Source organism: Stenotrophomonas sp. GW821-FHT02D01 (genome assembly GCF_059421765.1).
Genome location: NZ_JBWKVP010000004.1, coordinates 282242 through 338501 on the forward strand (window position 1 = coordinate 282242; position 56260 = coordinate 338501).

A 56260-nucleotide genomic window follows, 5' to 3' on the forward strand; every position below is an offset into this window, starting at 1 on the left:
CCCCCACCGCTGCAGCACCAGCCGCACCGGCAGTGGCCGCCAAGGTGCAGTCGATGGGTACCGAGCAGCTGCGCGAATCGGCCAGCCAGGCACTGCGCGAGAACCGCATGTACGCCCCGGCCGGCGACAACGCCATCGAGTACTACCTGGCACTGCGCGACAAGACGCCGGACGATGCCTCGGTGAAGAGCGCGCTGACCGATCTTCTGCCGTACACCCTGATCGCCGCCGAGCAGCATCTGGGCCGCGAGGATTTCACTGAAGCGCAGCGGCTGGTCGCCCTGATCGAAAAGGTCGATGCCTCGGCCCCGGCTCTGCCGCGCCTGAAGGAAGGCCTGACCAAGGGCGTGCAGGTTGCCGCCAAGCGCACCGAAGACGAGACCGAGAAGGTCAAGAAGGACGCTGAAGACCGCACCAAGCAGCTGGCCGAGCAGCAGCGCCTGACCGAACAGCGTGCCAAGGAAGCCGAGGCGGCCAAGCAGATTGCCGCACAGCAGGACGTTGCCCGCCGTGACAGCGAGCGCCAGGAAGCCGAACGCCAGGCTGCTGCGCGCCGTGATGCCGAGCAGAAGCAGCAGCAGGCCGCTGCGCAGCAGGCCAATGCCGCCCGCCAGGCCGCGACCGCCGCTGCACCAAGCCTGCGCCCGGTCAGCACGCCAGCCCCGCGTTACCCGGCCGAAGCACTGCGTTCGGGTACCTCCGGCGAAGTCCTGGTGGAGATCACCGTCGGCACCGACGGCTCGGTGACCAATGCGCGCGTACTGCGCGCCACGCCATCGCGTGTCTTCGATCGCGAAGCCCTCAACGCGGTCAAGCGCTGGCGCTTCGAGCCGGTCACGGCCCCTGTCACCACCCGCCGCACGCTGGTGTTCGCACCGGGCGGCTGATCGCAGAAAAGGGACGGAGGGGATTAAGTCGCTTCTGCCTGTAATGACGCACAAGGCCCGGCATGTCCGGGCCTTGTGCGTTTCAGGCTGCGCTGTCGATCAGCCGTTGCAGTGCTGGATCACATGCGCTCAGCACCTGGAACAGGCCCAGCGCGTGCAGCCCGGGCAGCAGGCTGCGCAGATCGGCTTCGGCGGTGGCACGGAGGTCGGCATCACTGGCCGGGTCCTGCCATTCCCGCACGGTGGCGAGAAAGGCGCCGACGCTGCCCTTGCGTACGGTGAGGCCATTCACCTGCACAGCGTTCTGGTGGTCGGGAAGGATGTCGTGCGGCTGCATGGCGTGCTCCTGGGAGGTGGGCGCCCAGTGTCGACGCTCACCACCGGCGGTTCTGCCGTATAACTGCCAATGGATATGGCAGAACAGACATTCCAGACACCACTGATCGACCCTGCGTTGGCTGACGCCAGCGGCGGGCCGTCCCTGCTCGGCACGCAGCTGGCGATGCCGTGTTCACGGCGCACCGCCCGCCACCAGCACGCGCGCGGGCAACTGCTGGGCGCCCACACCGGCCTGTTGCGGATCGAGGTGGGCGACACCCACTGGCTGCTTCCGGCCGGGCACGTGGCATGGCTTCCGCCACAGCATCCGCATGCGCTTTCCAGCATCGGCAGCTTCGATGGCTGGAGCCTGTACTTCAGCAAGGAGGCCTGCGCGGGACTGCCCAATGCACCGCGCATCTTCCAGCCCAGCGACCTGCTGCAGGTGGCGGTGCCGCGGGCACTGCACTGGTGCGGGCAGGCGTTGGATGCGGGGCAACAGCGCTTGGCCGGGGTGATCGCCGATGAGATCGCTGCAGGCACGCCGTTGCCACTTGCGCTGCAGCAACCCGGTGACCGCCGCCTGCGCCGCATCGCCGCCGCCCTGGCACGTGCGCCACATGACACCCGCACCGTCGAGGACTGGGCAGCCGCCAGCGGCCTGTCCAGTCGCAGCCTCGCCCGCCGCTGGCAGGCCGAGACAAACATGACCCTGACCCGCTGGCGGCAGCGCCTGCGCGTGCTGCTGGCCCTGCCGCGATTGCTGGGCGGTGAATCCGTCACCACCGTGGCGCTGTCATTGGGCTACGACACGCCCAGCGCCTTCATCGCGGTATTCAAGCGCGAGATGGGAGTGACGCCTGCGCGGTATGCAGACGGAAACGCTTCACAGCGCTGAAATGCACGAGGCCCGGCATGACCGGGCCTCGTGCCACATCCGCCGGGCATGGCCCGGCGCTACCGGTTCCACTCAGCCGGAAATCGCCAGCCGCTCGTTGTGGTAGCGGCGCACGGCGGCGAACCACAGCACGGCGGCCAGCGCCAGGCTGGCGCCGAGGTAGACCGCCCAGATGGTCGGGCTGATGTCCTCGTGGCGGATCACCTTCAGCAGCATCTGGTTCTGCGACAGGAACGGCACCGCGTACTGCCACAGCTCGCTCTTCACCGGGTAAGCCATCAACGCGTAGCCGGGCAGCATCGGCAGCAGCACCAGCCAGGTCATGTGGCTCTGTGCTTCCTTCATGCTCTTGGCCGCGGCCGAGAGGAAGGTCAGCAACGAGGTGCCGATCAGCAGCATCGGCACCATCACCAGCAGCATCTGCAGCATCGAGCCGATGTTCATGTTGAGCTGCCGGCCGACGTTGCCGGGCGCGATCTGTGCGCTGGCCTTGAACGCGATCAAGGTCAGCAGCAACGAGGCGAAGCCGACCACGCAGGCGGCGGCGATCTTGCCGCTGACGATGGCGCTGCGCGAACCCGGGGTCGCCAGCAACGGCTCCAGCGATTGCCGTTCGCGCTCGCCGGCGGTGGCATCCATCACCAGGTAGGCGCCGCCGATGAATGAGGTCAGCGTCAGCAGTACCGGCAGCAGCATCGACAGCATCATGCCGCGCTTGGCCTCGGCACTGGCCATGTCCTGGGTGGCCACATCCAGCGGTCGTGCAACCTGTGCGTCGACGCCACGCGCCATCAGCCGCAGCGCACCAACCTGGCCGTTGTAGGTTGCCAGGGCCGCCTGCAGGCGCGCACTGGGCACTTCGGCGGCGCGACGGGTGCTGTCACGGATCACTTCCACCAGCGCGGGCTTGCCATCGGCCCAGTCCTTGCCGAACTCAGGGCTGATGCGCAGGGCCACGTCGATCTCCTGCGAGCGGATCGCCTCGGCCAGATCATTCGGTGCCGGCGCGGCGTTCAATCCCTGCGCCGCCAGGAAGCGCACCAGGTTCGGCGCATTCTCCGCACCGATGGTCGGAATCTGCAGCGGCTGTTCGATCTGGATGCGCACGCGGCTTTCCGCCAGCTTGCCCATGCCCAGGATCAGCAGCGGGTACAGCACGGGGCCGAACAGCAGGGTCAGCAGCAGTGTGCGGCGGTCACGCGAGAGGTCGCGCAGTTCCTTGCGCATCACCGTCATCAGGGTCGACATCATGCTCATGCGTGCAGGCCCTCTTCGCTGCCGATCAGTTTCACGAACGCATCTTCCAGGTTGGGCTCGCCGGACTGCGCGCGCAGTTCATCGGCACTGCCGGCGGCCATCACCGTACCCTTGGCGATGATCACGATGTGGTCACACAGCGCGCCGACCTCCTGCATGATGTGGCTGGACAGGATCACGCAGCGCCCTTCCTCGCGCAGGCCCAGCAGGAAGCGGCGCAGCGCTCGGGTGGTCATCACGTCCAGGCCGTTGGTGGGTTCATCAAGGATCACGTTGCGTGGGTCGTGCACCAGCGCGCGGGCAATGGCGGTCTTGGTGCGCTGGCCCTGCGAGAAGCCATCGGTCTGCCGATCGAGGATGTCGGCCATGTCCAGCGCATGCGACAGCACTTCGATGCGTTCGCGGATGCGCGACGCGGACAGGCCATGCAGCTCGCCGAAGTAGGCGATGTTCTCGCGTGCGGTCAGCCGCTTGTAGACGCCACGCGCATCCGGCAGCACGCCGAGGTGGCGACGCACTTCCACCGGATCGCGGGCTGCGTCGATGCCATCGACGGTGATGCTGCCTTCATCGGGCGTCATCAGCGTGTACAGCATGCGCATGGTGGTGGTCTTGCCAGCGCCGTTCGGTCCAAGCAGGCCGGTGATGCGGCCATCCTCGGCGCGGAAGCCGACATCGGCCACCGCCTGGATGCGACCGGTGCGGGTATTGAAGGCCTTGTGCAGGTTGTCGGCGACGATCATGGGGCCCATCCGTTGAACGAGGTGAACGCCGGCACGTAGCTCAGCGTGTCCAGGCAGCTGGCATCCAGCGCCTTGGCATCGGTGGTGTCGATGAACTGGCCGAGCAGGCGTGGCATGCAGCCGGCGGTAAGGGTGCCGTGGCCTTGGCCGCGGGCAACCAGCGCGCGTCCCTTCGGCAGGCCCTTGAGCACCTGCTCGGCGTAACGCGGCGGCGTCACCGGGTCCAGTTCGCCGGACAGCAGCAGCACTGGCAGGTCGCTGTGCAGCGGCACTGCCGCAGCCGCCGCAGCCGGTTGGTGCGGCCACACCGGACAGGCGGCGAAGAACGCGCGCGCCACTTCCGGGCCGACCAGGCTGTCGCTGCTTTCGACCGGCGCCTGGTAGCGCGGAGCATCTTCGCTGCAGATCACCGACCACTGCATGCCACGGTTGATCTGGAAATCCATGCTGCGGGTCGCACCGCGCGCCAGCGACGCCAGTGGTGCATAACGACCCTGTGCCGCTTCATCCAGCACCAGCGGCAACAGCGAGGAGTACTGCGGTACGTAGGAGAAGGCGAACGCCAGGCCGACCACGCTGTCCGGGGTCAGCACATCCTGCCGCGGTGCATTGGTGCCGGGGTCGCGGTAGTCGACCGTGACCGGCGCGCGGCGCAGGGTTTCCACCACGCTGCGCAGCTGCGCACGGGTGTCGACCGGAAAGCGCTTGCTGCAGACAGCGTCCTTGCGGCACTGCTCGGACTGCAGGGTGATCGCGTTGTCGAAGGTCGTGGCGAAATCGCCGCCGACCACCAGCTCGTTCGGTACCACGCCATCGATCACGATGCTGCGGGTGTGCTGCGGATACGCAGCCGCGTAGCGCTGGGCAACGCGGGTGCCGTACGAGCCACCGACCAGGTTCAGCGTGTTCGCGCCCAGCGCCTGGCGTACCGCGTCCAGATCGGCGATGGCTTCGGCGGTGGTATAGAAGCGCGGGTCGGCACGGCCCTTCAGCGACGCGGCGCAGCGCTCCGCGTACTCGCGCAGCAGCGCCTCGCTGGGCGCAGCGTCTTCATCCATCGGCAGCTCCTTGCCGTCCGCGCCCAGGCAGCTGAGCGGATTGGAGCCGCCGGTGCCGCGCTGGTCGATCAGGAAGATGTCGCGCTGCTTGCGTACCTGGCGCAGTGCCGTATCGACGATGACGGCCACCTCGCTGGCCGCCTGGCCAGGTCCGCCGGCCAGGAAGAACACCGGGTCCGGCAGGCCCGAACCGCTGTTGCCCGACTCCAGCCAGGCCACGCGCAGATCGATCCTGCGGCCATCCGGCCTGCTCCGGTCCTCGGGCACCTGGAACGTCGCGCACTGCGCCTCGACGTTGGCATTGGCGCCTTCGGTGGCCAGCGTGCAGGGGCGGAAATCGATCTGGCCGTAGCGGCGGCTGGGTGTATCGCCAGCGCCGTCGGACCCTGCCTGCGGCGGTGCACTGCAGCCGGCAATCAGCATGCTGGCCAGCAACCCGGCCCGCGCGAAATGGTGTCTTTGCATCGTGCGTGATTCCCCTGGGGATGTTCCTGTCCACCACGACGGTGTGCCGCGGCAGATGTGACCAATCGAATGTGACCCAACTTACACGCGCCGGACGCTGGCGGCGACAGGCGGATGTCCTGGGCCGGCGTCGGCACGGCCACCAGACGGTTGCGACCCTCGGCCTTTGCCCGGTACAGGGTGGTATCGGCCAGCGCGATCAGGTGGCGGAAAATGGCGAGCAGGCGGCCCGTGGCGCCGGCAGAATGCGCGCAGAACCGGGAGACACTCCATGCATCCGTGGCAACTCAGTGGCATCGACCACCAGCCGTTCGAGGCGCTTTTCGAATCCAGCGACGATGCGCTGGCCGCGCGGGGAATCGTGCGCCGACGCGCGGGCGACAGCGGCGGCTACCCCTGCAGGGTCAGCCTGACAGACGCACCTGCCGGTGCAGAACTGCTTCTGCTGCCTTACACCCACCTGGCCACGCAGTCGCCTTACCGCGCCTCGGGCCCGATTTTCGTGCAGCGCGGTGCAACCCGCTGCGTGCTGCCAGCGGGCGTGGTACCTGCCTACGTGCAGCGTCGGCTGATCTCGGTGCGCGCCTATGACAGCGCGGACTTCATGCTGAGCGGCTTGGTCTGCCAGGGCACCGAGGTTGCCACGCACCTGGACCGGCTGTTCGCCGATACGACGGTGGCCTTCGTGCAGCTGCACAACGCAGGACATGGATGCTTTTCGTGCGAGGTGAATCGGGTCGGCCACCCGCGGCAATGACGTTGCACGGGAACGTGATCGTCGCCGCGCCGCAGGCGTGACCGCCAGCGTGTTCGTTCAGTGTGGCGTGAAGCCTGCGGGAAGGGCTTCACACACGTAGTCACGGATCGGCATTGACGTGGTTTCCCACTGCGTGTTGCAGCTCGATACTCGCGGCGGTACCGCTCATCGTCCGTCGCGCGATACGGCGTGGGTGCTGCGGTCACCGCTCCCTTCGACGACCACAAGGATGCGCCATGTCTCTGCGATACACCCCATTGCTGTTGGCCACCGTCTTCGTTGGCGCCGGTGTTGGCGTTGCCGGAAACGCCGCCGCACACGGCACGATGATCACCCCGGTCAGCCGCGTCTATGCCTGCTTCCAGGGCAACCCGGAGAACCCCACCAACCCGGCCTGCGCGGCAGCCAAAGCAGTGGCCGGCTCGCAGGCGTTCTACGACTGGAACGGCATCAACCAGGCCAACGCCAACGGCAACCACCAGGCCGTGGTGCCCGACGGCAAGCTGTGCAGCGGCAACAACCCGACCTTCCGCGGCCTGGACCTGGAGCGCAGCGACTGGCAGACCACACCGATCCAGCCCGATGCGAACGGCAGGTTCACCTTCGTGTTCAAGGCGACCGCCCCGCACGCCACGCGCGACTGGAAGTTCTTCGTCACCCGCGCCGGCTGGCAACCGGGCAGCCCGCTGCGCTGGGCCGATCTGCAGGAATTCTGCTCGCTGGGCAACACGCCGCTGTCGGCCGATGGCACCTACAAGCTGCAGTGCACGCTGCCGCAGCGCAGCGGCCAGCATGTGATCTACAACACCTGGCAGCGCGCCGATTCCACCGAAGCGTTCTATACCTGCATGGACGTGCGCATTGAAGGCGGCGGCGGTACCACGCCGGTGCCGCAGTGGCAGGATGCCGGGCCGGTGACTGCACGTACCGAGCTGCCGGTGGGCACCACCCTGGCGCTGCGTGTGTTCAATGCCAACGGCAACGACGTGGAACGCGTGGAAGCCACCTTGGCCGCAGGCCAGACCACGCCGGCGCAGTGGCCATTGGCGCTTGCGCGCAAGGTCAACGCCAGTGCCCAGCATGCGCGCGTCGGCGTACTCAACAACGGCGCGATCACGCCGACCGCCTCGGCCACCGACAACCGCGTGTACCTGAAGGACGGCAACCGCTTCCAGCTGGACACCAAGGTGCCAGACCCGGGTACGCCCTCACCCGGCGGTGATTTCGACCATGTGTATCCGGCCGGTATCGGCAGCTACGTGCCCGGGCAGACCGTGGTGAAGAGCAGCGACGGCAAGCTGTACGCCTGCCGCCCGTTCCCGGAAGGCGCGTGGTGCAACGTCAATGCCGAGGCGTACCGGCCGGGTGTGGGTTCGGCCTGGCGCGATGCCTGGGTGCCGTACTGAAGCATGGTCCCGGGGCGGCGTGGTGCCGCCTCCGGTGTGCGGGGTTGCCGGCCAGCGGCCGGCACTACTTGCTGCTGACGTACTTCTCGCGGCGGATCTGCGGATTTCCCAGGCCCGCCGCCTTCAGCGCTTCGGCGCAGGCGTCGACCATGTCCGGGTTGCCGCACAGGTAGGCGATGTCGGTGGCCGGATCCGGCGTGAACGCCGCCAGCGCCTGCTGCACGTAGCCATGGTGTACGTCCGGGTGCGGCTCGGCTGGCAGTTCCCGCGACAGGCAAGGCACATAACGGAAGTTCGGGTGCTTTTCGGCGAAGCTGTAGAAATCATCGCTGTACAGCAGCTCACCCGGGCTGCGCGCACCCTGCAGCAGGACCACCTGCACACCCCGCTCGGCCATCGCCGTTGCCAGCAACGGCAGCATCGAGCGGTACGGGGTGACGCCGGTACCGGTGGCGATCAGCAGGTAGCGGCCGTTGTGGTCGCCGGGGTTCAGGCAGAACCGACCGTAGGGACCGGACGCGCTGACCTGGCCGCCGATGTCCAGCGCCTCGAACAGCGCCGTGGCGGCGCCACCGGGTACGAAGCTGACCGCGATATCCACCGCCTCGCCTGGCCCCAGCGCGTGGTCATGGATGGTCGCCAGCGAATAGCTGCGCTTGGTTTCGGTGCCATCGGCGTAGCTGAAATGGACCTGGATGAACTGGCCGGGCTGGAAATCCAGCGGCTGGCCGTCGTCACGCACGAACTGGTAATGGCCGATGGAGGGCGCCAGCATGCGGCGGTCGACCAGTTTGATGGGGAATTGGACAGGCACGACTTTTCGGGACAGTGTGTAGCCGGGGCAAGCCCTCGGGGTCTTCTATAATAGACCTTCCCCGCCCCTCTCCAGCGCCAGCCCATGGGCGCGAAGGCTTCGAGCTTGGCTTCCCTGAACGATACGGCGCCCGCCCTGCGCGTGCGCGACCTGCGTAAAACCTATGACAACGGCACCCAGGCCCTGAAAGGGGTCTCGCTGGAAGTGGCCCCGGGCGACTTCTTCGCCCTGCTGGGCCCGAACGGTGCCGGCAAGTCCACCCTGATCGGCATCATCAGTTCCCTGGTCAACCTCAGCGAGGGCCAAGTGGAAGTGTTCGGCAGCGACCTGGTGCGCAACCGCAGCGCTACCATGCGCCTGATCGGGCTGGTGCCGCAGGAGATCAACTTCAACCTGTTTGAAAAGCCCTTCGACATCCTGGTGAACTACGCCGGCTTCTACGGCGTGCCGCGCGCCGAAGCCGAGCAGATGGCCGAAGTCGAGCTCAAGCGCGCCCACCTGTGGGAGAAGGCGCAGGTGATGAGCCGCACCCTGTCCGGTGGCATGAAGCGCCGGCTGATGATCGCCCGCGCGATGATGACCCGGCCGCGCCTGCTGATCCTGGACGAACCGACCGCTGGCGTGGACATCGAGATCCGCCGCGACATGTGGCGGGTGCTGAAGGAGATCAACGCCGCCGGCACCACGATCATCCTCACCACCCACTACCTGGAAGAGGCCGAGCACCTGTGCCGCAACCTGGCCATCATCGACCACGGCCAGATCGTCACCCAGGGCCCGATGCGCGAACTGCTGGCCAAGCTTGACGTGGAAGGCTTCCTGCTGGACATCGACGGCACCCTGCCCGCCCAGTTGCCGGTGATCGAGGGGGCAACCCTGATCGCCACCGACGGCCATACGCTGGACATCGACATGCCACGTGCGATGGATCTGAACCGCGTGTTCGAGGCACTGAACGCGGCGGGCATCCGCGTGCGTTCGATGCGTACCAAGAGCAACCGCCTGGAGGAACTGTTCGTGCGCCTCACCGGCAACCAGGAGACGTCCGCATGAGCAGCACCCCGACCCCGGTCCTGACCGACGGCCAGCGCAACCGCATCGCACTGATGACCATCGTGCGCCGCGAAGTCGCCCGCATCATGCGCATCTGGGGCCAGACCCTGGTACCGCCGGCGATCACCATGACCCTGTACTTCCTGATCTTCGGCGGCCTGATCGGTTCGCGCGTGGGCGACATGGGCGGCTACACCTACATGCAGTTCATCGTGCCGGGCCTGGTGATGATGAGCGTGATCCAGAACAGCTACGGCAACATCAGCTCCTCGTTCTTCGGCGCCAAGTTCGGCCGCCACGTGGAAGAGCTGCTGGTCAGCCCGATGCCGAACTGGGTGATCCTGTGGGGCTACGTGGCCGGTGCGGTGCTGCGTGGCCTGATGGTGGGCGTGATCGTGCTGATCATCGCGATGTTCTTCACTCCGGTGCGCATCCCGCATCCGCTGGTGACGCTGACCACGGTGATCCTGGGCGCGACGATCTTCTCGCTGGCCGGCTTCATCAACGCGGTGTATGCGAAGAAGTTCGATGACGTGGCGATCGTGCCGACCTTCATCCTGACTCCGCTGACCTACCTGGGCGGCGTGTTCTATTCGGTGAAGCTGCTGCCGCCATGGGCAGAGGCCGCCACGCACGCGAACCCGATCTTCTACATGGTCAACGCGTTCCGCTATGGCCTGCTGGGCAGCAGCGATGTGCCGGTGGTGGTGGCGTATGCGCTGATGATCGGTTTCGCGGTGGTGCTGACGGCGCTGGCGCTGTGGTTGTTGCGCCGTGGCGTGGGCATGCGCAGCTGAGGATGTTCTGCAGGGCCTGCGGCCCTGCACCCGCGTTGGTAGGTAGTGCCGGCCGCTGGCCGGCAACAGCAACAGCAACAGCAACAGCAACAGCAACGTCAAACGCGGGCTATCCGAGGGATGGCGGGGGGGTCCGGTTGCGGGGGACGCCGTAAACCCATCCCTGGGGGCTTGGCCGCGGCATCCATGCCGCGGACACCCCCGCAACCGGACCCACCCCGCCTTCGACAGTTTTCCGCTGCTGTCGGAACGGCGTCCGTGCTGCTGTTGGTGGGTGTCGACCCTGGTCGACACAGTAGATCCACGCCATGCGTGGATGAAGCATTCGCGATGGAGCCGAGCATCTGCTCGGCTCTTTTCGTTTGTGAGCTGATGGATATAGATCCATCGGAAAGATGATCGCGTGGAACGAGCGAAGCGACCCGCTGTTGCTTTTGATTTTCTTCTTTGTTTTCCGTGGTGGACGCACACGGAAACCGTCAGGGGTCGGGCGGGGTGGGCTCGCGGGGGTGTCCGCGCCATGGATGGCGCGGCCAAGCCTACACGGACGTACTTGCGGCGTCCCCCGTGAGGCCCCCCCCCCCCCGACCCAAACACAGCTTGCGCTTCAAACCACCACGAGGGGCTCAGCCGTTGGCCGCAAACTCCGGCACAATCGCTGCAGTGAATCCCCCAACTGCAGTGAGCATGCAATGCGTATCCTGATCCTCGGCGCCGGCGGTACCGGCGGTTACTTCGGTGGTCGCCTGGCCCAGGCTGACGTGGACGTGACCTTCCTCGTGCGCCCTGCGCGCGCCGCGCAGCTGGATCGTGATGGCCTGGTGCTGCGCAGCCCGGTGGGCGATGCCACGTTCCCGGTACAGCACGTCATCGCTGATGCCCTGCCTGCGCTGGCTGCGGACAAGCCGTTCGATCTGGTGATCCTCAGCTGCAAGGCCTACGACCTGGACAGCTCGATCGATGCCATCGCCCCGGCGGTGGGCGCGGGCACCACCGTGCTGCCGATCCTCAACGGCCTGCATCACTACAACGCGCTCGACGCACGCTTCGGCCGTGACGCCGTGCTCGGCGGGCTGTGCTTCATCAGTGCGACCAAGGCGCCTGATGGGGCGGTGCTGCACCTGGGCAAGCCGGCCAAGCTGACTTTCGGCGAACGCGATGGCGGTGCGATCTCCGCGCGCGTGCAGGCGTTCGCAGCAGCCTGCTCGCAGGCCAATCTCGATCATCTGGCCAGTGAGCACATCGGCCAGGAACAGTGGATCAAGTACACGTTCCTCACCGCGCTGGCGGCGGCCACCTGCCTGCTGCGTGCGGACATCGGCACGATCGTGGCCACCGACGACGGCGACGCCATCGTGCGTGGGCTCTATGACGAATGCCTGGCGGTGGCCGAAGCAGCGGGTGAGCCGGTGCCGCAGGCAGCGCAGGACACCGCGCGTGGCACGCTGACCCAAGCCGGTTCGGCGTTGAAGGCGTCGATGCTGCGCGACCTGGAAGCAGGCCAGCAGGTGGAAGCGGCCCAGATCGTCGGCGACATGCTGGCGCGTGCGCGCGCCGCGGGCCAGGAAGCGTTGCTGCTGCAGGTCGCCTACAGCAGCCTGCAGGCCTACCAGGCCCAGCGCTCGGTGTGATCCGATGAACATGCCTGGCCCGTTGCCGAAGCGCGTACTGATCCTCGGCATGGGCTGGAGTGGCCGCGTGTTGGCCGCGCGCCTTCAGGCCCAGGGCATACACGTGGAAGGCACGGTGCGCGATCCGGCGTCGGCACCTGACGATGGCCTGCTGCGTCATCAGCTGCGTGCTGACGCAGCGCTTGCCCCGAGCCTGCTCGCTGCGATTGCCCATGCCGACGCGGTGCTGTGCAGCGTTCCTCCCGATGCCGAGGGCGACCCGGCGCTGCGCCTGCTGCGTGCCGCGTTGCGCGACAGCAGTTCACTGCGTTGGCTCGGTTACCTGTCGTCGACCTCGGTCTACGGCGACCGCGACGGTGGCTGGATCAACGAGCATAGCGCTGCCGATGCCACCGGGCCGGCAGGCATGCAGCGTCGCCTCGCCGAAACACAATGGCGTGCACTGGCGGATGCGCGCGGTATCGCCTCGGCGATGTTCCGCCTGCCGGGCCTCTACGGACCCGGGCGCAACGCGCTGCTGCAGCTGGCGCAGGGCCGCGCACGGCAGGTGGTGCGGCCAGGGCTGGTGTTCAATCGCCTGCACGTGGACGACCTGGCTGCGGTGGTGATCGCCGCGATGCAACGCCCCATGGCCAACGCACTGTATCTGCCGAGCGATGACGAACCGGCACCGCCGCAGGATGTACTGGCCTTCGCTGCGCAGCTGGGGGGTTTCGCCATGCCACCCGCGGTGGCCTGGGACGACCCATCAGTCAGCGCGACATTGCGGCGCTTCTACCAGAGCAGCAAGCGCATCGACAGCCGCAGCACGCGCGACGCGCTGGGCTGGACGCCGCGGTTTCCAACGTATCGGGAAGGGCTGACGGATCTTGCCGCTTCGCTCGCCGGGCATGGCCCGGCGCTACCGGATCTGGGCGTTCCCGGCTGACGGGTAGTGCCGGCCGCTGGCCGGCAGCAGGGTTCGATTGCCGGCCAGCGGCCGGCACTACCGTTTGCCGATCAACCCGCGTCCGGCAACCGGAAGAACGCACGCGTGGCAGCCGTGGCGTTTGCCGCCGTGGTCTGCACATCCTCGCCACGGTCCCGCGCCAGCTCTTCCACGATGTGCGACAGGAACACCGGTTCGTTGCGGCGGTCCTTCGGCATCGGCTTCAAGGTGCGCGGCAGCAGGTACGGTGCGTCGGTCTCGATCATCAACCGGTTGGCCGGAATGTTCTTCACCAGCTCGCGCAGGTGACCGCCACGGCGCTCGTCGCACAGCCAGCCGGTGATGCCGATGTACCAGTCCTGGTCGAGATAATCGAACAACTCCTGGCGCTCGCCGGTGAAGCAGTGCACCACGGCCGGACCGATGCGGCCTTCGAAGTTCTTCATCTGTGCCATGAAATCGGCATGCGCGTCGCGCTGGTGCAGGAACAACGGCTTGCCATTGTCTGCAGCCAGCTGCAGCTGGCGCTCGAACGCGCGATGCTGCGCCGGGCGCGGCGAGAAATCACGGAAGTAGTCCAGCCCGCACTCACCCACCGCCACCACTTCGGCATGGGCGTGCAGCGCGCGCATCTCCGCATCGCACTCGTCGGTGTACTCCACCGCGTGGTGCGGGTGCACGCCGGCGGTGGCGTACAGGAAGCCCGGGTGCTGCTGCGCCAGCTGCAGGGCCAGCGGCGAATGCTCGCGGCTGGCACCGGTGATGATCATCTGCACCACACCGGCCCGGCGTGCGCGGTCCAGCACGGCGTCGCGGTCGCGGTCGAAGGAGTCGTGGGTCAGGTTGGCGCCGATATCGATCAGATGCATGGGGGCAGCAGAGGCAGGAAAACCCGCGCATTGTACCCGTGCCCGCCATGGCACCTTATCCTTTGCAGATGAACGCCCCGCAATTCCCCATCTCTCCGCTGCTGCCGCAGATCCAGCAGCACCTGGCCGTGCACCCGCGGCTGGTGCTGGAAGCCCCGCCCGGCGCCGGCAAGACCACCCAGGTGCCGTTGGCGCTGCTCGATGCGCCGTGGCTGGAGGGCCGCAGGATCATCCTGCTGGAACCCCGCCGGGTGGCCGCGCGCAGTGCCGCGATGTTCATGGCGCGCCAGCTCGGTGAGGAGGTCGGCGGCATCGTCGGCTACCGCATCCGCTTCGAGAACAAGGTATCGGCGCGCACGCGCATCGAGGTCGTCACCGAGGGCATCCTGACCCGGATGCTGCAGGACGATCCAATGCTGGAAACCGTTGGCGCGATCCTGTTCGATGAATTCCACGAGCGCCACCTCAGTGGCGACCTGGGCCTGGCGCTGGCGCTGGACGTGCAGTCGCAGCTGCGCGATGACCTGCGGTTGCTGGTGATGTCGGCGACGCTCGATGGTGAACGCCTGGCACGCTTCCTCGATGCACCACGAGTGAGCAGCGAAGGCCGCAGCTATCCGGTGGCAATCAGCCACTTCCCTGCCCGGCGTGACGAGGCGCTGGAACTGCAGGTGCGGCGCGCGGTACAGCAGGCGCTCGCCGAGCACCCCGGTGACCTGCTGGTGTTCCTGCCCGGCCAACGTGAGATCGCACGCGTGCAGGCAGGCCTGCAGGACAGTCTTGCTGGCGCTGCGGTGGACGTACTGGCCCTGCACGGTGAACTGCCGGTGGAACAGCAGGCGCGCGTGCTGCAGGCCGCCAGCGACGGCCGCCGCCGCGTGGTGTTGGCCACCAACGTCGCCGAATCTTCGGTGACCCTGCCCGGCGTGCGCGTGGTGATCGACAGCGGCCAGGCGCGCGAGCCGCGCTACGACCCCAACAGTGGATTCACCCGCTTGGACGTGGTCGCCATTGCGCAGGCCTCGGCCGACCAGCGTGCCGGCCGTGCCGGGCGCGTGGCCGAGGGCGTGGCCTGGCGGCTGTGGCCGCAGTCGCAGCGGCTGGAACCGCAGCGTCGCGCCGAGATCGACCAGGTTGAACTGGCCGGCCTTGCGCTGGAACTGGCCGCCTGGGGCAGCAGTGACCTGCGTTTCCTTGACCCGCCACCGACTGGGCCGATGGCCGCCGCACGCGAACTGCTGCAGCGCCTCGGCGCGTTGTCCAGCAGCGGCGCGATCACTGCACTCGGCCGCCGCATACTGGCGCTGGGCACCCATCCGCGGATGGCCGCGATGCTGCTGGCCGCAGCTGATGCCCGCGCGCAGGCGTTGGCCGCCGATCTGGCGGCATTGCTGGAAGCTCGTGACCCATTGCGCCAGGGCGGTGATGCACTGGCCGCACGCTGGCGCGCACTGGCGGCCTTCCGCAACGGCCGTGCGCCGGCCGATGCCAATCGCAGTGGCCTGGCCGCCATCGATGCCGCTGCCAAACAGTGGCGCCGTCGCCTGCGTTGTGACGCCGCACCGCCCGCCAGCATCGAGGCCCACGAGCTGGGCGACCTGCTGGCCCATGCCTTCCCCGACCGCATTGCCTTCCAGCATCCGAACGACCCGCTGCGTTACCTGCTGGCCAACGGCCGCAGCGCCCGCCTGCATGAACTGAGCGACCTGCGGGGCGAACCGTGGCTGGTGGCCAGCGAGCTGCGCTTCGAAGCCCGCGACGCGCTGCTGCTGCGCGCCGCACCGGTGGATGAAACCTATCTGCGCAGGAACTGGCCCGAGCGCTTCGTGACCGAAGACGCGGTGCGCTGGGATGACACCCGCCGCGCCCTGGTCGCGCTGCGCGAAACACGCTTCGACCGCATCGTAATGGACAGTCGTTCGGCCGGCCGGGTTGATCCGCAGCTGGCGGCGCAGGCGCTGACCGACGCCGTTGCCGAGCTCGGCCTGCAGGCGTTGCCATGGACCGAGGGTCTGCGCCAGTGGCAGGCGCGGGTTGAATCGCTGCGGCGCTGGATGCCCAAACTGGGCCTGCCCGACTGCAGTGACGCCGCATTGCTGGCCAACCGTGCGCAATGGCTGCAGCCGGCATTCGCTGGCAGGACACGTCTGGATGCGCTGGACGAGACCAGTTTCGGCGAAGCGCTGAAGTCGCCACTGGAGTGGTCGCAGCGGCAGCTGGTCGAGCGCCACGCGCCCACCCGGATCACCGTACCGTCAGGGCTGGAACGGCCGATCACCTATGCGCTGGATGGCGAAAGCGGCGAGCCGCTGCCGCCGGTGCTGGCGGTGAAGCTGCAGGAGTTGTTCGGGCTGGCCGATACGCCACGCATCGCCGATGGCCGGGTGCCGCTGACCCTGCACCTGCTGTCGCCGGGTGGCCGGCCGTTACAGGTCACCCAGGATCTGCGCAATTTCTGGGAGAACACCTACGCCGAGGTGAAGAAGGAGATGAAAGGCCGTTACCCGCGCCACCCGTGGCCGGACGACCCATGGACGGCTACGGCAACGCACCGGGCCAAGCCGCGCGGGACGTAATGCGCGCCGACACCCCGCCCGTTCCTGAATGGCTGCGGTAGAGTCACACCACGCGCCCGCCTGACTGACATACCGTTTACGGGCAACAGGCGACACTGGACTTCGACCCGAGGCAAGGACACCCCCGCATGAGCAAGCTGACCGTAATCACCGACCGCGCCCTGGAGCGCGCCCTCGACCTGGCCCATACCGCAGGCGATGGCCTGAAGAGCGCGGGCGGCAGCCTGCGTCACCTCGGCCCGCAGGCCAGCGACTGGATCAAGACCGGCGCCGCCCTTGGCGCGGTGAAGACCGGCGGCAAGGTCGCCACCAAGTTCGCCCGCCGCAATCCGGCGGTGACCATCGCGGCAGCTGCCGTGGGTGTAGGCCTGCTGGGCTATGCGCTGTACCGCAAGCAACAGAAGAAGAAGGCGGCCAATGGCCATGTGGTCAACGGCCAGGCCCAGCGCATCAACGCGCGCGATCGCCGCAACGACACCGTGGTCGACGAGCACAGCGATATCGGCAGCGACGCCTGATTGACCGGGGTCGGATCCCTTCCGCAGGAAGGGCTCTGACCCCATCACGCTGCACAAGGGTCGGACGCCGCAAGGCCTCCGGCCTTTTTTTCAGCCGATCTGCCGCCACTGCCCGGGCTGCAGGTCATCCAGCCGGTACGGCCCCATTGCAGCGCGTACCAGCCGCAGCGTCGGCAGGTTCACCGCAGCGGTCATCCGCCGCACCTGGCGGTTGCGCCCTTCGCGGATCGTGATCGCCAGCCAGCTGTCGGGCACCGTCTTGCGGAAGCGCACCGGCGGATCGCGCGGCCACAGTTCAGGCGCAGGATCGAGGCGCTCGATTTTCGCCGGCAGCGTCGGCCCATCATTGAGCACCACGCCATCGCGCAGCTGCTGCAGCTGCCCTTCGCTGGGCGTGCCTTCCACCTGCACCCAGTAGAGCTTGTCCGCCTTGTGCTTCGGGTCGGTCAACTTGTGCGCCAGCGTACCGTTGTCGGTCAGCAGCAGCAGGCCTTCACTGTCATGGTCGAGGCGGCCGGCAGCGTAGACGCGCGGCGGCAAACCGAAGCCGGCCAATGTCGGCCGCGGCGGCACGCTGCGGTCGGTGAACTGGCAGAGCACGTTGAACGGCTTGTTGAAGGCAATCAGCATCGCGGGGACGGCAGGCGGCGGGCAGGGCATTGTCCCATGCCACGCCGCGTGCTCGCCGGGCATGGCCCGGCGCTACCGGGTCACGGCTTCACGAAACGCAGGGTCATGCGGTCGCTTTCACCGATGGCCTGGTACTTGGCGTCATCCGCCTTGTCATGCTGGTTGGTCGGCGGCAGGGTCCACACGCCATTCGGATGATCCTTGGTATCGCGCGGGTTGGCATTGACCTCGGTGCGCGCGTCCAGCTTGAAACCGGCGGCCTCGGCCATCGCGATCACCTGCTGCTGGCCCACATAACCGGTGTCGTCAGCGTCGGCCACGTCGGCCTTGGCGCGGTGCTCGACCACGCCGAGCACGCCGCCCGGCTTGAGCACGTTGAAGAAGCCCTGGAACATGCCCTGCGCCTGGCCGGCCTTGCGCCAGTTGTGCACGTTGCGGAAGGTCAGCACCACATCGGCCGAGTTGGCTGCACCGAACACCGGCTTGGCCGGGTCGTAGGCAACCACGGTGGTTTTGTCGAACTGTGCCGGTGCGGCGGCGTACTTCTTTTCCAGGCTGTCGCGGCTGCGCTGCTGGTAGTCGCGGCCGCGACCTTCAGCCACGGCCTGCGGATCGACCACCGCGGCAATGTAATGGCCCTTGTCGCGCAGCAGCGGCGCCAGGATCTCCGAGTACCAGCCATTGCCCGGGGTGATCTCGATGACGGTCTTTTCCGGCGCGACGCCAAAGAAGCCCAAGGTCTGCGCAGGATGACGGAAACCGTCGCGCTTGACGTTGGCCGGGTCGCGGGTCGAGGCCTTCACCGCGGCATCGATCGCGGGCGACACCTGGATCTTTGCCGGTGCGACCGTGGCCGGCGCGGCGAATGCGGGAACGGCAACCAGCAGCGCCGAAGCAAGCAGCAGGCGGCAACCACGCAGGGATGAGGCAGCAATCATCGGGGCGACTCCAGCGGAAGATGCGGCGAGACTAGCAGCCGCCGCGCCGCAGGTGTTCACAAAACGTTAGCCGCGTGCGCGGTGCGGAACACAGTTTTGTGGTCAGCGCCGCAGCGCGGTCACACATCGCGTTCTATCCTGAAGGACTTCCCCCAAGGAGTCCGTGCCCATGACGGCAAACCGCGAACTGGGCCGTTCAGGCCTGCATGTAGCTCCGCTCGCCTTCGGTGGCAACGTGTTCGGCTGGAGCGCCGATGAGAAGGCCAGCTTCGCCCTGCTGGATGCCTTCGTGGATGCCGGCTTCAACCTGGTCGACACCGCCGACGTGTACTCGGCGTGGGTGCCGGGCAACCAGGGTGGCGAGTCGGAGACGCTGCTGGGAAAGTGGTTCGCGCGCAGCGGCAAGCGCGACAAGGTGGTGCTGGCGACCAAGGTGGCCAAATGGGCCGAGCGGCCCGGCCTCACCCCGGACAACATCAATGCGGCGGTGGAGGATTCGCTGCGTCGCCTGCAGACCGAGGTGATCGATCTGTACCAGGCCCACGAGGATGATGAATCCACGCCGCTGGAAGCGACCCTGGCCGCGTTCGGTCGCCTGATCGAGGCGGGCAAGGTGCGCGCGATCGGCGCGTCCAACTACAGCGCCACGCGTCTGGCCGATGCCTTGAAGGTCTCTACCGACTACGGGCTGCCGCGCTATGAAACCCTGCAGCCGGAGTACAACCTGTACGACCGCGCCGGCTACGAGAAGGAACTGGAACCGCTGGTGCAGCGCGAGCAGATCGGCGTGATCAACTACTACGCACTGGCCAGCGGCTTCCTCAGTGGCAAGTACCGCACGCCGGACGATGCCGGCAAGAGTTCCGCGCGCGGCGCCACCGTGGTCAAGCGCTACCTGAACCCGCGCGGACTGCGCATTCTGCAAGCACTGGATGACGTGGCCAGCAAGCACAACGCCACTGCCGCGCAGATCGCACTGGCATGGCAGATCGCACGGCCGTCGATCACCGCACCGATCGTCAGTGCCACCAGCGTGGAGCAGCTGCACGACCTGCTGGCGGCGGCGAACGTGGCGTTGAGCGTGCAGGATGTGGCGCAGCTGGACGCGGCCAGCGTGGAAGGTTGAAGGCGGAGGGTGCCGGCCAACGTCGGCACCCTTCAACGGATCCGCGCCATGCGTGGATGCATTGCCTCAGCGCGGCAGGCTGTCCTCGGCCACCAGCGCATGGTGCATGCCGATGCCCGCGCGCACGCCTTCGGCCATGGCCAGGGTGATGTTGCCGACCGTGGTCGCATCACCGGCGGCGTACACATTCGGCACCGAGGTCTGTTTCATCATGTCCACCTCGGCCAGCACGCCCAGCGGACTCTCCACCAGCGCGCAGCCCAGCTGCTGTACCAGCGGCGTGGCCATCTGCTGCATGGCCGGCACGAACAGCGCACGCTGGGCGACTCGGCGACCGTCGGCAAGTTCCACTTCCAGCCACGTCGGCTGCTCGCCGTGCACACCTACCACCGGCGTGGTTTCCACCTGCACGCCGCGCTGCTGCATGGCGGCAAGCTCCTCGTCGCTGATCGGCAGGCCCTGGCTGAAGAAGGTGACGTTGCCCCAGTCGGCGAACAGCGACGCCTTGCCGGCCGACATCGGATGGCCGCCGAGCAGGCCGATCGAACCGCCACCCACTTCATAACCATGGCAGTACGGGCAGTGCAGCACGGTGCTGCCCCAGCGCTCGGCCAGGCCGGGCAGATCGGGCAGCTGGTCGGCGATACCGGTGGCCAGCAGCAGCTTGCGTGCGGTCAGTACCTGGCCGTCTGCCGTACGCACCTCCACACCTTCGGTGCGGAGCGTGGCCTGCACCGCTTCGGCATTCAGCCAACGCACGGTCGGGTAGTCCAGCAGTTGCTGGCGCGCGTTCTTCAACAACTCGGCGCCACTGACGCCGTCCAGGCCCAGCACGCCGTGCGAATGGCTGGCGAAACGGTTTCGCGGCAAACCCGCATCGATGATGGTGACCGGCCGGCGCGCACGCGCCAGGATCAGTGCGGCGGCGATGCCGGCGTAGCTGCCGCCGACGATGAGGACATCAGGATTCATGGTGACCTTCCAGGGAACGGTGATGGGCAAGATGGCGGGCGAAGTCGGCGCCAAGCTGGTCGAGGGTGGTTGCCTGCAGCCGCTGCTCGAGCAGGCGCTGCGCTTCGCGGGCACTCTCCAGCAGGGCCTGGTTGACCAGCTGCTGGATCGGGCAGCCGCCCCTGCCTTCGCGGGTACCGACCTGGACCATCGGCGGCGCGCCGATGGCCTGGTAGACGTCGTGCAGGGTGATCGTCGCCGCGTCGCGGGCGAGCTGGCTGCCGCCACCGTGGCCGCGCGTGCTGCGTACCAGGCCGGCCTTGTGCATCTGCGCCAGCAGCCGGCGGATCACCACCGGATGGGTCGGCAGGCAGGTCGCCAGCTGTTCGGAGGTTCGCGGCCCGTGCTGGCCGACCAGATGGGCCATCACGTGCAGGGCGTCGGAAAGCGGGTTCGCGGATTTCATGTAACAACAATAGTTACATTTAAACCACCTGTCGAGGGTCTTCTTTCGTTCCATATGGACACATTTGTCCAATGAAACACATTCTTCACATCACTAAACAGAACGGGAATGTGACACGCATCGCACTTCAGAGCGCTAAAGGACGGTCGATACCGCATCGCACCCCTTCCGAGATCTCGTCCCATGAAAGCCTCTTCCCATGCGCCGCGGCTGCAGTCGAAGCTGCTCGGTGCCGTTTCTGTTGGTCTGGCTGTTGTCCTGGTATGCGCCCTGGCGGGCCTGGCGTCGGCCTGGTTGAAGCTGTCCACCGAAGTCCCCCCGGAGGTTGCCCACAGCCGCGACGCCGAGCGCCTGCAACGCGAATTCCGCGGACAGGTACAGGAGTGGAAGAACGTGCTGCTGCGCGGCCACGATGACGCGCTGCGCCAGCATCACCTGCAGGCCTTCGACAACGAAGGCCGCGTCGTTGCCGAACTGGCCACGGGCCTGGCCGCCAGCCCCGATGCGCGCACGCGCGAACTGGCGCAGGCGTTTTCCGGTCTGCACGCACAGTTGCAGCAGGACTACCACGCCGCACTGCAGTCCTTCGCTGACGCCAGCTACGACCCGGCGGTTGGCGATTCCCTTGTGCGTGGCAAGGACCGTCCGGTGGCGGCCGCGCTGGATGCGCTGGGTACGCAGGCCACCCAGGTGGCCGAAGCCGCGGTGACCGCGCGTTCGCACCAGGCACGGCAGACGCTGCTGCTGTGCGCCGCGCTGACCATCGGCGCCGCCGTGCTGCTGCTGATCGCCCTTGGCTGGTGGCTGCGGCGCGCCGTGGTGCAGCCGGTGCTGGCGGTGGAAGCAGCCGCGCGTGCGGTTGCCGCCGGTGACCTCGACCACGTGGTGCAGGTGCGCAGCCGCGACGAGATCGGTCGCCTGGCACAGGCGATGCAGGCCGTGCAGAGCACCCTGCGTGGCGTGCTTGATGCGCAGACCGCGATGGCAAGGGCACACGACGCCGGCACGATCAGCCACCGCATGGACAGCAGCGCCTTCCCCGGCGCCTACGGCACGATGGTGGCCGACACCAACACCCTGGTCGATGCGCACATCCAGGTGAAGATGCGCGCGATCACGATCATGGGCCGCTATGCAGTGGGCGATCTCAGCCTGGACATGGAGCGCCTGCCCGGCGAGAAGGCCGTGATCACCCAGGCGCTGGATGCGGTGAAATCCAACCTGGGCGCGATCAACGGCGAGATCCGCCGCCTGGCCGAAGCTGCGGCAGCGGGCGACTTCAGCCAGCGCGGCGACAGTGCGCGCTTCGAGCATGATTTCCGCGCGATGGTCGATGGCCTGAATCGCTTGATGCAGACCACCGAACAGAACCTGGGGGAGGTCTCTGCCATGCTGCGTGCCATTGCCGATGGTCGCCTGGGTGCGCGTATGGACGGCGACTTCCAGGGCGTGTTCGCCCGCATTGCGGGGGATGCCAACGCCACCGCCGCACAGCTGGCGACGATCGTCAGCGACATCAAGCACGCCTCCGGCAGCATCCACACCGCCGCTGCCGAGATTGCCGCCGGCAACAACGACCTGTCGCGCCGCACCGAACAGCAGGCGGCGAACCTGGAAGAAACCGCCGCGTCGATGGAGGAACTGACCTCCACCGTGCGCCAGAACGCCGAGCATGCGCGGCAGGCCAACCAGCTGGCGATCGGTGCGCACAGCGTGGCCTCGCACGGCGGTGAGGTGGTCGGCCAGGTCGTGGCGACGATGGATGCGATCGAAGGCTCGTCGCGGCAGATCGCCGACATCATCAGCGTCATCGACGGCATCGCGTTCCAGACCAACATCCTGGCGCTGAATGCCGCGGTGGAAGCGGCGCGTGCCGGCGAGCAGGGCCGTGGATTCGCAGTGGTCGCCAGTGAAGTGCGTACGCTGGCACAGCGGTCGGCGGCAGCGGCCAAGGAAATCAAATCGCTGATCGAGGCGTCGGTGGAACAGGTTGGCCACGGTGCGCAGCGCGTGCGCCAGGCCGGCGACACCATGGCCGAGATCGTCGCGTCGGTGCAGCGCGTGACCGACATCATGGCCGAGATCTCCGCTGCGTCGCAGGAGCAGTCGGCCGGCATCGAGCAGGTCAGCCAGACCATCATCCAGATGGATGGCACCACCCAGCAGAATGCCGCGCTGGTGGAAGAAGCCAGCGCCGCGGCACGCAGCCTGGAACAGCAGGCGGATCGCCTGATCGAAGCGGTGGATGTGTTTGATCTGTCCACCACGGCGACAGCAACGGGTGCCTTGGCGCGCGCGGCGTGACGGAACCGCCGGGCAGTGTGGGGGTTGCCGGCCAGCGGCCGGCACTACCCATGCGTGCGATTCCCGGTAGTGCCGGCCGCTGGCCGGCAACCCGGACACTCCATCAGCGCAGGTAATCCGATGCGGCCATCGCCTCGCCCAGGTAATCCAGGAACGAGCTGATCCGTGCCGATACGGCCGTGTTGCGGTAGTACACCGCATGGATCGGCTGGTACACATCCAGCGTCTGCGCGGCCAGCACCGGCACCAGGGTGCCGGCCGCGCGGTCGCGTTCGGTCACGAAGTCGGACAGGCAGGTGATGCCCACGCCCTCCACCGCCAGCGTGCGCAGGGTCTCGCCGCTGGACACCGCGATGTCCGGCCGCACCAGCAGCTGCCCCTCGGCATCGCCCGGCAGCGGCCAACGGTTCAATGACTCCGGCTCGTTGAACCCCAACAGCGTGTGCTGACCCAATGCCACCACGCTGGCCGGCTCGCCACGCGTGGCCAGATAGGCCGGGCTGGCCAGCACCTGCAGCCGGCAGCGCCCCAGCGGCCGCGCATGCAGGGTGGAATCGGCCAGCGGGCCGATACGGATCGCCAGATCGGTGCGCCGTTCCAGCAGGTCGATGTAGCGCTCGGAACTGTTCAACTCCAGCTGCACGTCCGGATAGCGCGCGCGGTAGCCAGCGACCAGCGGCGCGATCACGTGCAGCACGAACGGCATCGCTGCATCCACCCGCAGCCGGCCTGCCGGACGCTCGCGCCGCGCCGCCATCTGTTCCTCGGCCGATTCCACCGCATCGATGATCGCCCGCGCATGGCGCAGGTAGGCCTCGCCCTCGGCGGTCAGGTGCAGGCGGCGGGTGGTGCGGGTCAGCAGGGTCGTGCCCAGCTTGTCCTCAAGCCGACCCAGCGCACGGCTCACGCCCGAAGGTGTCTGCCCCAGCTGCTCGGCAGCCCCGCTGATCGAACCGCTGTCGATCACCGCGAGGAAGGCCTGCATTTCGTCGAGGGTGGTTTTCATGGCGCCATTATTGACCACGCGGCAAGAGTGATTGGCGTGAAGACCGGTTTTTCGGCAAAGGTCGGCCGCGCACACTGCGCGCCTTCCTTCCCTCTGGACACTGTCATGATCCGTGGCATTCCGCTCGCCCTGCTGGCGCTGACCCTCGGTGCCTTTGCCATCGGCACCACCGAATTCGTCATCGTCGGCCTGATCCCGACCATCGCCGCCGACCTGCAGGTCAGCCTGCCCTCGGCCGGCCTGCTGGTCTCCCTGTATGCCCTGGGCGTGGCCGTCGGCGCGCCGGTGTTGACCGCGCTCACCGGCCGCGTGCCGCGCAAGACCCTGCTGGTGGCGCTGATGGTGCTGTTCACCCTCGGCAACGTCATCGCATGGATGGCACCGGGCTACACCTCGCTGATCGTCGCCCGCATCCTCACCGGCCTGGCCCACGGCGTGTTCTTCTCCATCGGCTCGATCATCGCCACCGCCGTGGTGCCGAAAGAGAAAGCCGCCAGCGCGATCGCCATCATGTTCACCGGCCTGACCGTGGCGCTGGTGACCGGCGTGCCGCTGGGCACCTTCATCGGCCAGCACCTGGGCTGGCGCGCGACCTTCCTGGCCGTGGCCGGCCTGGGCGTGATCGCGCTGCTGGGCAGCCTGCTGTTCGTACCGCGCGGCCTGGCGCAGAGCGCGCCGGCCACCTTCCGCCAGCAGCTGGGCGTGCTGGCGCAGCCGCGCCTGCTGATGGTGTATGCCATCACCGCGCTTGGCTACGGCGGCACCTTCCTGTCCTTCACCTACCTGGCGCCGATCCTGCAGGACGTCACCGGCTTCTCGGCCAACGCGGTCAGCCTGGTGCTGCTGGTGTATGGCGTGTCGGTGGCGATCGGCAACCTGTGGGGCGGCCGCATGGCCGACCGCATGGGCCCGATTCCCGCGCTGAAGCGCATCTTCGCGCTGCTGGCCATCGTGCTGCTGGTCATGACCTTCACCGCCCACAACACCTGGCTGATGCTGCTGACCGTGCTGGCACTGGGCGCGGTGGCGTTCGGCAACGTGCCCGGCCTGCAGGTGTATGTGGTCAAGCAGGCACAGCGCTACGCCCCGCAGGCGACCGATGTGGCCTCGGGCCTGAACATCGCCGCCTTCAACATCGGCATCGCGCTGGGTGCGTCGCTGGGCGGCCTGGTGGTCGAGCACATCGGCCTGATGCATACGCCGTGGCTGGGTGCGCTGGTGGTGGTCGGTGCGTTCGCACTGACGGCACTCAGCGGCCGCCTGGACCGTCGCGACGGTATCGACGATCGCGCCGAAGGCATCGCGGTGAGCGCGCACTGATGCGTGCAATGCACCGTTGCCGGCATGCACACGGCCCCTGCCCTACCCTTTCCCATCATCTCCTTCCCCCGCTTTGGAGTTCTCCATGACTGTCCCCGCTTTCGGCCTCGGCACCTTCCGCCTGAAAGACCAGACCGTGATCGACTCGGTGCGCAACGCGCTGGACGTCGGCTACCGCGCCATCGACACCGCGCAGATCTACGGCAACGAAGCCGAGGTTGGCCAGGCCATCGCCGAGTCCGGCGTACCGCGTGACGAGATCTACCTGACCACCAAGGTGTGGATCACCGAGTTCAAGCGCGATGCGCTGCTGGCCAGCCTGCGCACCAGCCTGGAAAAGCTGCGCACCGACCATGTCGACCTGGCGTTGATCCACTGGCCGTCACCGAACGACAAGGTCGACACGCCGATGGAGGAATACCTGCCTGCCCTGGCCGACGCCAAGGCACAGGGGCTGGCCCGGGAGATCGGTATCTCCAACTTCACCATCGCCCAGACCCGCAAGGCGATCGAGATCCTCGGCGCCGATGCCATCGCCACCAACCAGATCGAGATCCACCCCTACCTGCAGAACCGCCTGCTGGTGAAGTTCCTGCAGGACAACGGGATCCGCGTCACTGCCTACATGAGCCTGGCCTACGGCGAGGTGATCAAGGACCCGGTGATCCAGGCCATCGCCGGCCGTCATCAGGCCAGCCCGGCACAGATCGCGCTGGCATGGGCGCTGCAGCAGGACTACGCGGTCATTCCGTCGTCGACCAAGCGCGAGAACCTGGCCAGCAACCTGGAAGCCGCCGCGATCCGCCTGACCGAAGACGACATGGCGCAGATCGCCAAGCTGGACCGTGGCCACCGCCTGGCCAATCCGGAAGGCATCGCACCGGCCTGGGATTGATCCCACCCCGGGGACGGACGCCTGCTGTGGTAGACGCCGACCTTGGTCGGCGCTGACCTCTGGTCGACCGATGAAACAACGTGCCGACCAAGGTCGGCACCTGCCAGAGCCGTGGGTTCACCCCTCGTTCTGCAACAACCATCCGCGCATTGCCGCACTCACCTCGTCCGGCTTCTCCATCGGTGCCAGGTGCCCGCAATCGGGCACCACCACCAGCTGCGAATGCGGCACCAGCGCGTGCATCTCCTCGCTCACCGCCAACGGCGTGATGCGGTCGTTCGCCCCACAGACAATCAGCAGCGGATCGCGGTAGCCGGCCAGCACATCGTGGCCATCACTGCGCTCCAGCGCGCTCTGGCGCAGGAACACCTCCGCACCCAGCCGTGCGGTCATGTCACGCACGCGCTGCACCAGCACGTAGTCGTCCAGCCGCGAGGCGTCGATATAGCTGCGCATCAGCGCGTCACCAAAGCCGTGGAATTTACCGGGCAGGCGCACGCTGGCGCGCTGGCTGCGGCGCTGTTCGGCACGTTCCGGGGAGTCGGCATGGATCGAGGTGTCGATCAGGGCCAGCTGCAGCACACGCTCCGGCGCGGTGCGCAGGATCTGCTGGGCGACAAAGCCGCCCAGTGAGAAACCGGCCAGCGCAAACCGCTCCGGCGCCTGCGCCAGTACCTCCTCGGCAACGGCCTGCAGGGTCTCGCCGTGGGTCTGGTCGCCCACGGTGCAGTCGGCGATATCGGCCAGGTCGGCCAGCTGCGCGCGCCAGAGTTCGGCGTCGTTGAGCAGACCCGGGAGGAGGAGCAGGGGAATGCGGTCGGTCATGCGGGTATTGTGGCGTCTTCAAACCCACAACACGACCAGACACCCATGGCCGACCCCTACAACAGCGGTGCCCCGACCACGTCCGCAGCGCGCTTCGAGGATTCGATGGTGACCACCGCCTTCGAGCTGCCCGGCTACCGCATCGCGCGCAACCTGGGCGTGGTACGCGGCATCACCGTGCGCTCGCACTCGATCGTGGGCAACTTCCTTGGCGGCATCCAGACGATCTTCGGCGGCAACATCACCATCTACACCGAGTTGTGCGAGCAGGCGCGCGAGGAAACCTATCGCGACATGGTCAAGCATGCGCGGCAGCTGGGGGCCAACGCGGTGATCGGCATGCGCTACGACGCCACCGATGTGATGACCGGCCTGACCGAAGTGCTGTGCTATGGCACGGCGGTGGTGGTCGAGCCGCTGCGTTGAATCCGATGTTCCGCCGGGCATGGCCCGGCGCTACCGTCACGGTCACGCCACCGGCGGGACGTCGGGCACTTCCACCTGCTGCACCGGCAACGTCACCATCATCACCGTCGGGTCGTCCGGGTCCAGCCGGGTCTTGAAGCCCAGGCTCTGGCACATCGCCAGCATGGTGCTGTTCTCGCGCAGCACCTGGCCTTCCACCACATCCAGGCCCAGCCACTTGGCGTACTCGATCATGATCGCCATCAGGCGCCAGCCGATGCCGTGGCCCTTCAGATCCGAACGGATCAGGATGCCGTACTCGCCACGGTGGTAATCCGCATCGGCATGCAGTCGCACCGCGCCGAGCATCTCGCCGCTGCGCGGTTCGAGCGCCACCAATGCGATCGAGCGCGCGTAGTCCAGCTGGGTCAGGCGGGCGATGAACTCGTGGCTGAAATGCTTCACCGACTGGAAGAAGCGCAGCCGCAGATCCTCATCACTGACGCGCGCGAAGAACGCGCGGAACAGCGCGTCATCTTCCGGCCGCACCGGGCGCACGAACGCGCGACCGCCGTCGGACAGCTCGATGGTGCGCTCCCACTCCTTCGGATACGGGAACACGGCGAAGCGTGGATGGCCACGGCCCTTGTGCAGGATGCGCGACGGCGCAACGGCAACGCGCGCGTCCAGCGCGAGGATGCCTTTGCTGTCCACCAGCAGTGGATTGATGTCCAGCGTGCGCACTTCGGGAATGTCCGCCGCCAGCTGCGCCAGTTTTACCAGCGCCAGTGCCAGTGCACGCTCATCGGCGGCGGGCACATCGCCATAGGCCTTGAGGATACGCGAGGCCCGCGTCTGGCCGATCAGCTCGTGGGCCAGGCGCAGGTCAAGCGGCGGCAGCGCCAGCGCCTTGTCGTTGATCACTTCCACCGCCGTGCCACCGCGCCCGACCACGATCACCGGTCCAAACGTGGCGTCGTCGGCGATGCCGACGATGATCTCGCGCGCCTTCGGGCGGACGATGGTCGGTTGCACCAGCAGGCCGTCGATGCGCGCGTCCGGCCGCAGCTGGCGTGCACGGGCAAGGATCGCCTTGGCCGCACTCTGCACCGCCGGCAGCGTCGCCAGATTCAGGCGCACGCCATCCACTTCGGATTTGTGCGGAATATCGGGCGACAGGATCTTCAGCGCGACCGTCGCACCACGCTCCAGCAAGGGTTGCGCCAGGTCCATCGCCTCGTGCGCATCGCGCGCATGCATCACCGGTGCAGAGGGGATGCCGTAGGCCTTCAGCAGTTCATGGGTGGCCAACGGGTCCAGCCAGCCCTGGCCATTGGCCAGCGCGGCTTCGACCAGCGCGCGCGCACGCGCGGTATCCACGCTGAAATCCTGCGGCAGGCTCGGCGGCGTTTCCATCAACGCACTCTGTGCCTCCCGGTAACGCACCAGATGCTGGAAGCCGCGCACGGCCTCCGCTTCGGTGGGATAGGTCGGCACGCGTGCGGCATTGAGGGTGGCGGTGGCCTGGTCGTCGTTGCCCAGCCACACCGCGAATACCGGCTTGTCGCGGTGATGGCGCGGGCGCAGGCCGAGCGTGCGGGTCAGCGCCTGCGCCGCATCGGCCGACGAGGTGAACGCGGTAGGCACGTTGACCACCAGCACCGCATCGTTCTCGCTGTCGGCCAGCAACGCTTCGATGGCAGTGGCATAGCGATCACCATCGGCGTCGACCACGATGTCGACCGGGTTGCTGCGCGTCCAGCCCTGCGGCAGTACCGCATCCAGCTTCTGCACGGTGCTGTCGGACAGTTGCGCCAGCGTGCCCTGCAGGGCGATCAGCTGGTCCACCGCCAGGTGGCCGACGCCACCGCCGTTGCTGAGGATGGCCAAGCGACGACCGGGGAAGGTGCCAAGCCGGCCCAGCGACTCGGCTGCGGTGAACAGTTCGTCCAGCGCGCTCACCCGCAGCAGGCCGGCACGGTTGAATGCCGCGCCGTACACATCATCGGCGCGCGCCAGTGCCTGCACGTGGGTATCGGCGCTGCCCGGCTGTACCCGTTCGGCGCGCCCGGACTTCACCACCACCACGGGTTTGGCACGCGCAGCGGCGCGTGCGGCCGACATGAATTTGCGGGCGTCCTTGATCTGCTCGACATAGAGCAGGATGGCGCGGGTACGGTAGTCGGTGGCGAAGTAATCCAGCAGATCGCCGAAGTCCACGTCCATGGTGTCGCCCAGCGAAACCACGGCGGAGAACCCCACCGAGCGCGCCACGCCCCATTCCACCAGGGCGGCGGCAATCGCCGAGGATTCGGAGATCAGCGCGAGGTCGCCGGCCTGCGGGAAATGCGCGGCGATGCTGGCATTGAGCCGTGCATGTGGCGCGATCACGCCCAGGCAGTGCGGGCCAAGGATGCGCAGGCCATGCGCGCGCGCGGCGGCCTCCACCTGTGCCCACGGCGAGCCCGGGCCTTCTCCCAGATGCGCGGTGAGGATGATCGCGGCCTGCACGCCACGTTCGGCAGCGGTACGTACCACCTGCGGCACGATGGCGGCCGGCGCGGTGATCACCACCAGTTCCGGCACCCAGTCCAGGTCCTTCAGCCGCTTCACCGTGCGGATGCCATCGATCTCCGCATGGCGCGGGTTGATCCATGCCACTTTGCCGGGGAAGCCGGTGCCGCGCAGGTTGCGCATCACTGCGCGGCCCGCCGAGCGCTCACGCGGGCTGCCGCCGATCACCGCGACCGACTGCGGACGGAACACGGACTGCAGGTGGTAGGTACTCATGTGCCTACGTTACACGGACCGGCGCTGCGGCGGCATGATCGGCGCAGGATCCTGGCATCGCATCCACGCATGGCGTGGATCTACCACGGCCGCCAGGACCAGTAGATCCACGCCATGCGTGGATGACGCCGCCGTTACAGCAGCGTCCCGTGCAGGATCATCGCGGCGATGCTGAAGTAGATGACCAGGCCGGTCACATCCACCAGGGTGGCCACGAACGGGGCCGAGGCGCTGGCCGGATCGAAGCCCAGCCGCTTGAGGATGAAGGGCAGCATCGACCCGGACAGCGAACCGAACGTGACGATGCCCACCAGCGCGGCACCGATGGTGATCGCCAGCAGGATCCAGTGCTCGCCGTAGTCATGGAAGCCACCGAGCTGCCAGATCACGATGCGTACGATGGCCAGGCAACCGAGGATGGCGCCGAGCACCATGCCGGTGGGCACTTCGCGCAGTGCCACCTTCCACCAATCGCGCAGGCGCAGTTCGCGCAGCGCCAGGCTGCGGATCAGCAGCGAGGTCGCCTGCGAACCGGAGTTGCCGCCCGAGCTCATGATCAAGGGAATGAACAGGGTCAGCACCACCGCGCGCGCCAGTTCGTCCTCGTAGTGCTGCATCGCGCTGGCAGTCAGCATCTCGCCCACGAACAGCACGCTCAGCCAGCCAGCGCGCTTGCGCAGCATCTCGAAGAAACCGATCTGCATGTACGGCTTGTCCAGCGCTTCCATGCCGCCGAACTTGTGCGCGTCTTCGGTGGACTCTTCGATCAGCGCATCGAGGATGTCATCGACGGTGACGATGCCGAGCATGTGCTGCTGCGCGTCCACCACCGGGATGGCCAGCAGATCGTGGCGGCGGATCAGCCGCGCCACGTCTTCCTGGTCCATCTGCGCATCCACCATCACCGGCGGATTGACCTGGGCCACGTCCAGGATCGATTCCTCCGGCAGGCCGGTGATCAGCCGGCGCATGGTCACCACCTGCTGCAGCTGCTGGTTGGCCGGGTCGAGCACGTAGATCGCATACACGGTCTCGCGCGTGCGTTCGACCTGGCGGATGTGCTGCAGGGTCTGGGCCACGGTCCAGGTGGCGGGCACGGCGACGAACTCGGTGGTCATCAGCGCGCCGGCGGTGTTCGGCGGGTAGCTCAGCAGCTTCTGGATGGTCTGCCGGGCTTCGTTGCCCAGCAGCGGAATCAGCCGCGCACGTTCTTCTTCATCCAGCTCGTGGACGATGTCGGTGGCACGGTCGTCGGCCATCAACCCCAGCAGCGCGGCGGCGCGTGCCGGCGGCAGTGCGGCAACCAGTTCGCCACTGCGGTGCAGCTCCGGCGCCTCGAGCATCTTCACTGCACGTGGCAACGACAGCGCGGCCAGCGTCTCGGCGGCGCGCTCCAGTTCGAGCGTGTTGAGGAATTCCACCGCGTCGGCGGTGTTGTAGTTCGCCAGCGGTGCCGACAATGCTGCGGCATCGGCCACCGGACGCAGCAATTGCTTCTGGTTCATGGTGATTCGCCTTCATGGGGTGCGACCTCGCGCAACGCCAACGCAGGCAAACCGTCCCGGTGTCAGGCGGTGGCCATCGCTGGCGTCGACCGAGGTCGACTTCTACTGTCGCTGGACATGGGTTGGGGACTCCGGAGGGGTGTACTGACGGACACGCCGGCAGCGGCGGGCAGTCTGGACCTGCGGTCGGTGCAGGTCAACCCGCCACGCTGACCGGACAATGGGCCCGCTGCCGTTCTCGTGCGTACACAGCGGCGCGCGCATAATGACCAGGTGGCATCCGCCGCGCTTCCCCTCCCCGCCGAACGGACGCACAGCCGGCCTTCCGATGACCAGGTATTCCCATGCATAGCGGTGGTCTGGAACTGGCACTGGTGCTGCTGCTGGCCGCGGTGATCGCGGTGCCGGTGTTCAAGAAGTTCGGCTTCGGCGCGGTGCTGGGCTACCTGGCGGCCGGCGTGGTGCTGGGGCCGGACGGTCTGGGCTTCGTACAGGACGCCGACCGCATCCTCGGCGCGGCCGAGATCGGCGTGGTCATGCTGCTGTTCGTGATCGGGCTGGAGCTGTCCCCGGCCCGGCTGAAGGTGATGCGGCGATCGGTGTTCGGTGCGGGCGCGGCGCAGGTGGCGTTGTCCGGGCTGGTGCTGGGCGGCCTGCTGCTGCTCGATCACTTCCAGTGGAAGAGCGCGCTGGTGGTGGGCGTGGCGCTGGCGCTGTCGTCGACTGCTGTCGGCCTGCAGCTGCTGTCCGAACACAAGGCGATCAACAGCGACCATGGCCGGCTGGGGTTTGCCATCCTGCTGTTCCAGGACCTGATCGCCATTCCGCTGCTGGCCGCGATTCCGCTGCTGGGCGGGGTCAAGAACGAGACGTTGCGCTGGGAAGATGCGGCCGTCGCGCTGGGCGCGCTGGCGGTGGTGATCCTGTGCGGGCGGCCGGTGCTACGCCGGGTGTTCGGCATCATCGCCCGCACCCGCAGCCCGGAAGTATTCACCGCCACCGCGCTGCTGGTGGTGCTGGGCACCGCCTGGTTCATGCAGGAAGCCGGCCTGAGCCCCAGCCTGGGGGCGTTCCTGGCCGGCGTGCTGCTGTCCGATTCGGAATTCCGGCACGAGCTGGAATCGCAGATCGAGCCGTTCAAGGGCCTGCTGCTGGGCCTGTTCTTCATTGCCGTGGGCATGGGCATCGACCTGGACCGCATCGCCGCCGAACCGTGGATGATCGCTGCGGGCGTGGCTATCCTGCTGGTGGTGAAGTTCAGCCTGCTGTACGCCATCGGCCGCATCGCCAGACTCAGCTCGCGGCAGTCGTTGCTGCTGGGCAGCGTGTTGTGGCTGGGCGGCGAATTCGCCTTCGTGGTGTTCAACGAAGCCCAGCGTGCGCATCTGCTGGGCAATGCCAACCATGACCGGCTGGTGGCGATCGTCGGCCTGTCGATGGCGATCACCCCGTTGCTGATGATCGCCCTGATGCGCCTGCTTGGCGAGGAGAAGGTCGCGCCCCGCCAGGCGGCGGAGGCCGACAAGGTGGCGCCGGACAATCGCCCGAAGGTGCTGATTGCCGGCATGGGCCGCTTCGGCCAGGTGATCGCGCGCCTGCTCACCGCGCAGAAGGTGCCGTTCGTGGCACTGGAGGCGAACCCGGACACGGTGGCCGACCTGCGCCGCTTCGGCAACCAGCTGTACTACGGCGATCCGACCCGGCCGGAGATGCTGCGCGCCGCCGGTGGCGAGCACATCGACGTGTTCGTGATCACCGTGGACGACCCGGAAACCAACCTGCGTGCGGTGCGCATGGTGCGCCGCCTGTACCCGGACGCGACGGTGCTGGCGCGTGCGCGCAACCGCCAGCATGCCTGGCGGTTGATGGACATGTCGGCCGAACCGTTCCGCGAAGTGTTCGGTACCAGCCTGGAAATGAGCGGGCGCGTGCTGACCGCGCTGGGCGTGGCACCGAACGTGGCCGAGCGCCATGTGCAGCAGTTCCGCGAACACGACGAGAAGCTGCTGCGCGACCAGTACCTGGTCTACGACGACGAGGCCGCCGTGATCCAGACCTCGCGCGATGCCCGCAACGACCTGATGCACCTGTTCGAAGCGGACGCGGAAAGCGACGGCGACAAGGAGCGCTGACAGCGGGCCGGTGTGCCGACCAACGGTCGGCACCCACCCAATGGAAGGACCTTCAGCCGTTGTCGCGCAGGAACCTGGCCATCGACGATACACCCGGCACGCGCGGCTCGAACTCGGCGGCGACGTCGATGAAGCCGCGCATCACCGCGATCTCGCGCGGGCTGCGGTTCAAGCCATCGCGCGCTTCCGGGTCGGCACCGGCGCGCAGCAGGCGCTGCACCAGCAGCGGCAACCCGTGCAGGGCGGCCAGGTGCAGCGGGCCGAAGCCGCGCGGATCGCGCACGTCCAGGCTGACGTCCTCATCCAGCAGGCGCTCGACGGCGGCCATCACCACCTGCTCGTCGCAGGCGGTGCCTGGTTCGGCGCGCGCGCCCAGCAGCAGCAGCAACGGCGTGACCGCACCGGCGGCGGCCTGGTCCGGCTCTGCACCAGCCAGCAGCAGGGTATCGAGCAGCGCCAGCAGGCGCGAACGGTCGCGCGCACTGAAGCCATACAGGGCTGCGCAGTGCAGCGGCGCCAGCTGCTGGGCATCGCCGGCGTGCACATCGGCACCGGCGGTGAGCAGGCGCGCCACGATGTCCGGCAGGCCCAGCGCCGAGGCCAGCATCAGTACGGTGACCCCGCCTGGCAGGCGGTGTTCGAGCTGCGCACCGGCGTCGAGCAGGGCCGACACGATCTCGACCTGGCGCATGCTGACCGCCGCTGACAACGGCGTGGCACCACTGGCAGCGGCATGCTGCGGATCAGCGCCGCGCGCCAGCAGCAGGTCAACCACGGCAAGGTGGCCACCGCCGGCAGCACGCAGCAGCGCGGTGCAGCCCTGCGCATCGACGGCGTCGATGGCAAAGCCCAGATCATTCAAACGACGCACGGCGTCGACATCACCGGCCATCGCGGCGGCCGGCAGATCGCCTTCGCGCAGGGTCCGGCGCGGCAGCGGCCAGACGCGCCAGTCCAGCCAATCAGCCAGATCACGACGACCGATCGACAACGCCACGCCCAGCGGTGTCTGCCCATCGGCAGCACGCGCTTCCGGCGAGGCGCCGTGCTGCACCAGCAGCTTCAAGGCGCTTTCGCGCGCCAGTGCGGTGGCCAGATGCAGCGCGGTCATGCCATGGCTGTCGCGTGCTTCGCGGTCCACGCCGGTGGTGAGCAGGGCCTGCTGCAGGCGCAGCCAGCCCAGGCGCACCGCCAGCGACAACGGCGGATCACCGGCCGGCGAGGCGGCAAACGGATCGGCGCCCCGCTCCAGCAGTTCCAGCGCCAGCTGCTCAAGCCCACGCGCCGCCTGGTCGTGCTGCGCACAGGCGGCCAGGAAACGCGCCAAGCCACCGCGCCCGGCCGGCGACAGGCCGTGCTGCAGCATCACCTGCAGGGCTGGCACGGCATCGATGCCACGCGAAAGCAGCGCGAACATCGGCGTATCTGCGCAGGCGTCGCGCACGTACGGATCGGCACCATGGGCGAGCAGCCAGTCGACCGCACGCGGCTCCAGCGCCAGCTCCGGATCGAGCAGCAGGCCACCCAGTTCTTCGGGCTGGCACAGCCTGGCCAGTGCGGCCATGCCATCGGTATTGCCGAACCCCAGCGCCTCGCGCAGCAGGGTCAACGGCGGACGGTCGGGCAACAGGCCGCTGGCGCTGGCCGTCTCACCGCGCTCGGCCAGGCCATCGCTGACGGCGGCGGGCAGCGGGTAGGACGGGTCCAGCAGGGCCACGATCGCCCAGCGACCGGCTTCGGCGGCGTAGTCCACCGCGCGCCGGCCGGCCGGATCGCTGCCGTCGGCGGCGATCCCCAGTTCCAGCAGGCGCTTGATCAACAGCGGCGAAACGTCCTCGGCCATCGTGGCCAGCAGCACCGCGTTGCGGCCATCGGTGTCGACCGCAACCAGGTCGGGTTTGTGCGGCAGCAGGTGCTCGACCACGGCAGCGCGGCCGGCGCGTGCGGCTTCCAGCCACGGCGTGCGGCCCAGCGCATCGCGCGCTTCCAGGTTGGCACCGGCGGACAGCAGCACGCCGATGATGTCCACGTGGCCGGCCAGTGCGGCTTCATGCAGCGCGCTGCGGCGCTGGCGGTCGCGCGCGTCGGCACGTGCCTTGTGCTTGAGCAGCAGCTGCACGCCGGCCGGATCGTCGTCCTCGGTGGCGGCCGCGGCCAGCAGCACCGGGGTGCCGTCAACCGGTTCACTGCGCGCGCCACGCTCCAGCAGGAAGCGCGCCAAGCGCCAGTTGCCGACCTGGCAGGCCACCGCCAAGGGCGACCAGCCATCACGGTTCAGTGCGTCGACTTCAGCCGCCGCATCACGCAGCAGCGCGGCCACGCCCGGGTCGGAACTGCGTGCGGCGTGGTGCAGGGGCGTGTTGCCCTCGCTGTCGGTGGCGCGCGAATCGGCACCGTTGGCCAGCAGGGTCATCACCGCTTCCGGACGCCCATGCCAGCTGTCGCGGGTCGCGGCCAGCAGCGGGGTCATGCCGCGGTGCGGCGCGTTCACATCGACGCCGCGGCCGATCAGCTCGCGCAGCAGGCGCAGGTCCGGCAATACCGCGGCCAGTACAGCCAGGCTGCGCTGGTCGCGCCAGTTCGGGTCAGGCAATGAATACGGATCGGCGCCGGCCTGCAGCAACTGCAGCGCGCGGTCGATGCGGCCGTGGCGTGCGGCTTCGTACAGGGCCGGGGTCAGCTCCTGCGGCGCCAATGCTTCCAGCGGCGTGGTGTCCACCGCAGTGCTGAACAGCGTTTCGCGATCGACCGGCAGTTCAGCGCCAACCGGGCCGCGCAGCGAGACCAGCGGCGCCGGTGCGATGCGCTGCAGCAGCAGGTGCAGCAGCGGCGACAGCAGCAGCACCGCCAGTGCCGACGGCCAACGCGCGCTTTCCGGCAACAGGCCCGGCCAGGTCGGCAGTACCACCAGTGCGGCCAGGGCCATCACCAGTGCGGCCACGCCAAGGCCACGCCAGGCGCTGAGGTCGCGGCCGGCCAGCGCCTGCCAATGCTGGGCCAGGCCACCGTCGAGACGCTCGACATCATTCCACAGCGGCCAGGTGCGCCAAGCCGCCAGCAGGCCAGCGCTGACCAGCACGCTCAGACCCAGCACCGCAGCCAGGCTACCGCTGTCGCGCAGCGCGGCCAGCGGCCAGGCCAGCAACAGGGCCAGCAGCAACGGCGCGGCGATCCACAGTGCCAGCAGCGCCGGCAGGTCCTGGCGGACGATCACCTTCGGCGGCAGCAGCGCACGGCTGCGCCGCCACCACGAGATTCCCAATGCGAACGCCGGTTGTGCCAGTGCCGCCAGCACCGCACCGGGCAGGCCGCCCAGCGCCGAACCCAGTGCCAGCAAGGCACCCAGGGTGAAGGCCAGCGACAGGGCGCGGGATCGGGAAAGCTCAGTCATAGTGGCGCAGCATCATGCTGCTCACCGACGGCGGCACCTGCAGGTAGAACCCGCGCTCGGTCAGTTCGCTGCGCACCTTGGCCGGGTCGGCCTGGGCCAGCCGGCGCTCCGCGTCCAGGGTCACGTCCAGCACGAAGACGAGCGAACCCAACGACGCCGACAGCGGCGCAGGCAAAGCGCTGAAGTCATCGCGTCGGGCGAGATAGACGTAGGTGTCCGGCTTGAGTTGGCTTTTATAGACGTAGGCGTGCATGTCCACGGGACGATAACCCGGGAAGAGCCGTGATTGTGTCGGAAAGCCGACACCGGGGAAAGCCGTCACGCGACGATGGCGGCGCGATCGACGGCGTTTCCCCGTTGAGGTTCAGCAATGTGGCGGCGCCGTTCAGGCTGCGCCACTGGTCGGCAGCGCTTACTTGACCTTGGCGTAGGTGCCCTTCAGGGCCACGCCGGCGACGAAGGTGCCGGCCCAGCACTCGTAGTTGGTCGCGCTCTTGAACTCGTTCTTCTTGTAGTAGCTGACGATGTCGACCACGGCGTTGGCGCCGCGCGACTTGGCACCGTCCTGCAGGGCCAGCAGTGCCGACAGCGCGACCCAGTTGCAGGCCTCGACGTCGCTCTTGTTGGCGGCGTTGGTCTTCTTGTTGGTCACGTCTTCGCCCAGGCGCTGCTGCACGCTGACCGGCTGGCCGGCCAGGTAGAAGCGCACGCTGCCGTCGATGCCGGCATCTTTGGCGGCCTGCGAACTGATCAGCTCGCGCAGGGACTGTTCGACGCGGGTATCGCGCGCCGAAGCGGTGGAAGTCAGGGCCAGCAGCGCGGTGGCAGTGGCGATCAGCAGGGTGCGGCGCATCGGAACGTCTCCTTGTTGGGGTGCGGGTACGGCGGGGTCACGCGCTCCAGCGGCGGAACACCAGCGAGGTGTTGATGCCGCCGAAGGCGAAGTTGTTGCTCATCACATACTCGGCCTGCAACTCGCGGCCTTGCCCGGTGATGAAGTCGAGCTGGCCGCAACGCGGGTCCACCTCGACCAGGTTCAGGGTGGGCGCGAACCAGCCGGCGCGCATCATCTCGATGCTCATCCAGGCTTCGAACGCGCCGCAACCGCCCAGCATGTGGCCGACGTAGCTCTTCAACGAGCTGATCGGCACGCGGCTGCCGAACACTTGGGCGGTGGCCTGGGTCTCGGCGATGTCGCCGTGGTCGGTGGCGGTGCCATGGGCGTTCACGTAGTCGATCTGCGCCGGCTGCAGACCGGCGTCTTCCAGCGCCAGGCGCATGGCCTGGGCCATGGTATCGGCGCTGGGCTGGGTGACGTGCTGGCCGTCGCTGTTGGTGCCGTAACCGACGATCTCGGCGAGGATGGTCGCGCCGCGTGCCTGCGCGTGTTCCAGATCCTCCAGGATCAACGTGCAGGCGCCCTCGCCCAGCACCAGGCCGTCGCGGCCTGCATCGAACGGACGCGGGGTGGTGTGCGGTGCATCGTTGCGCGTGCTGGTGGCAAACAGGGTGTCGAACACCGCCGCAGCCGTGGCGTCGAGCTGTTCGGCACCACCGGCCACCATCACCGTCTGCTTGCCGCTGCGGATCGCTTCATAGCCGGCGCCCACGCCCTGGCTGCCCGACGTACAGGCGCTGGAAGTGGTGTAGACACGCCCGGACAAGCCGAAGAACACACCGATGTTGACCGGCGCGGTGTGGCTCATCATCTTCAGGTAGGTGGTGGCGCTGATGCCGTCGGTGGTGAACTCATGCAGCATGCGGCCGAATTCGCCGGTGGCTTCGTGGCTGCCCGACGACGAGCCATAGGCCACGCCGGTACGGCCACTGCGCAGCACCGGGTGCTCGAACAGGCCCGCCTCACGCAGGGCGACCTCGGTGGCGCGCACCGACATGATCGCCACCTTGCCCATCGAGCGGGTGGTCTTGCGGTTGTAGTTCGGCGGCAGCTCGTAGTCCTGCGCCGGCGCGGCAAGCTTGGTGTTCAGGCCCGCATACACATCCCATTCCGGCATCGAACGCACCGCATTGCGGCAGCTGCGCAGATGGGCCTGGATGGTCGGCCAGTCGTGGCCAAGCGGACTGATGGCGGCAGCACCGGTGACCACCACGCGACGATCGGCGGCCATCAGATCATCCCTCCGTTGACCGAGATCACCTGGCGGGTGATGTAGCCGGCCGGCTCAGACAGCAGGAACGCGACCGTGGCCGCCACTTCCTCGGGACGGCCGACGCGGCCGGCCGGGATCAGCTTCAATGCGTGTTCGACCACTTCTTCGTTGAGCATGTCGGTCTCGATCAGGCCCGGGGCCACGCAGTTGACGGTGATCTGGCGGCTGGCCAGTTCCAGCGCCAATGCCTTGCTGGCACCGATGATGCCGGCCTTGGCCGCACTGTAATTGACCTGGCCACGGTTGCCGGCCACGCCGGACACCGAGGACAGGGTGACGATGCGGCCCGGCTTGCGCCGCCGCACCATCGGCATGATCAGCGGATGCAGCACGTTGTAGAAACCGTCCAGGTTGGTGTGGATCACCTGGTCCCAGTCGTCCTCGGACAATGCCGGGAACGCGCCGTCACGGGCGATGCCGGCATTGCACACCACGCCGTAATAGGCGCCATGTGCCTCCACGTCGGCCTCCAGCGCAGCACGCGCGGCAGCACGGTCGGCCACGTCGAAGGCCAGCACGCGCGCCTGCCGGCCCAGCGCCTGGATCTCGTCGGCCACCGCCTGTGCTTCTTCCACACGGCTGCGGCAATGCACCACCACGTCGAAGCCATCGCGCGCGATACGCAGCGCAATGGCCCGGCCGATGCCCCGGCTCGCGCCGGTCACCAGCACGCTTGGATTCCCTGTCATGCCTGTCCACTCTCCAGATAGGCCATCGAGTCGGCCGGTTCGAACACCGACACGTTGGCAACCGCCCATTCTTCTTCGCCTGCCAGGATGCGGCAGGCGAACATCCCTAATCCATTGTCGCCCAACAGCTCGCAACGCGCCTGTACCTGCAGGCGGGTGCCACTGGGGAAACTGCTGCGCGTGCTGGTATAGCGCCGGCTGCCAAGCAGGAAGCCCAGCTGCGGCGGGTTGCCGGCCGTGCGTGCGCGGCAGCCGGCCCAGGCAGCGATGGCCTGGGCCATGTATTCGATGCCGACCCATGCCGGGACCGCACCGTCTTCGATGAACAGGCCGGCCTCGGGCACCACCAGTTCCGCCTCGATGCCGTCCTGGTCCCAGCGCAGGATGCGGTCCAGCAGGCACATGTCCTGGCGGTGCGGCACCACCTCTTCGATGGCATACAGCGGCATGTTCATCGGCGCTCCAGTGCCAGCACGGCATTGCTGCCGCCGAAGGCGAACGAATTGCTCAGCACCCGCCGCGGCAGCTGCTGCAGGAAGGTCGCCGGGGCTACCAGCGGCAACGCCGGCAGCGCCGGATCGGCCACGCCGTCCCACCAGTGCGGCGGCAGCTGCTGCTGCGGATTCTCGGCCAGCAGGATCCAGCACAGCGCCGCTTCGATCGCACCGGACGCACCCAGCGTGTGGCCGGTCAGTGGCTTGGTCGAACTGGCCGGCACGGCGGTGCCCAGCACCTGCGCCACGGCGAGGCTTTCCATGGCGTCGTTGTGGCCTGTCGCGGTGCCATGCAGGTTCACGTAATCCACTTCCGAAGGTGCCCAGCCAGCACGCTGCAACGCCTGCTGCAGGGCATCGATGGCACCCAGACCCTGCGGGTCCGGTGCCGACATATGGTGCGCGTCGGCCGACTCACCCCACCCCGCCAGGCTGACCGGGCCTGCATCGCGGGTCAGCAGGAACAGCGCGGCGCCCTCGCCGATGTTGATCCCGCAGCGATGCTGCGAGAACGGATTGCAGCGCACTGCGGAGACCGATTCCAGCGCGCTGAACCCGGCGACGGTGAACCGGCACAGGGAATCGGCACCACCGGCGATGACCGCATCGACGATGCCCGAACGCAGCATGCGCGCGGCCGACATCAACGCCTTGGCGCTGGACGAACAGGCCGTGGACAGCGTCCAGGCCGGGCCCAGCGCACCGCTGCGCTCACGCACGAACTGCGCGGCGGTGCCCATTTCCTGCTGTGCGTAGTCGAACCCTTCAGGCCAATGGCCGTGTTCGGCGCGGGTACGCAGCGCCTGTTCGGATTCACCGATGCCCGAGGTACTGGTGCCCAGCACCACCGCCACACGCTCGGCGCCGTAACGGTTGATGGCATCGGCAACGGCCGGCGCGATCTGCGCCAGTGCCACGTCCAGCAGAGCATTGTTGCGGCCACGCAGGGACACCGGCAGTTCTTCCAGCGTCGGCAGCGGGCTGTGCACTTCGCCCAGCGCGAGGGTGCGACCTGGCAGCAGGCTGGCGTTGTCGCTCAGGCCGCCGGGCGCATCGGCAAACAGCGCGGCAGCCACCGCGGCGCGGCCCTCGCCCAACGCGCAGACCACGCCGAGGTCGTTCAGGAAAATGGGAGCGCTCTTCATTCCTGGCCGGCCATGTCGATCGATTCGATGCGCAGGGTGTAGCCCTCGGCGCGGTTGTCCAGCTGCACGCTGCCATCGCCCAGGCGCTGCAGCTGCAGCCACACGGTGCCGTCGCGGGACAGGCTGCGCTGGCGGCCGTCGTCGCTCACCTGCCAGCCGGCCGGCAGCGCGGCGGCAATGGCGTCCGTCGGCCACAGCGCGAACTGCAGGTCATCCAGTACGCGTTCGGCACGTACCTGTGGCGGCAGCCACGGTGCACGCTGCTGGGTCAGCTGCTGGCCGTCCCACTGCAGGCGCACGCCGGTCTGGCCCATCGCCTGCACGGCCAGCCGCACCTGCTGCGCATCGGCTTCCAGCAGCGCATCCAGATCACGCTCGTGGCTGCCGAAGCGGAAGTGCAGTTGCTGCTGCAGGGCCAACGGCGCCGGCAGGCTGGACGGTGCCAGCCGCAGCGGCGGCAGGTCGACCAGCGGCCGCGGCATGCGGCTGGCACAGGCGGCCAGCAGCAGGCACAGCAGGACCGCGGAGAGGCGGACGATCAGGCGCTGCACAGTTCCTCCAGCACGCGCATGCGACGGCCACTGTCGTCGGCCACATACGGATTGTTGGTGTCCCAGGCGTAGCCGGCCAGGATGGAGCTGATCATGTCGCGTACCTGCGGCTGCTGGTCGGGGTGGTAGATGATCTTCTGGAAGCCGCCCTGGTACCAGCTTTCGACGAAGCGGCGGAAGGTTTTCACACCGGCACGCAGCGGAATCGAGAATTCGCTTTCCCAGTCCACGGTCTCGCCCGCGTAACGGCGCTTGAGGCATTCGCTGGCCAGCTGCGCCGACTTGAACGCGATGGTGACGCCGGAGGAGAACACCGGGTCGAGGAACTCACCGGCGTTGCCCAGCAGCGCATAGCCCGGGCCCCACAGCGAGCTGACATTGGCCGAATAGCCGGTGATGCGGCGCACTGGCAGCACCGCCCATTCGGCATTGGCCAGCAGCGAGGTCAGGTTCGGATCCTCGCCGACGATGGCCTGCAGCTTCTGCAGGTCGTCGCCTTCGTAGCGCTCGAAGAACGATGGCTCGGCGACCACGCCCAGCGAGCAGCAGCCGTTGGAGAACGGAATCGTCCAGTACCAGACGTCGATGTGCTCGGGATGGGTGGTGATCAGGATCTTGTTGCGGTCGAATTCCGCTTCGGCCGGGATGTTGTCGCGCACGTGGCAGAAGATCGCGCCCCGCACCGGGAAGTTGGACGGTGATTCCAGGTCCAGCAGGCGTGGCAGCAGGCGCGCGAAGCCAGAGGCGTCGAGGATGAAATCGGCTTCGATGCGGTACTCGCTGCCATCGGGGCGGCGCACGCTCACCAGCGGCTGCTCGCCCGGCTCGACGGACAGCACTTCGTCGCCGAAGCGCAGGGTCGCGCCCATGCGCTCGGCGCCGCGCGCCAGCACGTTGTCGAAGTCGGCGCGCTGCACCTGGTAGGTGGTGCCCCAGCCCGGTGAGAACTTCTTCCTGAAGTCGAACGCGGTGCGCGCTTTCCCGTGCACGAAGGCCGCGCCGTTCTTGTACTGGAAGCCTGCCTCGACCACGTCCTGCAGCAGGCCCGCCGCTTCGATGTATTCCATGCTCTGCGGCAGCAGGCTCTCGCCGATGGAGAAGCGCGGGAACTGCTGGCGCTCCAGCATCAGCACCTTGCGGCCCTGCTGGCGCAGCATCGCCGCGGCCACCGAACCGGCCGGGCCGGCGCCGATGATCAGGATCTCGGTACGTTCCACGTCTTCGTGGCGGGAAGAATCAGCGGCATCCACAGCAGTAGTCATCGGTGCGTCCTTGTTGCTCGATCAGGTGGAAAAGCGGAGGAATCGGAATGAAGCGTGCCCGGTCAGGCCGGCGGAGCGTCATGCGGTGGCGGCCGGAACAGCGGCGAGATCAGCCACACCAGGCCGATGCCGAACAGCAGGGTGAGCCCGAACGCACGCAACGCCGGCGTCTGCGAAAGACCCAGCAGGCCGAACGACAGCCAGGTGCTGGCCGCACCCACGCATACCGCCAGCCAGGCACTGGCATCGCCGCGGTGCTCGATCAGGAAGATGCCGTAGTCGATGCCCATGCCCAGCAGCAGCATCAGTGCCAGCACGTTGAACAGCTGCAGCGGCTGGCCGAACAGGCCGAGCAATCCAAGGGTGAGCGCGCCGGCCACCAGGGTCGGTGCGAATACGCGCCAGGCCTGGCGCCGGTAGCGCAGCCACAGGGCGCCGAACACCAGCACGATGCCGACCAGCAGCAGGCCGCCCATCAGCTTGCGGTAGTGGCCCAGCAGCTGCGAGAAATCGGCCGTACGGTCGACCCAGCGCACGCCGTCCAGGCCTTCGGCAGCACCGCGCAGGGTGGCCAGTGCATCGGCACGCGACAGGTCATCGACCATTACCACGCTGATCATCTGCCCGCCCACGTTGCCGACCCACAGGTGGCGGAACGGCTGCGACGCCGGCGAGGCGAGGAAGGCCTCGGCGCTCAGCGGCGCCGCTGCGAATGCGGGGCGCTGCAGCGGCTCGCCCACCGCTTCGCCCACGGCGGCCAGCACGCCGGGTTCCACCCTGGCGGTCAGCGCCGCATCGGCCTGCTGCCGTGCGGGCGATGGCAACCAGTCACTGATTGCGCGGTAACCGCCGATGCGCTTGTCGTGGGTCAGTTCACGCAGGCGCGTGGTCAGCGCTTCTTCGCGCTGCAGCAGTTGTGCGGCATCGCTGCCCTGCACCAGGTAGAACTGCGCCGGGCTGGGCATGCCCAGCAACTGGCTGAGGCGGATCTGCTGGGCCATCAGCGCCGGCGGCGACGACTGCAGGCTGCGCAGGTCGTCGTTGCTCTGCAGGCGGGCGATGCCGATGGCCGACACCAGCGCGGCCACGCCGAGGAAGATCGCCACCGGGCGACGCCCGTGCAGGCGCGGGAAACGCTCCAGCGTATTGCCCAGCCACTGCGCGAAGCGGGTGGTACGGATCTCGCCACCGTCCAGCCACGGGAACCAGAAGATCACCGTGAGGAAGGCAGCGGCCAGCCCCACCACCGAGAACAGCGCCATCTGCCGCAGGCCGGGGAACGGTGCCAGGCCCAACGCCAGGTACGCCAGCGCACTGGTCAGCAGCGCCAGCCACAGGCCCGGCAGCAGATGCCGCAGCAGCTTCCAGCGACGGTCGGCCGGCTCGGCCTGGCGCGAAGCGAACCAGTGGATGCCGTAGTCCTCGGCCACGCCAACCAGCGAGGCACCGAACACCAGGGTCAGCACATGCACCTTGTCGAACACCAGCACGGTCACCGCCAGCGCCACGCCACAACCGATCAGCAGCGAGGCGGCAACCAGCAGGATCGGCCGCAGCGAGCGGAACGCCAGCCACACCAGCAGCAGCACCGCCGCCAGCGAGCCCCAGCCGATGGTGTTGATCTCCTGGTTGGCCTGCACGGCAGCCGCTTCGGCATGCAACGGCACGCCGGCATGCAGGATCTCCAGATCCGGCGCAGCGGCCTTGGCCGCCTGTCCGGCGCGTTCGAGCAGGCCATCGAGATGACGCTCGCCATCGAGCCTGAAGGCCGAGCCCGGCGTATCGAACTGCAGCGCCGCCCAGTGCTTGCCTTCGGCCTCGAGCAGGCCGTCATCGCCCAGGCGCAGGCCGGAGCCCTGGGCCTGCTGCTGCCACCACTGCGGCCACAGCGACAGCGGATCCTGCCGCCACTCCGTCAACCGCGGCGCGCCCATCGGGCCGTACAGCGCGCCGAGTGCCTGTTCGGCCAACGCACCGGGTTCGGCCTGCTGCAACTGCTCGCGCTGGGCCGGGGTCAGCAGGCGATCGCGGTACGGTGCGTAGAACGCACGCGCCTCATCGAACCAGCCTTCGATCGAACCACTGGGCACCAGCAGCGCGCTGTCGGCATCACTGGCCATCGCCGCGGCGAACGCGGCCTGCGCGCGCTTGGCAGCGGCACCGTCGGTACTGCCGAGCAGCACCACCACCTGCCGCGAGCTGCCATCGGCGATGCGCCGGGTGACGTCGCTGAGCAGGCGGTCGTGCGCGTCCTGCGGCAGCAGGGCGAGGATGTCGGTGTCGATCCGCGACTCCTGGCTCCACAGTCGCCACTGCTGCGCACCCAGCACCAGCAACAGCAGCAGCCAGGCGATGCCCAGCCAGTGCCACCAGCGGCGCAGGCGATCCGGTGCGGCGCTGTCACTCAAAGCGGCGCGCCTCGTCGGCGTTCAACGTGGCCGGCGCTTCGCTCAGCGCAGTGAACTGGATGCGGGTGCGATCCTGGTTGGCTTCGATGATCTCGACCTGGCGCACGTAACGGTCGCCCTGCAACGTCAGCGACTGGAAGGCCTTGGCCAGCATCGCCGACTTCGGCGTCAGCTTCAGGCGCCAGCCCTGCCCTTCACGGGTGGCCTCGACGTTGAACTGGCTGGACAGTGCCTGCACGTCACCGCTCATCAACGCGAACATGATCGCATTGACCGAGCGCATCGCCGGCTGCTGGCGCGCGTCCAGTTCGACGCGGGTGCTGCCATCGCGCTGGCGGCTGAGGATGCGGTCGGCAGTGACCACCACCTCCGACGGGAACGGCTTGAGCGTGGACCAGATCACGCCGTGCTTGCGCGCGACCACGAACTGGCCCTGCGAACGCAGCGGGTTCTTGAAACCGCTGACCTGCTTTTCCTGGGTGAACTGACCACGCAGCACGTCCGGTCGGGCGACGGCCTGGGTGATGGCATCGACGGCGGCATCGGCCGCCTGCACCAGCGGTGCGGCCACCAGCAGCAGCGCGCACAGCAGCACGCGCGTAAGACGAAGGGATCGGTTCACGGGGCAGGCACTCCAAGACGCTGCCACAGCACCGGCGGGCACTGGTACAGCATTTCCTTGCTGGCCGCGTCGACCGCGACCTGGATGGTCATTGCGCGGGTCAGCACCTGGCCGCTTTCCGCATCGAGGATCTCGTATTCGATTTTCAGCCGGTTCTCCCACTCGACGATGCGCGAGCGCACGCGCAGCGCCTGGCCGAACAGCAGCGGCCGCACGTACTTCACCCGGGCGTCGACCACCGGCCACAGGTAGCCCGATTCGAGCATCTGCGGATAGTCGTAGTCGTAGCGCTTCAGCAACGCGCAGCGCGCGATCTCGAAGTACTTGAAGTAGTTGCCATGCCAGACCACGTTCATCGGATCGCAGTCATGGAAAGCAGGGGCCAGCTCGACCTCGCCGACCAGTTCGTTACCTTCATTCACCGACATACAGCTCCCAGCGTTGCGCGCGGATCTCCACCAGCAGTTCCCGCAGTTCGCGATCCAGCGCGCGGTCTTCTTCGACCAGGGCGATGCGCTGCCCCAGGTCGGCGTACATGTCGGCCAGACTGCCATGCAGCTGCGCGTTCATGCCAACCCGTTCGCGCAGCGCCAGGCCCTGGCGGGCAGCGATCAGCATGGCCGCCACCACCTGCTCAGTCAGCTCGATCACGCGCAGGCAGTCGCGCGCGGCGATGGTGCCCATGCTGACCTTGTCCTGGTTGTGGCATTCGGTGGACCGCGAGAACACCGAGGCCGGCATGGTCTGCTTCAGGGCCTCGGCCGTCCATGCGGAAACGCTGATCTGCAGCGCCTTCAGGCCATGGTTGATCGCCGCGCGCGGGCCGGTGGCCGCCGACAGGTTGGCCGGCAGGCCGTGGTTGTAGCGGGCGTCGACCACCAGCGCCAGCTGCCGGTCGAGCAGGTCGGCGATGTTGGCAACCGTATTCTTCAGCGTGTCCATCGCCAGCGCGATGTGCCCGCCGTAGAAGTGGCCACCGTGCAGGATGCGCTCGCCGTCGGCATCGATCAGCGGATTGTCGTTGGCGCTGTTCAGTTCGGTTTCGATCAGCTGGCGCAGGAACGGCAGGGTGTCTTCCAGCACGCCGATCACGTGCGGCGCGCAGCGCAGCGAGTAGCGGTCCTGCAGGCGCTGCTCGTTGCGCGGCGGGCGCTCGCTGTGCAGGTCGCTGCGCAGGCGTGCGGCAATGCGCGACTGCCCCGGGTGCGGCTTGGCGGCGAACAGGGTTTCATCGAAGTGATGCGCGTTGCCGTCGCTGGACAGCACGTTGAACGCGGTCAGGCGCGTGGCCATGCGCGCCAGGTAATCGGCGCGCTGCCAGGCCAGGCAGGCCAGGCCGGTCATCACCGCCGTGCCGTTCATGATCGCCAGGCCTTCCTTCGGCCGCAGCTTCAGCGGGGTCATGCCGATCTTCGCCAGCACGTCGGCAGCCGGCTGTACGCGGCCGTCGTGCAGCACCTCGCGTTCGCCGCACAGCACGGCCGCCACGTACGACAGCGGGGTCAGGTCGCCACTGGCGCCCACCGAGCCTTCGGCCGGAATCAACGGCAGCACATCGTGCTGCAGCAGCGTGGCCAGGCCTTCCAGCAACGGCACGCTGACGCCGGACATGCCGCGCACCAGCGAGGCCAGGCGCGCGGCCAGCACGGCGCGGGTCTCGGCCGGGTCCAGGTAACGGCCCAGGCCGCAGCCATGGTAGGTGTACAGGTGGTGCGGCAGCTCGGCGACCAGTGCCGGCGGAATGTTCACCGTGCACGAATCGCCGTAGCCGGTGGTCACGCCATAGATGACGCCATCCTCGCGCAGCAGGCGGTCGAGGAAGTCGGCACCACGCTGGATATGTGCGCGGAACGCCGGCACATCGCTCAGCGCGGCCTCGCACTTGCGCTGGGCCAGGGCGACCACGTCTTCGATGGTCAGCGGTGCATCGCCGAAACGGCACACGGGTACGGCGTCAATCGTCATGAGGAGCCTGATCCCAGAAGGGGAAGAAATTGAACCAGTCCAGCGGGGACTGGATGACTTGGAGTTCCAGCCAGCGCGCGAAGCGCTGCGCCTGTTCGGCCAGTGCGGCATCGCGTGAACCGCGCGGCAGCACCACGCGGTCGGCGAACTGTTCGAATGCCACCCGATAGCCGTCGCCCTGGTGCAGGCACGACATCGTGTAGACCGGGCAGCCGAGCGCGGCCGCCAGCACATAGGCGCCGATCGGGAACGGCGCGCGGTGGCCGAGGAAATCAGCCATCACGCTGCGCCCGCCCTGCACCGGCACGCGGTCACCGACGATGGCGACGAAGCCACCCGAGGCGACCTTGTCGGCCAGCATCATCGCCGTGGCCGGGCCCATCTCGGTAACCTGCACCAGCTCCACCGCGGCCAGCGGGTCCAGCCGCTGCAACAGCCGGTTGAAGCGCTGCGCGTGCGCGGTATGCACCAGCACGGTGATGCGGAAGCCCGGCACCTGCTCGGCCAGCACCTGGCACAGTTCCAGGCAGCCGATGTGTGCGGTCAGGATGAGGCCGCCTTCGCGGCGCGCGATCCTGCCCAGCACCAGGTCACGCTGCAGGCGGATTCGCTCGGGCGGATAGCGGCCGCCGAGGCCGAGAATCTTGTCCAGCATCGTGTCGGCGAAGCTGAAGAAGTGGCGCAGGCTGTCGCGCCGGGTGGGCGCATGGCCCAGCGCACCGGCATGGGCCTGCAGCCGCTGCAGGTACTGCATCGAGGCCTGGCGACCGACGCGGTTGCCCAGCCAGTGGCAGGCCACGACCGGCCACACGCAGAGGTGGAACGGCCAGCGCCCGAACCAGCGGTGCACCCAGCACAGGAACAGCACGCCGGCCACCGACGTGGACTCGCCGATGTCGGCCCAGTGCGGGGCGTCGTGCGCGTGACTCATCTCAGCCCTGCCCCTGCAGGCGGCGCCACAGCAGGCGCGGCGCGCGCCAGAGCATGCCGAAGAACAGCCGGGTATGCATGCGGCTGATGCGCACGTTGTCGCGCCACACATCGAAATGCGAAACGCCGTCGGCCGGATAGGTCACCCGCGTAGCCAGGTGTTCGACCGGTACCTGCCGCCAGTACAGGCGCACCATCACTTCGGTGTCGAAATCCATGCGTCGGCCGATGGTTTCCTCGCCGGCCAGGCGCAGCACCGGCGGCAGCGGATACACCCGGAATCCACACATGGTGTCGCGCAGGTGCAGCGACAGCGTGTTGATCCACACCCAGATGTGGGTGGCGTAGCGACCATACAGGCGCGCCTTCGGCACACTGGCATCGTAGGCGGGAATGCCGCAGATCACGGCGTCCGGCCGCGCGCGGGCGGCGTCGATGAAGCGCGGCAGGTCGCCGGTGTCGTGCTGGCCGTCGGCATCGATCTGCAGCACATGGGTATACCCACGACGCTGCGCTTCGGCGAAACCGGCCAGCATCGCACCGCCCTTGCCCTGGTTCACGTCCAGCCGCAGCAGGTCGACACCCGCTCGCTGTGCCAGTTCCCGCAGCACCAGCCCGCAGGACGGCTGCGAGCCATCGTCGACCAGCAGGCAGGGCAGGCCCGCAGCCTGCACGCCATCGACGACCGCGCCGATGGCGTGTTCGTGGTCGTACACGGGAATGACCACCAGCGGCGCGAACGCGCCGCCAGCGGTGGCCGGCTCAATGCGCATCGGCGAACACCACCCTGCCGCTGGCGTGCACGCCATGCACCGAGGTGTAGCGGAACGTCAGCACGCCGCGCCCGGTGTCCCACTCCAGGTGCAGGGTCAGCTCGTCGCCGGGGCGGGCCACGCGCTGGAACTTCACTGCATCCATGCGCTGGAAACCAACCGGCAGCACGAAGGCCTGGCGGCCGAAGCGAACTGCCCAGTCCAGCTGGGCGACGCCGGGCAGGATCGCCGCCTGCGGGAAGTGGCCCTGGAACGCGCGCAGCGCGGGGTCCAGCGTCATCCGCAGGGTGGCCGCCGCCTCGTCGCGACAGTCCCAGACCGGCACCGGCATCATCGGCTGGAACAGCGCCACCAGTGCGGCCTGGGTGACCTTGCCCTGGGCATTGATCGGCAGCGATTCGACCAGGCGCCAGCGCCGCGGCCGGGTGACCGCATCGTGGCCCTGCGCCAGCCGCGCACCGAGCCGCTGCCCCAGCGCACGCCGTGCGCCGTCACCGGCACGTGCCAACGCCGGATCGGCCGGCACCACCACGGCCGCCAGCTGCTCGCGCTGGCCCTGCAGCACCAGCACGCGCACGTCCTCGACTTCTGGATCCTCGCGCAGCGCGCGCTCCAGTGCATCCAGCGAAACGCGGCGCTCTTCGATCTTGACGATGCGGTCGGCACGGCCCAGCAGGCGGAAACGGCCATCGGCCAATGCTTCCACGCGATCCTGGGTGCGCCACCAGTCCAACGTCTCCAGGTGCGGCGAGGCCACCGCCAGGCAGTCTTCCTCGATCCGCCACTGCACGCCCGGCAACGGCTGCCACGGCGGTGCATCGGTGTCCCAGCGGCGCCAGGCGATGCCACCGGTTTCACTGCTGCCGTAAACCTCGGTGGGCGCCACGCCCAACCACTGGCGGACCTGGCGCGCGGCGTCCTCGGGCAGCGGGCCGCCGGAGGAGAACACCGCACGCAGGCGGCCGTGCAGGCTGGCCCAGTCGAGCTGCTCGGGCAGGCGCTTGAGATGGGCCGGGGTCGCCACCAGCACCGTGTCGGTACCGGCCAGCGCGCCCACCAGGTCTTCGTGGAAGAAGCGTCGGGGCTGGATCGCACGGCCGGCAGCCAGCGGCCACAGCACGCGGAACAGCAGGCCGTAGATATGCTGGTGGGACACGGTGCCATGCACCTGGGTACCGTCGAGCTGGGCGCCGAAGGCAGCCTGCAGCGCATCGACTTCGCGCGCCAGCTGGTCCAGCCGCTTGCTGATCGCGCTGGGTTGGCCGGTGCTGCCGGAGGTGAACACGCACAGTTCGCAGGCGCGCTCGTCCAACGGCAGCAGCACCACGTCGGCGGCGGCGCTGTCGGTGGCCTGCAACGGCTGGTAATCCGCCGACAGGTCACCTGCGAAGCCACTCACCTGCGACTGCAGCGCCTGCAATGTCGCGGGCAGGTTGTCGGCGGCCAGGAACACCCGCTTGCCGGCATGCCAGGCACCGAACAACGCCGCAGCGAAGGCCACGGTGTCATCGAAGTAGAGCGCCCAGTCACGACCTTCGGCAGCGCTGAAAGCGTCATGCCAGGCCAGTACGCGCAGGCGGAAGGCGACATGGTCGAGGGCAGTGCCATCGCAGATACCGATGTCACGACCGGGCTGCGCCGCGATCAGCAGCCGGTCCAGGGCAATCCAGTCAGCCATGCGCGTGCGCTGCCTTGACCCGACGCCGTACCAGCCATTCGCCCCCGAACAACAATCCCATCATCACGTACGCCAACATTCCGTTGTAGAGCATCCAGACCCGGTCCGACGCATACAGCGCGGTGAGCAGGGCGAGACCACCATTGAGAACGAAAAAGCCGCACCACACCTGGGTGACGCGGCGGGTATACACCACCGCAAACGGTGGCAGGTCCGGCTCCTGCAGGCGCGCCAGGCGTTCCACCAGCGGCGGACCGAAGCGCAGGCTGGTGGCGAACACCGTCAACATCACCACGTTCACCAGCGCCGGGTACAGCTTCAGCGGCAGGGCCTGGTTGAGCACGGTGGCCAGCCCGGCCAGCAGGCCCGCGCCGGCGGCGGCGGCCCACCACAAGGGCTGGCGGGTGCTCAGCGCGCGCAGCAGGGCCAGCGCGAACAGCAGCAGCGACAGCCAGCGCGGCTCGAAGCGGCCCATCGCCAGGTAGACCAGCACCGGATAGGCAAGCGAAATCGCTGCCACCACGACCATGCGTGCCCGTGCCATGGTCGCGGCGTCCGTGCTGCTGTCAGGCAGCGGCCTGACCGGGCAGCAGGCCATGCACGACATCAACGATGTCCTGCACGGTGCGCACGGCCTTGAACGCTTCAGGCTGCAGGTTGCGGCCGAGCAGCGGCTTGAGCTGCACGATCAGGTCCACGGCATCGATGCTGTCGATGTCCAGGTCGTCGTACAGGCGCGATTCCGGGCTGATCCGCGCCGGCTCGATCTCGAAGCTGTCGGTCAGGATGCGGACGATGCGCTCGAACAGTTCATTCTTGGTCATGGCAGTTCCTGGCGCCTTACGACTGGCGGGCGGCGACGAACTCGCCGAGCGCGCGCACGCTGGAGAAATGGCGACGGGTTTCTTCCGAGTCGGCCGAGAGGCTGACACCGTACTTCTTCTGCAGCGCCAGGCCCAGTTCCAGTGCATCGATCGAGTCCAGGCCGAGGCCTTCCACGAACAGAGGCGCGGTCGGATCGATGTCCTCCGGGGTGATGTCCTCCAGTGAAAGCGAGGAAATGATCAATTCCTTGATCTCGTGCTCAAGTGCTTGCACGGGTCGGATCTCCAGACAGGTCGAAATAACGAGTGAGGTGGTCGGTGACGCGACGGGCCGCCAGGGCATCCCCCCTTGGCGAGTCATCTTCGGCCAGGAACGGCGCGATCGGGATATCTTCGCCGATCTGCAGCTGAACGTGAAAACGACGTGAGGGTACACGATACCACTTCTGGCCCTTGGTCAACGTCGGCGGGGTGCAGGTGATGCGCACCGGGGTGATGTCCAGGCGCCCGCGCACGGCGATGTTGGCCGCGCCACGCTGTAGCCGCAACGGCTGCCCCGGCACGCTGCGGGTGCCTTCCGGGAAGATCACCAGGGTGCCGCCGGCGTGCACGGCCGCCGCGCAGTCATCGACCAGCCCAGCGCCGTCGTCATTGGAGATGTAACCGGCGGCACGCACCGGGCCGCGCATGAACGGGTTGCAGGCCACCGCCCGCTTCACAACGCAGTCGGCGTTGGGCAGCAGGGCGATCAGGCAGACCACGTCGATCAGGGTCGGGTGGTTGGCCAGCACCAGCAGGCCGTCGCGCTGCAGGCGTTCGCGCCCGTCGACCTGCAGGGTCATCACGCCCAGCCGGCACATCAGCCACACATGGCTGGCGAAGGCGCGCTGGACCAGCCGGCGGGCCCGGCGGCGGCGGGCCACCGGGTCGCGCATCAGCAGCAGCACCGGCATCACCAGCACGCCCAGCAACAGACCGCCGACGCCAAACGCGGCGAAGCTGAGGCCGGTGCCGAACACCCGCCAGGCATGATCAAGGCGGCGCAGCGCCTCAGCCACGGCGGCGCCAGGACCAGCGTTGGCCCTGGGTCAGGTGCTGCAGCTGCGGATCCCCGGCCAGCAGGAAGCGGTGCAGGTCCAGCGCATGCGGCAACACGCCCGGCGCGGTCGGCTCGGCGTCGCCGGCGACCTGCCAGGACAGCGAAAGATCGCTGCCGCCGGCAGTACCGGCGGGTGCCAGACGCCAGCACCAGGCGAAGAACGGGTCGGGTTCGTCGGCGAATTCGGCGTAAACGTCGGGCAACGGCGACTCATAGACCACGACCCGCACCTCGCTCGCACCATCACCAAGCAGGCCGACGGCCTCCAGGCACGCCGCTTCCACCGTCGACTGGCCGGAGGACAGCGCCAGGTAGTTGCCCCGGTGGCCGCGGGCGATCGAATACAGCGCGGCGATCGCGTTGTGCACCGACAGGCCGAAGCCGGTGGGTGACAACGGCTGATCGTCCACCAGCGAGCCCAGCAGGTCCATCGAACGGGCGACATCGCCATGGCGGCTGGCGAACACCAGCGGCACCTGGCTGTCAGCGCCCTGCCCGTCCTCGCACCAGCACGCGGCCTGGATCGCCATGCGGCCCAGGCGCTCGATACGGCGGCGCTGCATGGCCGGAATCTCGGCCAGCGCCGGCGTGTCCTCGCCCTGCGGCAGGAACGGTGCTCCGGCCCAGCCCATCCATTGGCTACGCTCGGTCAGGCCAGGCGCCCAGGCGGCCCAGTCGACAACGGAAAATTCGATCATTACCGGTGATGTTTCGATGGGCGAACGAGAGTCTCGAGCCATTACGGCGACACGCGGCTGCCCCCCATTCCTGCAGCCATGCATCCGTCCAGGACGTCGCCGGCTGCCCCCCTGGCTGCCGGAAAGGAGCGCACGCTAGCACGTCCGACACAGGGATGACATGTTTCACAAAGCACAACGGGGAGCGGTCAGCGACCGCCCCCCGCATGGACCGATCCAGCGAGCCGGTTCAGTGGTAGCCGGCGTCGGCGCGTACCTTGCCGCGGAACACCCGGTAGGACCATGCCGTGTAGCCCAGGATCACCGGCAGCAGCACCACCAGCCCCACCAGGGTGAAGCCCAGCGACGAGGCCGGCGCGGCGGCCTGCCACAGCGTCATCGACGGCGGCAGCAGGTACGGCCACATGCCCAGCACCAGGCCAGCGAAGCCGAGCACGAACAAGGCCAGGCTGAGCAGGAACGGCGGCAGGTCGCGACGCGGGTGGGTGGCGCTGCGCCACAGCGCGATGGCCACCGCCAAGGTCAGCAGCGGCACCGGCGACAGCCACCAGAAGTTGCCGTCGCTGAACCAGCGGTCCATCAGCCGCGACTGCAGGAACGGCAGCCAGCTGCTGACCAGGCCCATTGCCGCGATCACCGCCACCACCAGCGGGCGGGTCATCTGCCGGGCCAGCGCCTGCACGCGGCCTTCGGTCTTCAGGATCAGCCAGGTGCTGCCCAGCAGTGCGTAGCCGGCTACCAGCGCGGCACCGGTCAGCATCGCGAACGGGCTGAACCAGCCGAACGCGCCGCCCTGGTACACGCCATCGACCAGCGGCAGGCCCTGCACCAGCGTGCCGAGGATCACGCCCTGGGCGAACGTGGCCAGCAGCGAACCGAGGCCGAACGCCACGCTCCACAGCCGCCGTGAACGGTGCGCCTTGAAGCGGAACTCGAAGGCCACGCCACGGAACACCAGCGCCACCACCAGCAGCAGCACCGGCAGGTACAGCGCCGACAGCAGTACGGCATACGCCTTCGGGAAGGCGGCCATCAGGCCGGCGCCGCCGAGCACCAGCCAGGTCTCGTTGCCGTCCCAGATCGGCGCGGCGGTGTTCATCATCAGGTCCAGCTGTTCCTCGTCCTCGGCGAACGGGGCGAGGATGCCGATGCCGAGCACGAAGCCGTCCAGCACCACGTACATCAGCACGCCAAAGCCGATCACCGCGAACCATGCCACCGGCAGCCAGGTCATCAGGTCCATGTCAGCGCTCCTCCAGCGGTTCGTCGGCGGCCGACAGCGGCCGCGCCGG

The 56260-nt window shown here is 68.1% G+C and carries 53 protein-coding genes (2 of these 53 cut by a window edge); 16 read left to right on the plus strand and 37 right to left on the minus strand.

Annotated elements, in window-relative coordinates; translation table 11 throughout:
* Positions 1-887, plus strand: partial view of an energy transducer TonB gene (locus tag AC07UW_RS10980; protein WP_223497098.1) — the 3' portion only. 121 nt of this gene lie to the left of the window's left edge; only the last 887 of its 1008 coding nucleotides appear in the window; its start codon lies off the left edge, out of view; it ends in the stop codon at positions 885-887.
* Positions 888-969: 82 nt separating this feature from the next.
* Here the strand turns inward: AC07UW_RS10980 and AC07UW_RS10985 are convergent, their stop codons facing one another.
* The gene (locus AC07UW_RS10985; protein WP_495212053.1) at positions 970-1224 is read right to left on the minus strand and encodes a hypothetical protein; all 255 of its coding nucleotides are present in this window, start codon (positions 1222-1224) and stop codon (positions 970-972) included.
* A 75-nt stretch (positions 1225-1299) separates the two neighbouring features.
* Between AC07UW_RS10985 and AC07UW_RS10990 the strand changes: the two genes are divergently transcribed.
* Entirely contained in the window at positions 1300-2103 is an 804-nt protein-coding gene (locus AC07UW_RS10990) for an AraC family transcriptional regulator (RefSeq protein ID WP_495212054.1), read from the plus strand.
* A gap of 72 nt (positions 2104-2175) precedes the next feature.
* Here AC07UW_RS10990 and AC07UW_RS10995 read toward each other — a convergent pair whose 3' ends face one another.
* From AC07UW_RS10995 to AC07UW_RS11005, 3 genes are read right to left on the minus strand one after another with little or no spacing between them, the layout of a single operon-like run.
* Positions 2176-3360 carry an ABC transporter permease gene (locus tag AC07UW_RS10995; RefSeq protein WP_223497101.1) on the minus strand — a complete coding sequence of 395 codons (1185 nt, stop codon included), beginning with the start codon at positions 3358-3360 and terminating at the stop codon, positions 2176-2178.
* On the minus strand, positions 3357-4103 hold the full coding sequence (locus AC07UW_RS11000) for an ABC transporter ATP-binding protein (protein WP_025877565.1): 747 nt from the start codon (positions 4101-4103) through the stop codon (positions 3357-3359). The genes AC07UW_RS10995 and AC07UW_RS11000 overlap by 4 nt, the downstream gene beginning before the upstream one ends.
* Positions 4100-5626 carry an alpha/beta hydrolase gene (locus AC07UW_RS11005; RefSeq protein ID WP_032976837.1) on the minus strand — a complete coding sequence of 509 codons (1527 nt, stop codon included), beginning with the start codon at positions 5624-5626 and terminating at the stop codon, positions 4100-4102. The genes AC07UW_RS11000 and AC07UW_RS11005 overlap by 4 nt, the downstream gene beginning before the upstream one ends.
* A gap of 271 nt (positions 5627-5897) precedes the next feature.
* Between AC07UW_RS11005 and AC07UW_RS11010 the strand changes: the two genes are divergently transcribed.
* The gene (locus tag AC07UW_RS11010; protein ID WP_223497103.1) at positions 5898-6383 is read left to right on the plus strand and encodes a DUF1203 domain-containing protein; all 486 of its coding nucleotides are present in this window, start codon (positions 5898-5900) and stop codon (positions 6381-6383) included.
* A 236-nt stretch (positions 6384-6619) separates the two neighbouring features.
* Positions 6620-7789, plus strand: a complete 1170-nt coding sequence (locus AC07UW_RS11015) for a lytic polysaccharide monooxygenase (RefSeq protein ID WP_495212055.1) — start codon at positions 6620-6622, stop codon at positions 7787-7789.
* Positions 7790-7853: 64 nt separating this feature from the next.
* Here AC07UW_RS11015 and AC07UW_RS11020 read toward each other — a convergent pair whose 3' ends face one another.
* Positions 7854-8603, minus strand: a complete 750-nt coding sequence (locus AC07UW_RS11020; RefSeq protein ID WP_025877574.1) for a ferredoxin--NADP reductase — start codon at positions 8601-8603, stop codon at positions 7854-7856.
* Positions 8604-8687: 84 nt separating this feature from the next.
* Between AC07UW_RS11020 and AC07UW_RS11025 the strand changes: the two genes are divergently transcribed.
* The 4 genes from AC07UW_RS11025 (at position 8688) to AC07UW_RS11040 (ending at position 13012) form a co-directional block, all read left to right on the plus strand.
* Complete coding sequence (locus AC07UW_RS11025; protein ID WP_312108583.1) at positions 8688-9656, plus strand: ABC transporter ATP-binding protein; 969 nt, start codon at positions 8688-8690, stop codon at positions 9654-9656.
* Positions 9653-10453: an ABC transporter permease gene (locus AC07UW_RS11030; RefSeq protein WP_495212056.1), complete on the plus strand. Its 801-nt coding sequence runs from the start codon at positions 9653-9655 to the stop codon at positions 10451-10453. The genes AC07UW_RS11025 and AC07UW_RS11030 overlap by 4 nt, the downstream gene beginning before the upstream one ends.
* 692 nt (positions 10454-11145) lie before the next feature.
* Positions 11146-12084 (plus strand): 2-dehydropantoate 2-reductase, encoded by a 939-nt coding sequence (panE, locus tag AC07UW_RS11035; RefSeq protein WP_336022497.1) that lies wholly within the window; start codon positions 11146-11148, stop codon positions 12082-12084.
* Between the two features lie 10 nt (positions 12085-12094).
* On the plus strand, positions 12095-13012 hold the full coding sequence (locus AC07UW_RS11040) for an NAD-dependent epimerase/dehydratase family protein (RefSeq protein WP_495212098.1): 918 nt from the start codon (positions 12095-12097) through the stop codon (positions 13010-13012).
* Between the two features lie 71 nt (positions 13013-13083).
* Here AC07UW_RS11040 and AC07UW_RS11045 read toward each other — a convergent pair whose 3' ends face one another.
* A complete protein-coding gene (locus AC07UW_RS11045) occupies positions 13084-13881 on the minus strand; it encodes a TatD family hydrolase (RefSeq protein WP_495212057.1) in 798 nt (265 codons plus the stop codon).
* Between the two features lie 68 nt (positions 13882-13949).
* Here AC07UW_RS11045 and hrpB point away from each other — a divergent pair, with 68 nt between their 5' ends.
* Together hrpB and AC07UW_RS11055 are read left to right on the plus strand one after the other, a co-directional pair.
* On the plus strand, positions 13950-16457 hold the full coding sequence (gene hrpB, locus AC07UW_RS11050) for an ATP-dependent helicase HrpB (protein WP_495212058.1): 2508 nt from the start codon (positions 13950-13952) through the stop codon (positions 16455-16457).
* Positions 16458-16585: 128 nt separating this feature from the next.
* Positions 16586-16975, plus strand: coding sequence for a hypothetical protein (locus tag AC07UW_RS11055; RefSeq protein WP_025877588.1), 390 nt, complete (start codon positions 16586-16588; stop codon positions 16973-16975).
* A gap of 90 nt (positions 16976-17065) precedes the next feature.
* Here the strand turns inward: AC07UW_RS11055 and AC07UW_RS11060 are convergent, their stop codons facing one another.
* Positions 17066-17605 (minus strand): pseudouridine synthase, encoded by a 540-nt coding sequence (locus AC07UW_RS11060; protein WP_134833251.1) that lies wholly within the window; start codon positions 17603-17605, stop codon positions 17066-17068.
* Between the two features lie 80 nt (positions 17606-17685).
* On the minus strand, positions 17686-18543 hold the full coding sequence (locus tag AC07UW_RS11065) for a class I SAM-dependent methyltransferase (RefSeq protein ID WP_025877590.1): 858 nt from the start codon (positions 18541-18543) through the stop codon (positions 17686-17688).
* Between the two features lie 169 nt (positions 18544-18712).
* On the opposite strand from AC07UW_RS11065, the gene AC07UW_RS11070 reads away from it, so the two are divergent.
* Positions 18713-19669: an aldo/keto reductase gene (locus tag AC07UW_RS11070; RefSeq protein WP_032976826.1), complete on the plus strand. Its 957-nt coding sequence runs from the start codon at positions 18713-18715 to the stop codon at positions 19667-19669.
* A gap of 66 nt (positions 19670-19735) precedes the next feature.
* On the opposite strand, the gene AC07UW_RS11075 is transcribed toward AC07UW_RS11070, so the two are convergent.
* Together AC07UW_RS11075 and AC07UW_RS11080 are read right to left on the minus strand one after the other, a co-directional pair.
* Complete coding sequence (locus tag AC07UW_RS11075) at positions 19736-20641, minus strand: NAD(P)/FAD-dependent oxidoreductase (RefSeq protein WP_495212059.1); 906 nt, start codon at positions 20639-20641, stop codon at positions 19736-19738.
* Positions 20631-21086 (minus strand): Rrf2 family transcriptional regulator, encoded by a 456-nt coding sequence (locus AC07UW_RS11080; protein WP_025877596.1) that lies wholly within the window; start codon positions 21084-21086, stop codon positions 20631-20633. Before AC07UW_RS11080 ends, AC07UW_RS11075 begins: the two co-directional genes overlap by 11 nt.
* A 183-nt stretch (positions 21087-21269) precedes the next feature.
* On the opposite strand from AC07UW_RS11080, the gene AC07UW_RS11085 reads away from it, so the two are divergent.
* Complete coding sequence (locus tag AC07UW_RS11085) at positions 21270-23390, plus strand: methyl-accepting chemotaxis protein (protein WP_495212060.1); 2121 nt, start codon at positions 21270-21272, stop codon at positions 23388-23390.
* A 103-nt stretch (positions 23391-23493) separates the two neighbouring features.
* Here the strand turns inward: AC07UW_RS11085 and AC07UW_RS11090 are convergent, their stop codons facing one another.
* Entirely contained in the window at positions 23494-24396 is a 903-nt protein-coding gene (locus tag AC07UW_RS11090) for a LysR substrate-binding domain-containing protein (protein WP_495212061.1), read from the minus strand.
* 105 nt (positions 24397-24501) lie between these two features.
* Between AC07UW_RS11090 and AC07UW_RS11095 the strand changes: the two genes are divergently transcribed.
* Entirely contained in the window at positions 24502-25716 is a 1215-nt protein-coding gene (locus AC07UW_RS11095) for an MFS transporter (protein WP_059065570.1), read from the plus strand.
* Between the two features lie 85 nt (positions 25717-25801).
* A complete protein-coding gene (gene dkgB, locus AC07UW_RS11100; protein ID WP_495212062.1) occupies positions 25802-26611 on the plus strand; it encodes a 2,5-didehydrogluconate reductase DkgB in 810 nt (269 codons plus the stop codon).
* 117 nt (positions 26612-26728) lie between these two features.
* Here the strand turns inward: dkgB and AC07UW_RS11105 are convergent, their stop codons facing one another.
* Complete coding sequence (locus AC07UW_RS11105) at positions 26729-27436, minus strand: alpha/beta fold hydrolase (protein WP_495212063.1); 708 nt, start codon at positions 27434-27436, stop codon at positions 26729-26731.
* A 45-nt stretch (positions 27437-27481) separates the two neighbouring features.
* Here AC07UW_RS11105 and AC07UW_RS11110 point away from each other — a divergent pair, with 45 nt between their 5' ends.
* On the plus strand, positions 27482-27862 hold the full coding sequence (locus AC07UW_RS11110) for a YbjQ family protein (RefSeq protein WP_495212064.1): 381 nt from the start codon (positions 27482-27484) through the stop codon (positions 27860-27862).
* Between the two features lie 42 nt (positions 27863-27904).
* Here AC07UW_RS11110 and AC07UW_RS11115 read toward each other — a convergent pair whose 3' ends face one another.
* Both AC07UW_RS11115 and mgtE read right to left on the minus strand, forming a co-directional pair.
* Complete coding sequence (locus AC07UW_RS11115; RefSeq protein ID WP_099844117.1) at positions 27905-30631, minus strand: bifunctional acetate--CoA ligase family protein/GNAT family N-acetyltransferase; 2727 nt, start codon at positions 30629-30631, stop codon at positions 27905-27907.
* A gap of 134 nt (positions 30632-30765) precedes the next feature.
* Entirely contained in the window at positions 30766-32136 is a 1371-nt protein-coding gene (gene mgtE / locus AC07UW_RS11120; protein WP_093819494.1) for a magnesium transporter, read from the minus strand.
* 344 nt (positions 32137-32480) lie between these two features.
* Here mgtE and AC07UW_RS11125 point away from each other — a divergent pair, with 344 nt between their 5' ends.
* Positions 32481-34268, plus strand: coding sequence for a monovalent cation:proton antiporter-2 (CPA2) family protein (locus AC07UW_RS11125; protein ID WP_032976814.1), 1788 nt, complete (start codon positions 32481-32483; stop codon positions 34266-34268).
* A gap of 52 nt (positions 34269-34320) precedes the next feature.
* Here the strand turns inward: AC07UW_RS11125 and AC07UW_RS11130 are convergent, their stop codons facing one another.
* From AC07UW_RS11130 to AC07UW_RS11240, 23 genes are all read right to left on the minus strand, one after another.
* Positions 34321-37659, minus strand: a complete 3339-nt coding sequence (locus AC07UW_RS11130; protein WP_495212065.1) for an ankyrin repeat domain-containing protein — start codon at positions 37657-37659, stop codon at positions 34321-34323.
* Positions 37652-37912, minus strand: a complete 261-nt coding sequence (locus AC07UW_RS11135) for a YcgL domain-containing protein (RefSeq protein ID WP_032976812.1) — start codon at positions 37910-37912, stop codon at positions 37652-37654. The genes AC07UW_RS11130 and AC07UW_RS11135 overlap by 8 nt, the downstream gene beginning before the upstream one ends.
* 159 nt (positions 37913-38071) lie before the next feature.
* Entirely contained in the window at positions 38072-38512 is a 441-nt protein-coding gene (locus tag AC07UW_RS11140) for a hypothetical protein (protein WP_025877987.1), read from the minus strand.
* 37 nt (positions 38513-38549) lie between these two features.
* The gene (locus AC07UW_RS11145) at positions 38550-39788 is read right to left on the minus strand and encodes a beta-ketoacyl-ACP synthase (protein ID WP_025877989.1); all 1239 of its coding nucleotides are present in this window, start codon (positions 39786-39788) and stop codon (positions 38550-38552) included.
* Positions 39788-40519 carry a 3-ketoacyl-ACP reductase FabG2 gene (locus tag AC07UW_RS11150; RefSeq protein ID WP_025877991.1) on the minus strand — a complete coding sequence of 244 codons (732 nt, stop codon included), beginning with the start codon at positions 40517-40519 and terminating at the stop codon, positions 39788-39790. Before AC07UW_RS11150 ends, AC07UW_RS11145 begins: the two co-directional genes overlap by 1 nt.
* On the minus strand, positions 40516-40974 hold the full coding sequence (locus tag AC07UW_RS11155) for a hotdog family protein (protein WP_025877993.1): 459 nt from the start codon (positions 40972-40974) through the stop codon (positions 40516-40518). Before AC07UW_RS11155 ends, AC07UW_RS11150 begins: the two co-directional genes overlap by 4 nt.
* Positions 40971-42158 (minus strand): beta-ketoacyl-[acyl-carrier-protein] synthase family protein, encoded by a 1188-nt coding sequence (locus AC07UW_RS11160; protein WP_080149578.1) that lies wholly within the window; start codon positions 42156-42158, stop codon positions 40971-40973. Before AC07UW_RS11160 ends, AC07UW_RS11155 begins: the two co-directional genes overlap by 4 nt.
* The gene (locus tag AC07UW_RS11165) at positions 42155-42709 is read right to left on the minus strand and encodes a DUF3261 domain-containing protein (protein ID WP_033832520.1); all 555 of its coding nucleotides are present in this window, start codon (positions 42707-42709) and stop codon (positions 42155-42157) included. Before AC07UW_RS11165 ends, AC07UW_RS11160 begins: the two co-directional genes overlap by 4 nt.
* On the minus strand, positions 42697-43971 hold the full coding sequence (locus AC07UW_RS11170; RefSeq protein ID WP_032976809.1) for an NAD(P)/FAD-dependent oxidoreductase: 1275 nt from the start codon (positions 43969-43971) through the stop codon (positions 42697-42699). Before AC07UW_RS11170 ends, AC07UW_RS11165 begins: the two co-directional genes overlap by 13 nt.
* A 62-nt stretch (positions 43972-44033) precedes the next feature.
* Positions 44034-46379 carry an MMPL family transporter gene (locus AC07UW_RS11175; protein ID WP_088101872.1) on the minus strand — a complete coding sequence of 782 codons (2346 nt, stop codon included), beginning with the start codon at positions 46377-46379 and terminating at the stop codon, positions 44034-44036.
* On the minus strand, positions 46372-47001 hold the full coding sequence (locus AC07UW_RS11180) for an outer membrane lipoprotein carrier protein LolA (protein WP_049466720.1): 630 nt from the start codon (positions 46999-47001) through the stop codon (positions 46372-46374). The genes AC07UW_RS11175 and AC07UW_RS11180 overlap by 8 nt, the downstream gene beginning before the upstream one ends.
* Positions 46998-47429: an acyl-CoA thioesterase gene (locus AC07UW_RS11185; RefSeq protein WP_025878003.1), complete on the minus strand. Its 432-nt coding sequence runs from the start codon at positions 47427-47429 to the stop codon at positions 46998-47000. Before AC07UW_RS11185 ends, AC07UW_RS11180 begins: the two co-directional genes overlap by 4 nt.
* Positions 47416-48966: an HAL/PAL/TAL family ammonia-lyase gene (locus tag AC07UW_RS11190; protein ID WP_025878005.1), complete on the minus strand. Its 1551-nt coding sequence runs from the start codon at positions 48964-48966 to the stop codon at positions 47416-47418. The genes AC07UW_RS11185 and AC07UW_RS11190 overlap by 14 nt, the downstream gene beginning before the upstream one ends.
* Positions 48956-49897, minus strand: coding sequence for a lysophospholipid acyltransferase family protein (locus AC07UW_RS11195; protein WP_025878007.1), 942 nt, complete (start codon positions 49895-49897; stop codon positions 48956-48958). The genes AC07UW_RS11190 and AC07UW_RS11195 overlap by 11 nt, the downstream gene beginning before the upstream one ends.
* 1 nt (position 49898) lies before the next feature.
* Positions 49899-50669, minus strand: a complete 771-nt coding sequence (locus AC07UW_RS11200) for a glycosyltransferase family 2 protein (RefSeq protein ID WP_336022562.1) — start codon at positions 50667-50669, stop codon at positions 49899-49901.
* Positions 50659-52347, minus strand: a complete 1689-nt coding sequence (locus AC07UW_RS11205; protein WP_495212066.1) for an ApeI family dehydratase — start codon at positions 52345-52347, stop codon at positions 50659-50661. The genes AC07UW_RS11200 and AC07UW_RS11205 overlap by 11 nt, the downstream gene beginning before the upstream one ends.
* The gene (locus AC07UW_RS11210) at positions 52340-52891 is read right to left on the minus strand and encodes a COG4648 family protein (RefSeq protein WP_032976935.1); all 552 of its coding nucleotides are present in this window, start codon (positions 52889-52891) and stop codon (positions 52340-52342) included. Before AC07UW_RS11210 ends, AC07UW_RS11205 begins: the two co-directional genes overlap by 8 nt.
* A 22-nt stretch (positions 52892-52913) precedes the next feature.
* Complete coding sequence (locus AC07UW_RS11215; protein ID WP_025878014.1) at positions 52914-53171, minus strand: acyl carrier protein; 258 nt, start codon at positions 53169-53171, stop codon at positions 52914-52916.
* 16 nt (positions 53172-53187) lie between these two features.
* On the minus strand, positions 53188-53445 hold the full coding sequence (locus tag AC07UW_RS11220; RefSeq protein WP_005411610.1) for a phosphopantetheine-binding protein: 258 nt from the start codon (positions 53443-53445) through the stop codon (positions 53188-53190).
* Complete coding sequence (locus AC07UW_RS11225; protein ID WP_025878020.1) at positions 53432-54229, minus strand: lysophospholipid acyltransferase family protein; 798 nt, start codon at positions 54227-54229, stop codon at positions 53432-53434. Before AC07UW_RS11225 ends, AC07UW_RS11220 begins: the two co-directional genes overlap by 14 nt.
* Positions 54222-54968 (minus strand): beta-ketoacyl synthase chain length factor, encoded by a 747-nt coding sequence (locus AC07UW_RS11230; RefSeq protein WP_495212067.1) that lies wholly within the window; start codon positions 54966-54968, stop codon positions 54222-54224. The genes AC07UW_RS11225 and AC07UW_RS11230 overlap by 8 nt, the downstream gene beginning before the upstream one ends.
* Positions 54969-55197: 229 nt before the next feature.
* On the minus strand, positions 55198-56211 hold the full coding sequence (gene cydB / locus AC07UW_RS11235) for a cytochrome d ubiquinol oxidase subunit II (RefSeq protein ID WP_025878022.1): 1014 nt from the start codon (positions 56209-56211) through the stop codon (positions 55198-55200).
* 1 nt (position 56212) lies between these two features.
* Positions 56213-56260: the 3' portion of a cytochrome ubiquinol oxidase subunit I gene (locus AC07UW_RS11240; protein WP_495212068.1), read on the minus strand. 1350 nt of this gene lie beyond the right edge of the window; 48 of the gene's 1398 nt are visible here — the last part of the coding sequence; its start codon lies off the right edge, out of view; the stop codon is at positions 56213-56215.

Excerpts from the sequence above, each read along its gene's own strand:
- AC07UW_RS11055 (WP_025877588.1), top strand. The coding sequence starts at position 16,586 with ATGAGCAAGCTGACCGTAATCACCGACCGCGCCCTGGAGCGCGCCCTC.
- dkgB (WP_495212062.1), top strand. The coding sequence starts at position 25,802 with ATGACTGTCCCCGCTTTCGGCCTCGGCACCTTCCGCCTGAAAGACCAG.
- AC07UW_RS11140 (WP_025877987.1), bottom strand. The coding sequence starts at position 38,512 with ATGCGCCGCACCCTGCTGATCGCCACTGCCACCGCGCTGCTGGCCCTG.
- hrpB (WP_495212058.1), top strand. The coding sequence starts at position 13,950 with ATGAACGCCCCGCAATTCCCCATCTCTCCGCTGCTGCCGCAGATCCAG.
- AC07UW_RS11060 (WP_134833251.1), bottom strand. The coding sequence starts at position 17,605 with ATGCTGATTGCCTTCAACAAGCCGTTCAACGTGCTCTGCCAGTTCACC.
- AC07UW_RS10995 (WP_223497101.1), bottom strand. The coding sequence starts at position 3,360 with ATGAGCATGATGTCGACCCTGATGACGGTGATGCGCAAGGAACTGCGC.
- AC07UW_RS11080 (WP_025877596.1), bottom strand. The coding sequence starts at position 21,086 with ATGAAATCCGCGAACCCGCTTTCCGACGCCCTGCACGTGATGGCCCAT.
- AC07UW_RS11110 (WP_495212064.1), top strand. The coding sequence starts at position 27,482 with ATGGCCGACCCCTACAACAGCGGTGCCCCGACCACGTCCGCAGCGCGC.
- AC07UW_RS11125 (WP_032976814.1), top strand. The coding sequence starts at position 32,481 with ATGCATAGCGGTGGTCTGGAACTGGCACTGGTGCTGCTGCTGGCCGCG.
- AC07UW_RS11025 (WP_312108583.1), top strand. The coding sequence starts at position 8,688 with ATGGGCGCGAAGGCTTCGAGCTTGGCTTCCCTGAACGATACGGCGCCC.
- AC07UW_RS11090 (WP_495212061.1), bottom strand. The coding sequence starts at position 24,396 with ATGAAAACCACCCTCGACGAAATGCAGGCCTTCCTCGCGGTGATCGAC.
- AC07UW_RS11015 (WP_495212055.1), top strand. The coding sequence starts at position 6,620 with ATGTCTCTGCGATACACCCCATTGCTGTTGGCCACCGTCTTCGTTGGC.
- AC07UW_RS10990 (WP_495212054.1), top strand. The coding sequence starts at position 1,300 with ATGGCAGAACAGACATTCCAGACACCACTGATCGACCCTGCGTTGGCT.
- AC07UW_RS11185 (WP_025878003.1), bottom strand. The coding sequence starts at position 47,429 with ATGTCGGTGAATGAAGGTAACGAACTGGTCGGCGAGGTCGAGCTGGCC.
- AC07UW_RS11040 (WP_495212098.1), top strand. The coding sequence starts at position 12,095 with ATGCCTGGCCCGTTGCCGAAGCGCGTACTGATCCTCGGCATGGGCTGG.
- AC07UW_RS11155 (WP_025877993.1), bottom strand. The coding sequence starts at position 40,974 with ATGAACATGCCGCTGTATGCCATCGAAGAGGTGGTGCCGCACCGCCAG.
- AC07UW_RS11005 (WP_032976837.1), bottom strand. The coding sequence starts at position 5,626 with ATGCAAAGACACCATTTCGCGCGGGCCGGGTTGCTGGCCAGCATGCTG.
- AC07UW_RS11195 (WP_025878007.1), bottom strand. The coding sequence starts at position 49,897 with ATGAGTCACGCGCACGACGCCCCGCACTGGGCCGACATCGGCGAGTCC.
- AC07UW_RS11230 (WP_495212067.1), bottom strand. The coding sequence starts at position 54,968 with ATGATCGAATTTTCCGTTGTCGACTGGGCCGCCTGGGCGCCTGGCCTG.
- AC07UW_RS11210 (WP_032976935.1), bottom strand. The coding sequence starts at position 52,891 with ATGGCACGGGCACGCATGGTCGTGGTGGCAGCGATTTCGCTTGCCTAT.
- AC07UW_RS11170 (WP_032976809.1), bottom strand. The coding sequence starts at position 43,971 with ATGACTACTGCTGTGGATGCCGCTGATTCTTCCCGCCACGAAGACGTG.
- AC07UW_RS11045 (WP_495212057.1), bottom strand. The coding sequence starts at position 13,881 with ATGCATCTGATCGATATCGGCGCCAACCTGACCCACGACTCCTTCGAC.
- AC07UW_RS11135 (WP_032976812.1), bottom strand. The coding sequence starts at position 37,912 with ATGCACGCCTACGTCTATAAAAGCCAACTCAAGCCGGACACCTACGTC.
- AC07UW_RS11215 (WP_025878014.1), bottom strand. The coding sequence starts at position 53,171 with ATGACCAAGAATGAACTGTTCGAGCGCATCGTCCGCATCCTGACCGAC.
- AC07UW_RS11065 (WP_025877590.1), bottom strand. The coding sequence starts at position 18,543 with ATGATTGCTGCCTCATCCCTGCGTGGTTGCCGCCTGCTGCTTGCTTCG.
- AC07UW_RS11190 (WP_025878005.1), bottom strand. The coding sequence starts at position 48,966 with ATGACGATTGACGCCGTACCCGTGTGCCGTTTCGGCGATGCACCGCTG.
- AC07UW_RS11030 (WP_495212056.1), top strand. The coding sequence starts at position 9,653 with ATGAGCAGCACCCCGACCCCGGTCCTGACCGACGGCCAGCGCAACCGC.
- mgtE (WP_093819494.1), bottom strand. The coding sequence starts at position 32,136 with ATGAACCAGAAGCAATTGCTGCGTCCGGTGGCCGATGCCGCAGCATTG.
- AC07UW_RS11160 (WP_080149578.1), bottom strand. The coding sequence starts at position 42,158 with ATGAAGAGCGCTCCCATTTTCCTGAACGACCTCGGCGTGGTCTGCGCG.
- AC07UW_RS11105 (WP_495212063.1), bottom strand. The coding sequence starts at position 27,436 with ATGACCGACCGCATTCCCCTGCTCCTCCTCCCGGGTCTGCTCAACGAC.
- AC07UW_RS11075 (WP_495212059.1), bottom strand. The coding sequence starts at position 20,641 with ATGAATCCTGATGTCCTCATCGTCGGCGGCAGCTACGCCGGCATCGCC.
- AC07UW_RS11115 (WP_099844117.1), bottom strand. The coding sequence starts at position 30,631 with ATGAGTACCTACCACCTGCAGTCCGTGTTCCGTCCGCAGTCGGTCGCG.
- AC07UW_RS11130 (WP_495212065.1), bottom strand. The coding sequence starts at position 37,659 with ATGACTGAGCTTTCCCGATCCCGCGCCCTGTCGCTGGCCTTCACCCTG.
- AC07UW_RS11085 (WP_495212060.1), top strand. The coding sequence starts at position 21,270 with ATGAAAGCCTCTTCCCATGCGCCGCGGCTGCAGTCGAAGCTGCTCGGT.
- AC07UW_RS11010 (WP_223497103.1), top strand. The coding sequence starts at position 5,898 with ATGCATCCGTGGCAACTCAGTGGCATCGACCACCAGCCGTTCGAGGCG.
- AC07UW_RS11205 (WP_495212066.1), bottom strand. The coding sequence starts at position 52,347 with ATGGCTGACTGGATTGCCCTGGACCGGCTGCTGATCGCGGCGCAGCCC.
- AC07UW_RS11150 (WP_025877991.1), bottom strand. The coding sequence starts at position 40,519 with ATGACAGGGAATCCAAGCGTGCTGGTGACCGGCGCGAGCCGGGGCATC.
- AC07UW_RS10985 (WP_495212053.1), bottom strand. The coding sequence starts at position 1,224 with ATGCAGCCGCACGACATCCTTCCCGACCACCAGAACGCTGTGCAGGTG.
- AC07UW_RS11200 (WP_336022562.1), bottom strand. The coding sequence starts at position 50,669 with ATGCGCATTGAGCCGGCCACCGCTGGCGGCGCGTTCGCGCCGCTGGTG.
- AC07UW_RS11095 (WP_059065570.1), top strand. The coding sequence starts at position 24,502 with ATGATCCGTGGCATTCCGCTCGCCCTGCTGGCGCTGACCCTCGGTGCC.
- AC07UW_RS11000 (WP_025877565.1), bottom strand. The coding sequence starts at position 4,103 with ATGATCGTCGCCGACAACCTGCACAAGGCCTTCAATACCCGCACCGGT.
- AC07UW_RS11145 (WP_025877989.1), bottom strand. The coding sequence starts at position 39,788 with ATGGCCGCCGATCGTCGCGTGGTGGTCACCGGTGCTGCCGCCATCAGT.
- cydB (WP_025878022.1), bottom strand. The coding sequence starts at position 56,211 with ATGGACCTGATGACCTGGCTGCCGGTGGCATGGTTCGCGGTGATCGGC.
- panE (WP_336022497.1), top strand. The coding sequence starts at position 11,146 with ATGCGTATCCTGATCCTCGGCGCCGGCGGTACCGGCGGTTACTTCGGT.
- AC07UW_RS11070 (WP_032976826.1), top strand. The coding sequence starts at position 18,713 with ATGACGGCAAACCGCGAACTGGGCCGTTCAGGCCTGCATGTAGCTCCG.